General features: G+C 72.7%; 38 protein-coding genes and 1 pseudogene (1 of these 39 running past the window's edge). 11 read left to right on the plus strand and 28 right to left on the minus strand.

Translation table 11 applies throughout. The annotated features are described in order from the left end of the window. The 5 genes from ORI94_RS04300 to sbnA form a co-directional block, all read right to left on the minus strand. A partial coding sequence (locus ORI94_RS04300) for a non-ribosomal peptide synthetase (RefSeq protein WP_266072592.1) occupies positions 1-5,969 on the minus strand: 5,969 nt, incomplete at its 3' end. Next, positions 5,966-10,999: a non-ribosomal peptide synthetase gene (locus ORI94_RS04305; RefSeq protein ID WP_266072593.1), complete on the minus strand. Its 5,034-nt coding sequence runs from the start codon at positions 10,997-10,999 to the stop codon at positions 5,966-5,968. The genes ORI94_RS04300 and ORI94_RS04305, both read right to left, overlap by 4 nt. A gap of 79 nt (positions 11,000-11,078) precedes the next feature. Beyond that, positions 11,079-11,300: an MbtH family protein gene (locus tag ORI94_RS04310; protein ID WP_266072594.1), complete on the minus strand. Its 222-nt coding sequence runs from the start codon at positions 11,298-11,300 to the stop codon at positions 11,079-11,081. A 94-nt stretch (positions 11,301-11,394) separates the two neighbouring features. After that, the gene (gene sbnB / locus ORI94_RS04315; protein WP_221356205.1) at positions 11,395-12,384 is read right to left on the minus strand and encodes a 2,3-diaminopropionate biosynthesis protein SbnB; all 990 of its coding nucleotides are present in this window, start codon (positions 12,382-12,384) and stop codon (positions 11,395-11,397) included. 8 nt (positions 12,385-12,392) lie between these two features. Beyond that, positions 12,393-13,376, minus strand: a complete 984-nt coding sequence (gene sbnA, locus ORI94_RS04320) for a 2,3-diaminopropionate biosynthesis protein SbnA (protein ID WP_221356207.1) — start codon at positions 13,374-13,376, stop codon at positions 12,393-12,395. Between the two features lie 188 nt (positions 13,377-13,564). On the opposite strand from sbnA, the gene ORI94_RS04325 reads away from it, so the two are divergent. The 5 genes from ORI94_RS04325 to ORI94_RS04345 all read left to right on the plus strand — a co-directional run bounded on the left by ORI94_RS04325 (position 13,565) and on the right by ORI94_RS04345 (position 20,849). After that, positions 13,565-15,436, plus strand: coding sequence for an acyl-CoA dehydrogenase family protein (locus ORI94_RS04325; RefSeq protein WP_266072600.1), 1,872 nt, complete (start codon positions 13,565-13,567; stop codon positions 15,434-15,436). Then, on the plus strand, positions 15,433-17,142 hold the full coding sequence (locus ORI94_RS04330; RefSeq protein WP_266072601.1) for an acyl-CoA dehydrogenase family protein: 1,710 nt from the start codon (positions 15,433-15,435) through the stop codon (positions 17,140-17,142). Before ORI94_RS04325 ends, ORI94_RS04330 begins: the two co-directional genes overlap by 4 nt. Positions 17,143-17,233: 91 nt before the next feature. Next, positions 17,234-17,524 carry an acyl carrier protein gene (locus ORI94_RS04335; RefSeq protein WP_221356214.1) on the plus strand — a complete coding sequence of 97 codons (291 nt, stop codon included), beginning with the start codon at positions 17,234-17,236 and terminating at the stop codon, positions 17,522-17,524. Further along, positions 17,524-18,930 (plus strand): condensation domain-containing protein, encoded by a 1,407-nt coding sequence (locus ORI94_RS04340; RefSeq protein WP_221356216.1) that lies wholly within the window; start codon positions 17,524-17,526, stop codon positions 18,928-18,930. The genes ORI94_RS04335 and ORI94_RS04340 overlap by 1 nt, the downstream gene beginning before the upstream one ends. A 107-nt stretch (positions 18,931-19,037) precedes the next feature. Then, positions 19,038-20,849 (plus strand): fatty acyl-AMP ligase, encoded by a 1,812-nt coding sequence (locus ORI94_RS04345; protein WP_221356218.1) that lies wholly within the window; start codon positions 19,038-19,040, stop codon positions 20,847-20,849. Positions 20,850-21,279: 430 nt separating this feature from the next. Here the strand turns inward: ORI94_RS04345 and ORI94_RS04350 are convergent, their stop codons facing one another. The 5 genes and pseudogenes from ORI94_RS04350 to ORI94_RS04370 form a co-directional block, all read right to left on the minus strand. Then, positions 21,280-24,408, minus strand: a complete 3,129-nt coding sequence (locus tag ORI94_RS04350) for an AfsR/SARP family transcriptional regulator (RefSeq protein ID WP_266072605.1) — start codon at positions 24,406-24,408, stop codon at positions 21,280-21,282. Between the two features lie 1,026 nt (positions 24,409-25,434). Further along, a complete protein-coding gene (locus ORI94_RS04355; RefSeq protein WP_266072606.1) occupies positions 25,435-25,722 on the minus strand; it encodes a hypothetical protein in 288 nt (95 codons plus the stop codon). 39 nt (positions 25,723-25,761) lie between these two features. Beyond that, a complete protein-coding gene (locus ORI94_RS04360; RefSeq protein WP_266072608.1) occupies positions 25,762-26,040 on the minus strand; it encodes a hypothetical protein in 279 nt (92 codons plus the stop codon). 1,421 nt (positions 26,041-27,461) lie between these two features. Further along, a pseudogene (locus ORI94_RS04365) lies at positions 27,462-27,710 on the minus strand (Txe/YoeB family addiction module toxin); the annotation flags it as partial. Next, entirely contained in the window at positions 27,620-27,970 is a 351-nt protein-coding gene (locus tag ORI94_RS04370; protein WP_416237769.1) for a type II toxin-antitoxin system Phd/YefM family antitoxin, read from the minus strand. The pseudogene ORI94_RS04365 and the gene ORI94_RS04370, both read right to left, overlap by 91 nt. 191 nt (positions 27,971-28,161) lie before the next feature. Between ORI94_RS04370 and ORI94_RS04375 the strand changes: the two genes are divergently transcribed. Continuing rightward, a complete protein-coding gene (locus ORI94_RS04375; protein WP_266072610.1) occupies positions 28,162-29,844 on the plus strand; it encodes an SWIM zinc finger family protein in 1,683 nt (560 codons plus the stop codon). Between the two features lie 577 nt (positions 29,845-30,421). Here the strand turns inward: ORI94_RS04375 and ORI94_RS04380 are convergent. From ORI94_RS04380 to ORI94_RS04445, 14 genes are all read right to left on the minus strand, one after another. Then, positions 30,422-31,105 (minus strand): ANTAR domain-containing protein, encoded by a 684-nt coding sequence (locus ORI94_RS04380; protein ID WP_416237770.1) that lies wholly within the window; start codon positions 31,103-31,105, stop codon positions 30,422-30,424. Between the two features lie 215 nt (positions 31,106-31,320). Beyond that, positions 31,321-32,358, minus strand: coding sequence for a rod shape-determining protein (locus tag ORI94_RS04385; protein ID WP_266072614.1), 1,038 nt, complete (start codon positions 32,356-32,358; stop codon positions 31,321-31,323). Positions 32,359-32,739: 381 nt separating this feature from the next. Next, on the minus strand, positions 32,740-34,119 hold the full coding sequence (locus ORI94_RS04390) for a carboxyl transferase domain-containing protein (protein ID WP_266072616.1): 1,380 nt from the start codon (positions 34,117-34,119) through the stop codon (positions 32,740-32,742). Beyond that, positions 34,112-35,578 carry an acyl-CoA synthetase gene (locus ORI94_RS04395; protein WP_266072618.1) on the minus strand — a complete coding sequence of 489 codons (1,467 nt, stop codon included), beginning with the start codon at positions 35,576-35,578 and terminating at the stop codon, positions 34,112-34,114. The genes ORI94_RS04390 and ORI94_RS04395 overlap by 8 nt, the downstream gene beginning before the upstream one ends. 227 nt (positions 35,579-35,805) lie before the next feature. Continuing rightward, positions 35,806-36,462 (minus strand): hypothetical protein, encoded by a 657-nt coding sequence (locus tag ORI94_RS04400; protein ID WP_266072619.1) that lies wholly within the window; start codon positions 36,460-36,462, stop codon positions 35,806-35,808. After that, on the minus strand, positions 36,428-37,207 hold the full coding sequence (locus tag ORI94_RS04405) for an FkbM family methyltransferase (protein WP_266073209.1): 780 nt from the start codon (positions 37,205-37,207) through the stop codon (positions 36,428-36,430). The genes ORI94_RS04400 and ORI94_RS04405 overlap by 35 nt, the downstream gene beginning before the upstream one ends. Before the next feature lie 62 nt (positions 37,208-37,269). After that, on the minus strand, positions 37,270-37,569 hold the full coding sequence (locus tag ORI94_RS04410; protein WP_266072621.1) for a Trm112 family protein: 300 nt from the start codon (positions 37,567-37,569) through the stop codon (positions 37,270-37,272). After that, complete coding sequence (locus tag ORI94_RS04415) at positions 37,566-38,480, minus strand: hypothetical protein (RefSeq protein WP_266072623.1); 915 nt, start codon at positions 38,478-38,480, stop codon at positions 37,566-37,568. Before ORI94_RS04415 ends, ORI94_RS04410 begins: the two co-directional genes overlap by 4 nt. Positions 38,481-38,507: 27 nt before the next feature. Further along, a complete protein-coding gene (locus ORI94_RS04420) occupies positions 38,508-39,272 on the minus strand; it encodes a class I SAM-dependent methyltransferase (protein ID WP_266072624.1) in 765 nt (254 codons plus the stop codon). Continuing rightward, positions 39,269-40,732, minus strand: coding sequence for a condensation protein (locus ORI94_RS04425; RefSeq protein WP_266072626.1), 1,464 nt, complete (start codon positions 40,730-40,732; stop codon positions 39,269-39,271). The genes ORI94_RS04420 and ORI94_RS04425 overlap by 4 nt, the downstream gene beginning before the upstream one ends. Continuing rightward, positions 40,729-45,237: an alpha-(1->3)-arabinofuranosyltransferase domain-containing protein gene (locus tag ORI94_RS04430; protein WP_266072628.1), complete on the minus strand. Its 4,509-nt coding sequence runs from the start codon at positions 45,235-45,237 to the stop codon at positions 40,729-40,731. The genes ORI94_RS04425 and ORI94_RS04430 overlap by 4 nt, the downstream gene beginning before the upstream one ends. Beyond that, on the minus strand, positions 45,234-46,016 hold the full coding sequence (locus ORI94_RS04435) for a class I SAM-dependent methyltransferase (protein ID WP_266073211.1): 783 nt from the start codon (positions 46,014-46,016) through the stop codon (positions 45,234-45,236). The genes ORI94_RS04430 and ORI94_RS04435 overlap by 4 nt, the downstream gene beginning before the upstream one ends. A gap of 71 nt (positions 46,017-46,087) precedes the next feature. Next, positions 46,088-47,239 (minus strand): glycosyltransferase family 4 protein, encoded by a 1,152-nt coding sequence (locus ORI94_RS04440; protein ID WP_266072630.1) that lies wholly within the window; start codon positions 47,237-47,239, stop codon positions 46,088-46,090. A gap of 354 nt (positions 47,240-47,593) precedes the next feature. Beyond that, entirely contained in the window at positions 47,594-48,565 is a 972-nt protein-coding gene (locus tag ORI94_RS04445; RefSeq protein WP_266072632.1) for a DUF3068 domain-containing protein, read from the minus strand. A gap of 250 nt (positions 48,566-48,815) precedes the next feature. Between ORI94_RS04445 and ORI94_RS04450 the strand changes: the two genes are divergently transcribed. The 4 genes from ORI94_RS04450 (at position 48,816) to ORI94_RS04465 (ending at position 52,348) form a co-directional block, all read left to right on the plus strand. Beyond that, positions 48,816-48,968 (plus strand): hypothetical protein, encoded by a 153-nt coding sequence (locus tag ORI94_RS04450; protein WP_266072634.1) that lies wholly within the window; start codon positions 48,816-48,818, stop codon positions 48,966-48,968. 3 nt (positions 48,969-48,971) lie between these two features. Further along, on the plus strand, positions 48,972-50,219 hold the full coding sequence (locus tag ORI94_RS04455; protein ID WP_266072636.1) for a PucR family transcriptional regulator: 1,248 nt from the start codon (positions 48,972-48,974) through the stop codon (positions 50,217-50,219). Between the two features lie 489 nt (positions 50,220-50,708). Further along, entirely contained in the window at positions 50,709-51,482 is a 774-nt protein-coding gene (locus ORI94_RS04460; RefSeq protein ID WP_266072638.1) for an IclR family transcriptional regulator, read from the plus strand. Then, complete coding sequence (locus ORI94_RS04465) at positions 51,479-52,348, plus strand: SMP-30/gluconolactonase/LRE family protein (protein WP_266072640.1); 870 nt, start codon at positions 51,479-51,481, stop codon at positions 52,346-52,348. Before ORI94_RS04460 ends, ORI94_RS04465 begins: the two co-directional genes overlap by 4 nt. Before the next feature lie 34 nt (positions 52,349-52,382). Here ORI94_RS04465 and ORI94_RS04470 read toward each other — a convergent pair whose 3' ends face one another. The 4 genes from ORI94_RS04470 to ORI94_RS04485 form a co-directional block, all read right to left on the minus strand. Next, positions 52,383-53,801: an FAD-dependent oxidoreductase gene (locus tag ORI94_RS04470; RefSeq protein ID WP_266072642.1), complete on the minus strand. Its 1,419-nt coding sequence runs from the start codon at positions 53,799-53,801 to the stop codon at positions 52,383-52,385. Beyond that, the gene (locus ORI94_RS04475; RefSeq protein ID WP_266072644.1) at positions 53,791-55,044 is read right to left on the minus strand and encodes an MAB_1171c family putative transporter; all 1,254 of its coding nucleotides are present in this window, start codon (positions 55,042-55,044) and stop codon (positions 53,791-53,793) included. Before ORI94_RS04475 ends, ORI94_RS04470 begins: the two co-directional genes overlap by 11 nt. Before the next feature lie 208 nt (positions 55,045-55,252). Further along, positions 55,253-56,527, minus strand: coding sequence for an MAB_1171c family putative transporter (locus tag ORI94_RS04480; protein WP_266072645.1), 1,275 nt, complete (start codon positions 56,525-56,527; stop codon positions 55,253-55,255). Further along, entirely contained in the window at positions 56,524-57,087 is a 564-nt protein-coding gene (locus tag ORI94_RS04485; protein ID WP_266072646.1) for a toxin, read from the minus strand. The genes ORI94_RS04480 and ORI94_RS04485 overlap by 4 nt, the downstream gene beginning before the upstream one ends. Before the next feature lie 235 nt (positions 57,088-57,322). Here ORI94_RS04485 and ORI94_RS04490 point away from each other — a divergent pair, with 235 nt between their 5' ends. After that, on the plus strand, positions 57,323-57,671 hold the start of the coding sequence (locus ORI94_RS04490; protein WP_266072648.1) for an extracellular solute-binding protein. 1,010 nt of this gene lie beyond the right edge of the window; only the first 349 of its 1,359 coding nucleotides appear in the window; it begins with the start codon at positions 57,323-57,325; its stop codon lies off the right edge, out of view.

Consider the following 57,671-nt stretch of genomic DNA (forward strand, 5'->3'; position numbering starts at 1 on the left):
GCTTCACGGACCGAGGGGTGCTCGGCCACGACGGTCTGGATCTCGCCCGGTTCGATCCGGTATCCACGGATCTTTACCTGATCGTCGAGCCGTCCCAGGAACTCCACGGCGCCGTCGGCCCGGGTGCGGGCCAGGTCACCGGTGCGGTAGAGGCGTGCCCCGGCGGGTCCGAACGGGTCGGGGACGAAACGCTCGGCGGTGAGGTCGGGGCGGCCCGCGTAGCCGCGGGCGACACCGGTGCCACCGACGTACAGCTCACCCGGCACTCCGACGGCCACCGGGTCGAGCCCGGCGTCCAGGACGTACATGGTCATGTTCGGCAGCGGGTGGCCGATGGGCAGGACCTCCGCCGACTCCTCGGCCGGCACCCGGTAGACACAGGTGCCGACGGACGCCTCGGTCGGCCCGTATTCGTTGATCAGCCGAGTGTGCGGCGCCAGGGCGCGCCAGCGCTCCAGCGTGGCGCGGGTGAACGCCTCACCGGCCACCACGAGCACCGGTGCCAGAGCGCCCGCCTGCTCGGCGGTCAACTGCTCCGCCAGGACGTCCAGATGCCCCGGGGTCAGCTTGATGAAGCTGTACGGACCCGCCTCCGCGAGCACACCGCCGAGGTCGGCGATGTCCGTGTCCTGCGCGACGGTGTGGACCTGCTGGCCCGTGACCAGCGGCGCCCACAGGTTGGGGACGACCAGGTCGAAGGCGACCGAGGAGAACAGCGGCGCACCCCGCCCGCCCTGCGAGGCCAGCTCGCGGGCCGCCCAGCCGACATGGTTGGCCAGCCCCCGGTGGGTGACGCCGACACCCTTGGGACGGCCGGTCGAACCCGAGGTGAAGATGGTGTACGCCAGGGAGTCGCCTTCCTCGTGACGCTCCGGCGCGGTGGCAGGACGTGCCTCCAGTACGGCCCGGTCGCGGTCCACCAGGACGGTGGCGACGGCGCTGAAACGGTCGGCGTACGCCTCCTGGGTGACCGCGCTGAGGGCACCAGCGGATTGCAGCATCGCGGCGATGCGCTCGGCCGGGTACGAGGGGTCGATCGGCACATAGGCCGCACCGGCCTTCCACACCCCGAGCAGGCTCGCCAGGAGCGCGGGTCCACGGTTCAGAAGGACTCCGACGACGGACCCCGCACCGACGCCCGAAGCCCGCAGGTGGTGCGCGAGGCGGTTGGCCCGTGCGTCCAGCTCCGCGTAGCTCAGCGCCACCCCGGCGAAGCCGACGGCGGGCGCGTCCGGGGTGCGCAGGGCCTGCTCCTCGAAGCGCCGGAGCACGGAGGCGGAACCGAAGCCGGCCTCCTTGCCGGTGCCTTCGGCGAGCAGCCGCTCACGCTCGGCGGCCGGCAGGTACGAGGCCCGGGCGTCGCCCTCCGGGTCGGCTGCCATCGCCTCCAGGACCTGGCGCAGCGTGCCCGCGAGCCGGTCGAGGGCGACCTCGCTCAGGTGCTTGCGGCCCCCGGTCAGGAAGAGGTGGCCCAGCCGCGCCGAGACCCCGAGCGGGAACTCGGTCGGGCTGTCGTCGATGCTCGCCAGGTAGTCGACCTGTTCGCGGTCGACCTGGTCGAAGTCGTGATAGCTGAAGCGCACGGAGACCAGCCGCTGCCCGTCCCCCGCCTCACGCTGGATGTCGGGCATCGGGAAGCCGCGGTGCGGCCACAGCTCGACCTCGCGGCCGAAGACCTGCTCCACCAGCTCGCGCCAGGTGCCGGTTGCCCCGTCGAAGGCGAAGGGCAGCGTGTTCAGGTGCATGCCGTAGACGCCGTCGGCGCCGAGTGCCTCGGGCCGGGCGTTGCAGACCAGGCCGGTGAAGAACCGCTCGTACCCTGTGACCGAGCTCATCACCTTCAGGTGCGCCGCGTGCAGCACGCTCTTCAGTGACGCGCCCGCCGCCGAGGCAAGCGCCCGCAGCCGGTCCTCCAGGTCGTGGAAGGGCACCTTGACGCGGTACGGGGCTCCCGCCTCGCCGTCGCCCGACCAGGCGGCGGGAAGCGCGAAGGCGGGGTAGCCCTCGACGATGCCGCTCCAGTACCTCCGGTCGTCGCCCGCCTCGCGGGAGGCGACCTCGGCCGCGACGAAGTCCGCGAACCGCACGTCGGGGGCGGCGGGCGTCTCGATGGCGCGGCCGTCGCGGGCCACGTGGTAGCCCTCGACGATCTCCATGAGCAGGGAGTGGTGGCTCCAGCCGTCCAGGATCGCGTGGTTCTCGGTGATCGTGAGCCACCAGCTCCCGTCGTCGCAGGAGTGACCGATCAGGCGCAGCAGCGGCGGGGTGTCCAGACCGATCAGCTCGGCCCGCTCCTGCCGGGTGAACTCGCGCAGTGAGGCCTGTACTTCGTCGTCGGTGAGCCCGCGCAGATCGCGCCCGGTCACCGGCACGTCGACCTTGCTGTGCACCAACTGCATCGGCAGCGCATAGAAGTTCAGGTCGAACGAGGTGCGCAGCACGTCGTGCCGGTCGATCACGGAACGGACCGAGGCCCGCAGCGCGGCGACATCGAAGAGCCGCTCGTCCCGGACCCGGAAGGAGGTGACGTTGTGGTACGGGTGCCGGCCGGTGTCGCTGAGCATCTCGACGACCATGCCGATCTGCACCTGCGACATCGGGTACGCGTCGTCGAGGCCCCCGGGAAGCAGCTTCCGGTCCTCGGCCGTGACCAGCGCGAACGGCCGCACACCGCGTGCCGCACTCACCTGGGGGCGGTCGGCGACCTGCTCGGCGAGCAGGGCCACGGTCCGGCGCTCGAAGATGTCCCGTACGGACACGTCGAGGCCCGCCTCGCGCAGGTGCCCCGCGAGGTTGATGGCACGCAGCGAGTGGCCGCCGAGGTCGAAGAAGCTGTCGTGGATGCCGATCGGGTCGACGCCGAGCACGTCCCGCCAGATGGCGGCGACGCGGATCTCCAGCGGGGTGCGCGGGGCGGCGTAGATCTTGCCCGCGGCGCGCACGGAGCCCGGGCCGGGGGCCGGCAGCGCCTTGGTGTCGAGCTTCCCGTTGACCGTCAGTGGCAGGCGCTCCAGGACGACGAAGGTGGCCGGGACCATGTAGTCGGGCAGGTCGACGGCGAGCGCGGTGCGCAGGTCGCCGGTGTCGGGTGCAGTGTCGCCGGAGGGGACGACGTAGGCGACCAGCTCCTTGTCGCCCGGCGCCGTCTCGCGGACCAGGACGACGGCGTCCAGCACACCGTCCTGGGCGGCCAGAGCGACATTGATCTCGCCCAGCTCGATGCGGAAGCCGCGGATCTTGACCTGTTCGTCGTTGCGGCCGAGGAACTCCAGGCTGCCGTCGGCGAGCCGGCGGGCCACGTCGCCGCTGCGGTACAGCCGGTCACCGGGCGCCCCGAACGCGTCGGGCACGAAGCGCTCAGCCGTCAGCGCGGGGCGGCCGAGGTAGCCGCGGGCGATGCCGCGTCCCGCGACATGGATCTCGCCCGGAACACCGATCGGCGCCGGATTGCCGTGCTGGTCGAGGATCCGGATCGACAGGTCGTCGAGCGGGACACCCACGGGACTGCCGGCGCCCGCGAGGTCCCGCGCGCCCAGCTCGTGGTGGGTGACGTGCACGGTCGTCTCGGTGATCCCGTACATGTTGACGAGCGTCGGGTCCGTGAGGCCCAGCCGGTCCGCCCACGGCCGCAGGTCGGCGACCTCCAGCTTCTCGCCGCCGAACACCACGGTGCGCAGGGCGAGCCGGTCGATCCGGGGGTCGCCCTCGCGGGCCGCACCGACGAGCGCACGGAACGCCGAAGGCGTCTGGTTGAGGACCGTCACCCGCTGCTCGACCAGCAGGTCGAGGAACTTGTCCGGGTCGCGGGCGACATCCTTCGGGACGACGACCAGGGCGCCGCCGTGCAGCAGCGCACCCCACATCTCCCAGACGGAGAAGTCGAACGCGTAGGAGTGGAAGAGCGCCCACACGTCGGATTCGGGGAAGCGGGTCTGCTCCGCCGTCACCGTGAACAGCCGCAGCACGTTGGCGTGAGTGAGGCAGACGCCCTTGGGGCGGCCCGTGGAACCGGAGGTGTAGATGACGTAGATCAGGCTGTCGGCGTCGGCGGCCGGCACCGGGTTGCTGTCCGGCTGCCCGGCGAGCGCCTCGCGGTCGCGGTCGAGCACGAGGAGCGTGCCGGTGTGGATGCCGGCCAGCATCTCCTCGTGCGCGCTCTCGGTCACCACGACCGGGACGGCGGCGTCCGCCAGCATGAAGCCGATCCGGTCGGCGGGCACCGAGGGATCGAGCGGCAGATAGGCGCCTCCCGCCTTCAGTACGCCGAGGAGGGCGGGCAGCAGGTCGAGCCCGCGCTCCAGGCATACGCCCACGAGCGTCTCCGGGCCGACTCCGGTGCCCCGCAGGTGGTGCGCGACGCGGTTGGCCCGTGCGTTCAGTTCGGCGTACGTCATGTCGTGGCCGTCGAAATGGACGGCGACGGCGTCCGGGGTGCGGTGCGCCTGCTCCTCGAAGACCTGGTGCACGGTGCCGGTGACCTCACCGGAGACGGCGGCGCCCGCGGTGAGCAGGGCGAGCTCGCTCTCCCCGAGGAAGGCCAGCTCGGCGACGCTCGTGTGCGGCGCGGTGACGGCCGCGTCGAGGAGCCGCACCAGGTGCGCAGTCAGCCGCTCGGCCGTCTCGCGGTCGAACAGCTCGACGGCGTACTCCAGATGGCCGTGCAGGGTGCCGTCTGCGGCCTCCCGCAGCTGGAGGTCGAGGTCGTACTTGGCGGCGTTGCCCTCGCCCTGGAACGGCTCGGCCCGCAGCCCCGGCAGATTGAACGCACTGGTGCGCTCGCCGTGCATGGTGAGCGCGACGTCGAACAGGGGGGTGCGCGACAGATCGCGCTCCGGCTGGATCGCGTCGATGAGCTGGACGAACGGGGTGCTCTGGTGGTCGAAGGCGCCCAGGACCGTGTCCCTGGTCCGGGTCAGCAGCTCCTGGAACGACGGGTCGTCGCTCCAGGAGCCGCGCAGAACCAGGCTGTTGATGCCGAAGCCGACCATGCCCTGGAGCTCGGGGCGGCCGCGTCCGGAGACCACGGTGCCGACCGCGATGTCGGTGGAGCCGGTGTAGCGGGCCAGCAGGCTCTGGAAGGCGGCGAGCACCACCATGAATGGGGTGGCGTCGTGGCTCTGCGCGAACTCCCGCAGCCGGTCCGCGAGAGAACCCGGGACACCGAAGGCGACCGAAGCACCCGTCGCGTCGCGGACCGCCCGGCGGGGCCGGTCGGTCGGCATCTCGATCGGGGTGAGGCCCGCCAGCTGCGTCTTCCAGTAGTCGAGCTGTGCTTCGAGGGCGGCCCCGGACAGCTCGGTGCGCTGCCAGGCCGCGAAGTCGGCGTACTGGACGGGCACGGCGGGCAGTTCGGGCTCGGTGCCGGTGGACAGGGCCGCATACAGGGTGCTCAGTTCCTGGCCGATGACCTCGGTGGACCAGGCGTCGCAGGCGATGTGGTGGAAGACGATGCCGAGGACGTGCTCGTCGTCCGCGACGCGGATCAGGCGGGCGCGCACCGGGAGGTCCCGGGCGAGGTCGACCGGGACGAACAGGTCCTCGGTGATGATCGCCTGGACCCGGTCCTCGCGCTCGGCGGCCGGGAGGCCGGTGAGGTCGGCCAGCGGCAGGGTCACCCGCTCGGCGGGCGAGATCAGCTGAACGGGGTCGTCACCGTCCAGGCCGTACCGGGTGCGCAGAATCTCGTGCCGGTCGGTCAGCCGCTGCCAGGCCTCGCCCAGCGCGGCGGTGTTCAGCTCGCCGGTGAGGCGGACGATCAGCGGGACGAGGTACTGGGTGCTGTCCGGGTCGAGATGGCTGAGGAACCACATCTGCTCCTGGCCGTGGGACAGCCGCAGCGGGGCGGACCGGTCGGCGCGGGGGATGGTGGTGCGGCGGCCGCTCCGGCGGCCGGCGAGCCGCTGACGTATCAGCTCCTCTCTCGCCTCCTCCGCGTCAAAACCGGCGGGTGTGATCGCAGCGGTACTCATGCGGTGAACTCCTTGGCCAGTTCCTGGCTGCTCGTCAGCTCTGCTGGGGAAAGTGCGGCGATCTCCGCACGGATGGCGTTCTCGGTGGCGACGGCCAGCCGGGCCACGGTGGGACCCTCGAAAACGGTGCGCACCTTGAAGTCGATGTCGAACTCCTCCTGGATGCGCGAGATCAGCCGGATGGCCAGGATCGAGTTGCCGCCGGAGTGGAAGAAGCTGTCCTCCACGCCGACCCGCACCCCGAGCAGCTCGGTCCAGATGTCCGCGATGCGCTCCTCGGTGGCGGTGCGCGGCGCGATGCTCCCGGCGGAGCCTTCCTGCTCGTCGCCCTCGGGCGACGGGAGCCGCTTGCGGTCGGTCTTGCCGTTGGCGTTGAGGGGGATCTCGTCCAGCGCCACGTAGGCCTGCGGGAGCATGTAGTCGGGCAGCCGGGTCGCGCAGTGTGCGGCCAGGCCCGCCGCGGTCACGGCCGGGTCCTCGGCGCTGTCGGCCGGGACGTAGTAAGCGAGGAGCTGCTGCGCGCCAGTCGGCGTTTCACGCGCCACCACGACCGCTTCACGGACCGAGGGGTGCTCGGCCACGACGGTCTGGATCTCGCCCGGTTCGATCCGGTATCCACGGATCTTTACCTGATCGTCGAGCCGTCCCAGGAACTCCACGGCGCCGTCGGCCCGGGTGCGGGCCAGGTCACCGGTGCGGTAGAGGCGTGCCCCGGCGGGTCCGAACGGGTCGGGGACGAAACGCTCGGCGGTGAGGTCGGGGCGGCCCGCGTAGCCGCGGGCGACACCGGTGCCACCGACGTACAGCTCACCCGGCACTCCGACGGCCACCGGGTCGAGCCCGGCGTCCAGGACGTACATGGTCATGTTCGGCAGCGGGTGGCCGATGGGCAGGACCTCCGCCGACTCCTCGGCCGGCACCCGGTAGACACAGGTGCCGACGGACGCCTCGGTCGGCCCGTATTCGTTGATCAGCCGAGTGTGCGGCGCCAGGGCGCGCCAGCGCTCCAGCGTGGCGCGGGTGAACGCCTCACCGGCCACCACGAGCACCGGTGCCAGAGCGCCCGCCTGCTCGGCGGTCAACTGCTCCGCCAGGACGTCCAGATGCCCCGGGGTCAGCTTGATGAAGCTGTACGGACCCGCCTCCGCGAGCACACCGCCGAGGTCGGCGATGTCCGTGTCCTGCGCGACGGTGTGGACCTGCTGGCCCGTGACCAGCGGCGCCCACAGGTTGGGGACGACCAGGTCGAAGGCGACCGAGGAGAACAGCGGCGCACCCCGCCCGCCCTGCGAGGCCAGCTCGCGGGCCGCCCAGCCGACATGGTTGGCCAGCCCCCGGTGGGTGACGCCGACACCCTTGGGACGGCCGGTCGAACCCGAGGTGAAGATGGTGTACGCCAGGGAGTCGGCGTCCCTCCGGCGCTCCGGCGCGGTCCGAGGGCGCTCGTCCAGCGCAGGCCGGTCGCGGTCGACGAGGACGGTGGCGACGGCGCCGAAGCGGTCTGCGTACGCCCCCTCGGTGACCGCGAGCCTGGCGCCCGCCGACTCCAGCATGGTCGCGATGCGCTCGGCCGGGTACGAGGGGTCGATCGGCACATAGGCCGCACCGGCCTTCCACACCCCGAGCAGGCTCGCGAGCAGGTTCGGCCCTCGGTCCAGCAGCACCCCGACCACCGACTCCGGGCCGGTGCCCGAAGCGAGCAGGTGGTGGGCCATCTGGTTGGCACGGACATCCAGTTGTCTGTACGTCACCGTCCCGTCGGCGAAGCCGATCGCGGGGGCGTCCGGTGTACGGCCGGCCTGCTCCTCGAAGCGCCGGAGCACGGAGGCGGGCCCGAAATCGGCCCGCTCGCCCGTACCGAGGTCCAGCAGCCGCTGCCGCTCATCGGCGGGCAGCAGCGACACCGTGGAGAGCCGGGCGGCCGGGTCGGCCGTGACCTGGGTCAGGAAGCGGATGAACTGCTCCTTGATGCGGACGACGGTCGCCGCGTCGAAGAGCGAGGTCGCGTACTCGAAGACCCCTTCAAGCGAGCCGTCGGCCGAGCGTCCGATGAAGACCGAGAGGTCCGTCTTGGCAACCGTCCACGCGTCGGCGAAGGCCCGCAGGTCCGCCGCGTCGGTGGCGACGCTGGTGACGCCCTCGCTGTGCATGTCGAAGGCGACCTGGTAGAGCGGCGTACGGGACATGTCCCGCTCGGGCTGCATCTCGTCGACGAGCCGGTCGAACGGCAGCTCCTGGTGCGCGAACGCGGCCACGGACGCGGCACAGACCCGGCCAAGCGCCTCGGCGAAGGAAGGATCACCCGTCAACTGGCAACGCACGACGAGTGAGTTGAGGAAGAAGCCGACCGTGTTCGCCAGCTCGGACCGGGTCCGGCCCGCGACCGGGGTGCCGACCGGTACGTCCCACTGGCCGCTCTGCCGGGCCAGCACCGACGCGAACGCGGTGAGCAGCGTCATGAACGGGGTGGCGCCGTGCCTACGGCCCAGCTCCTCCACCTTCGCCGCCAGCTCCGGCTCCACCCGTACCGGGACGACCGCGCCGCGCGGGTCGCGCTCGGCGGGCCGGGGCCGGTCAGTGGGCAGCTCCAGCGGAGCTATGCCGTCCAGCGCGGCGCGCCAGTGCGCCAGCTCCGCGGCTGTGAACTCCTCGGTCTGCCCGGCGCTCTGCCAGGACGCGTAGTCGGCGTACTGGACACCGGTCGCGGGCAGCACGGGCTCGCGGCCCGACAGCCGGGCAGCACACAGCTCCCGCAGCTCACGCTCCAGGACGACGGTGGACCAACCGTCACAGGCGATGTGGTGCATGGTGACGAGCAGGACGTGCTCCTCGCCCGGCACCCGGGCCAGCAGGACCCGCCACAGCGGACCCGCCGCCAGGTCGAAGCCGCGGGCGAACTGCTCCTCGAAGCGTGCCGCGAGACCTTCCCGGGTGGTGTCGACGACCCGGAGCTCCACCGGCCCGGCCCGGCCGATCACCTGGCGGGGCTCGCCGCCCTCGTCCAGGTAGCGGGTGCGCAGCGCCTCGTGGCGGGCGCCTAGCGCGGTCAGGGCGGACTGGAGGGTGTCGACCGAGGTGTCGGCGGGCAGCCGCAGGATCAGAGGGGCGACCCACTCCCGGCTGCCCGGGTTCAGCCGGTCCAGGAACCAGAGCCGGCGCTGCCCGGAGGAGAGCGGCAGGGCCCCTGAGCGGGACACGACGGGGATCGACCGCACACTCTCGGACGGGGCGCCGATCAGCTTGGCCTGGGCCTCCACCGTGGTGGCGCTGAAGAGGCCGCGCATCGAGATGGCGACCCCCGAGGCCCGGAGCCTGGCCGCGAGCCGGGTGAGCTGGAGCGACGTACCGCCCAGCGCGAAGAAGTCGTCGTGCGCGCCGACCTTCTCCCTGCCCAGCAGTGCGGCCCAGACCTCGGCGACCTGTTCCTCGGCGGAGTTGCGCGGGGCGATGTAGTCGCCCTGCCCGGCCGTGGCGCCGGTCTCGTCCATCGTGGAGGCGAGCGAGGCCCGGTCCACCTTGCCGTTGGGGGTCAGGGGGAAGGCGTCGACGGTGTGGAACAGCGAGGGGACATGGCTGTCGGGCAGCCGCTCCCGCAGGAACCTGCGCAGCACCGTCGGGCCGAGCGGGGTGCGCGTGGTGAGCGCCGCACCGATCCGCTTGCCGCCGTCGTCCGCCACGAACGCGACCACGGTCGCGCCGCTGACGTCCGGGTGGGAGGTCAGGGCGGCCTCGATCTCACCGGGCTCGATGCGTACGCCGTTGACCTTGAGCTGGGCGTCGGCACGGCCGTGGTACTCCAGATAGCCCTCGGCGCTCCAGCGGACCAGGTCCCCGGTGCGGTACAGCCGCGAGCCGGGCGCGCCGTAGGGGTTGGGGACGAACTGCTCCGCGGTGAGGTCGGGGCGGCCCAGGTATCCCTGGGCCAGGCCGACCCCGTCCGCGTACAGCTCGCCGGTGACGCCCTTGGGGGCCGGGGTGCCGTCGGGGCCCATGACCAGGACGCGCATGTTGCTCAGGGCGCGGCCGATCGGCACCGGGCCGGAGGTCTGCTCCGGATTCACACGGTGGGCGGTGATGTCGATGGAGCACTCGGTGGGGCCGTAGGTGTTCCAGACGGCGATCTGCCGGCCGGCCCGCACGCGGACCCTCTCGACGAGTTCGGCGTGCAGCGGCTCACCGGCCGAGAAGAGCAGGCGCAGCGCGTAGCAGCCGGCCCAGCCCTCCTCCTCGACCAGGAGCCGCAGGACGGAGGGCACCACCTGAAGGACGGTCACGCCGCCGTCGGCGACGGCGGCCAGCAGCACAGAGGCGTCGCGCTCGGTGCCGTCGGGGGCGATCACGACGCTTCCCCCGCTGATCAGCGGGGCGAATATCTCCCAGCCCGCCGCGTCGAAGCCGACGGAGGTCTTGAACAGGATGCGGTCCTCGGTGGACAGCTCGTGGGTACGCGCGGCCCAGGTGACCCGGTTGGCGATGCCCGCGTGGGTGACCTGCACGCCCTTGGGCTGCCCGGTCGAACCCGAGGTGAAGATGGTGTACGCGACGCTCTGCGGGTCCACGTCGACGGCGGAGGCGGCAGCCTCTGCTGGGACCTCGGCCGCGTCGCGGATGTCCTGCGGAGTGAGCGTGCGGGTGCCCTCGGCGGCCAGCGGGCCGGTCAGCTCCACTCCGGTGACCACGAGCGTGGTGCCGCACTGGAGAAGGAGGGACTTCAGCCGCTCCTGGGGGTGGCCGGGGTCCAGGGGCACATACCCGGCCCCTGCCCGCCACACCCCCAGGAGGGTGACGACCAGGTCGATGCCCCGGCCCAGACACACGCCGACCAGCGAACCGGGGACTGCGCCGGCCGAGCGCAGAAAGCGCGCCGTGCGGTCGGCGGCGAGATCCAGCTCCCGGTAGGTCAGCGTGCGGGCCCCGTCGCGGACGGCGGCCGCGTCGGGCGTACGGGCAGCCTGCTGTGCGACGAGCACGGGCAGGGTGGGAGGGACAGTTCCGCTCAGGGAAGTCCCCGGCAGCTGTGCGGCGTTCAACAGGTGCTCCTTCGAATGACCTGGCGCCAAATGCGACTCAGAACTCGGTGGTGGTGAGGGGCCCGCTGGGGGCGGCGGATCAGGCGGTTGCGTTCTGGCTCTCCATGCGGCGGCGCAGGCTCGCCGGGCGCATGTCGCTCCACACGTCGTTGATGCGGGCGAGGCACTCCTCGCGGGTGCCCTCGGTGCCCTCCGCGCTCCAGCCGGCGGGCAGCTCGCGGCCGGCCCGCCAGATCGAGTACTGCTCCTCGGCGTTGAGGACGACGCGGTAGACGGTGGTGTCGGTCAGCTCGCTGGACATGGTTCTCCTCGGTGACGTACGTGGGTGGGTGGTGAAACGGCAGCCACGCGGGTGCTGCGGGCGTGGTGTGTGTTGCAGGCGCTGCGGGCGGGGTTCAGGACAGGAAGTCCGTGATCTCCACACCCACGCCGAGCTGCCGGGCGCTCTCGTACACATCGACGGCCAGGGCGAGGTCCAGGACCCCGAGCCCGAACGGCGAGTAGATGGTGACCTTCTTCGGAGAGGGCGTGAACGTCCGTGTGCCCGCGATGAGCTGGCCGATGGACGCGTCGATGAAGGCGCGGCCCCCGGTCATCTGCTCGGCGAGGTGGAGCGAGGTGCGCTCGCGGCACACATGGTCCGCGTCGTCCACGATGTTGTGCGCCTGGATGAGCGTCTCGGGGTCGATGTCGCGCAGCGAGATGTGCAGCACCACCGTGCCGGGCGCGGCTGCCGTCAGATCGGTGTGGGGCTCGCCCGCCGAGGTGGCGAAGGAGATCAGGGACTGTGCGGCCAGCGCCTCGTCGATGCTTGCCGCGAGAGAAATCCGTGCCTCGGGAAGAATTTCCTTGCACGCCCGGGAGAATTCCTCGGCGCGGGCCGTGGAACTGTCGTAGATCGTCACTTCTCCGAGGCCGTCGATGGCGGCCTTGAGATAGCGGAGGATCTCCAGGTTGATGACACCGCAGCCGATGAGGGAAACCCCGCCGGGGCGACGGCCCCTGGTCAGCATCTCGGCAGCGAGAGCGGCACTGGCAGCCGTACGCGCGGCCGAGATCAGGGAGCCTTCGAGGAGGGCTTCCGGGTGACCGGTGCGCAGCGAGTTGAGGAGCATCGCGGCACTGGCGCGCGCGATGCCGGACTGGATGTTTCCGGGGAACGAGGAAATCCATTTCATGCCGGCGGCCGGCTTGTCGCCACCGCGGTACGAAGGGAGACCGATGATCCGGTTTGCGGGCTGGTCCGGAAAGCGGAGGAAAATGGAGTGCGGGACTGTCGTGGCGCCCTGCTCGTGCAGTTCATAGGTCGCCCGGACCGTCTCGATGTGTTCCCGTGCCTTTCCGCTGAGGAGCTTCTCCACATCGGATTGACGGATTACCAGCATGGGACAGATCAACCCTTCCACAGGTGCGACACTTCACCGAAGTGTTCTCGCACCCAGTCGTCGGAATAGATGGTCTTGAGATAGCGGTCTCCCCCGTCGGGGAAGATCAGCGCGGAGACGGAGCCGGGTGGAATGCGCGGCAGCATCCTGTCCACCGCGGCGAGCACGGCCCCGGACGATCCGCCGGCCAGAATCGCTTCCCGCGCCACCAGTCGGCGGCAGAAGACGACACAGTCGAGGTCCGAGACGTGCATCACGTCGTCGGCCGCTCCCGGGTCCATCAGCGCCGGACGTACTGAGGCGCCGTGGCCGGGGATGAGCCGCCGGGCCGGGGGCCGGTCGAAGATGGCGCTGCCGTCGGCGTCCACCGCCACGATCGTGGTCGGCAGGCCGGCCCGGTGGATGTAGTCCGCGCAGCCGCGCAGTGTGCCGAAGGTGCTGACCGAGCAGAAGAGGAAGTCGAGGTGCCCGTCGAGGGCTTCGACTATCTCGTGCATCGTGCTTTGATGGGCCTTCGGATTGCGTAGGTTCGCGTACTGATTGGGGGAGTACGCGTGCGGAACGCTCTCCAGCAGTTCGCGTACCCGGCGCAGTCTGACGGGCAGGAACTCCCCGGTGGCGGCGTCCCTTTCGTCTACCACCTCGACCTCGGCCCGGTAGGCCTTGAGGATGGCCAGATTCTGTTCGGTGGTCTTGGCGTCGACCACACAGATGAAGCGCAGTCCGAAATACCTGCATATCTGGGCGAGTCCGACCGCCAAATTTCCCGAACTCGATTCCACGACGACCGAACGCCCCGGCGTGATTTCTCCGCTGCGCAGCGCCTCGACGATCATATTGAGGCCGCTTCGGTCCTTTATACTGCCACCTGGGTTGAAGCGCTCGATCTTGGCGAATACTTCTGACTGCCCCTCGGGAAACATTCTTTCCAGCTTCACCAGGGGCGTCTTGCCGATCGTACCCAGAATCCCCGAATTCGATCTTTCCGGCATGGATTCCCTCTCACCTGTAGGCGTGCAATGGAGACAGTAGCCGCCGCCCAAACGGAGTTACGGCTTCTTCCCTGGCAGGGAAGTGCCACCGCAAGGTCCTGTCAGCCCGGGCCCGCGACAGCGCTCCGGTGGGTGCTCAAGACTGGGGCTATTCCGGAATTCACATGTTCTCTGATTCAGGTGGAGTTGTGACGAGACCTCAGCTAGTACCGGACCGGCCGGCGCGCTACGCGCCGTACGACCTGGCCGGCAGCTTCGACCAGGACCTGGGCGACCCCCACCGCCAGGACCTCCCCTTCTTCGCGGGCCGGCTGCGTGAACTCGACGCGCTGGAGGAGTTTCCCGAGGACGCGGTACGCCGGCTCGACGAGCAGCGGCTGCCCTCGCACTACGTGCCCGTGCGGCACGGCGGGGAGCTGCGCAGTTACGAGGACCTGCTCCAACTCGTCCGCGTGGTGGCCCGGCGCGATCTGACCGTCGCGATCGCCCACACCAAGACCTATCTGGGCGCGGTCAGCACCTGGGTGGGCGGTACGGCGGATCAGGCGGGGGCGCTCGGGGAACGGGTGTCGGCCGGTGCGGTGGTGTCCTGGGCGCTCACCGAGCGGGACCACGGCAGTGATCTGCTGTCCGGCGGGCTGACCGCCACCGCCACGGCGGACGGATACCGGCTCGACGGCGAGAAGTGGCTGATCAACAACGCCACCCGGTCCCATCTGGTCTGCGTCCTGGCTCGCACCGCACCCGAGGGCGGCACCCGCGGCTACAGCCTGCTGCTGGCCGACAAGGAACGGCTCGCTCCCGGCACGTACAGCACCCTGCCCGCCGCGAAGACCCACGGCATCCGGGGCGCGGACATCAGCGGCATCGCGTTCCACGGCGCCGAGGTCCCGGCCGGTGCCCTGATCGGCGCCGAGGGGCAGGGCATCGAGATCGTCCTGCGGAGCCTGCAGATCACCCGTACCATCTGCGCCGCTCTGTCACTCGGCGCGGCCGACCGGGCACTGCGCATCTCGGCTGGGTTCGGTCTGGAGCACGAGCTGTACGGGAAGCGGCTCATAGACCTGCCGCAGGCGCACCGCAGCCTGACCGAGGCCTACGCCGACCTCCTCACCATGGAGGCGGCCACCCTCGTCGCCGGGCGCGGAGTCCACGCGCTCACCGAGGAGATGAGCGTGACGTCGAGCGCGCTGAAGTACCTGGTGCCGAGCACGGTGGACGAACTCATCTCTTCCATGGGCCAGTTCCTGGGCGCTCGCTCCTTCCTCAGCGAGGAGTTCGCGCACGGCGCCTTCGCGAAGCTGGAGCGCGACCACCGCATCGTCGGCATCTTCGACGGCAACACCCTTGTGAACCTGAATGCCCTGATCAACCAGTTCGGCGCCCTCGCCCGCAGCTACCGCGCCGGGCGCACGGACGCCGAGGGCCTCGCCACCGCGGCGAACCTGACCACCCAGGTCCCCGACTTCGACCCGGCCCGGCTCGACCTGACCTCGCGCACCGGCAACAGCATCGCCGCCTCCCTGCCCGCGGGCGTCGCCGAGCTCCGGAAGCTGGCCGCCGACGGCCAGGTCCCCCCGGCGGTCCTGGCTCTGGCCGAGGACCTCCTGGAGACCACCGACGAGACGCACCGGCAGATGGCGGCCCACCGCCCCACCCCCCGCGACGTACCGGCCGGAGCCTTCTCGCTGGCCCACCGCTACACCCTGTGCACGGCCGCGGCCGCCTGCCTCCAGGTGTGGCTGCGCAACCGGGACACGGTGGCGCGGGACACCGCGGCCGTCGACGCGCTCTGGCAGGACGGCCTGTGGCTGGAGGCCTGTCTGAGCCGACTGGTGAACCGCCTGGCACCGGGCGTGCTGCCGGCGATGGCCGGGGAGGGCGACGGCGCGGGGGCCCCCAAGGCCGCGACGGATTCCACGGCCGTGCTCGACCGGCTGATGCCGCCGCTCCTGGACCAGTTCCGGACGGGGGAGATGTTCTCCCTGCTGCCTTTCCCGCTGGCCGCGCCCGGCACCGCCTCCGCGCACATGGCACAGCCCCTTCTGGAGACGTCATGAATACGACTGCCGACACCTCGTGCACAACAGCCGACCTCGAACAGGTGCTCGGAGACGCCCACGACCGTGACAATCCGCTGGGCTTCCGGGCCGTACTCGAAGCGGACGAGCGCGGCGAGATCCTCCCCGAGGGAGAGAAGGCCCTGGGCTCCTTCGGATTCAACGCCGAGTTCGTCCCCCGGCGACTCGGCGGCCGCCTCGTCGACATCGAGCGCCTGATGCTCATGATGCGTACGCTCTCCCGCCGCGACCCCACCCTGGCGCTCGGGTACGGGTTCACCAGCTACATCTCCGGCTCCGCGATGTGGACCTCCGGCAACGAGAACCAGCAGCGGCGGATGGCCGACATCCTGCTCGGCGGCGGCAAGACGGCGGCCGGATACAACGAACTCGCCCACGGCAACGACTTCACCCGCACCGACCTCGCCGCCACCACACACGGCGACCGCATCCTGATCAACGGCCGCAAGCAGATCGTCAACAATTTCGGCCGGGCCGACGCCGTCGTGCTGCTCGCCCGCACCGGCGAAGGCCCGGGCAACCGCAGCCACTCCCATCTCTTCGTTGACCTCGTCGACGGCCCCGCCGACCGTGTCGACCGCGATGTCCGCTACCCCACCGTGGGCCTGCGCGGCTGCCTCATCGGCGGCGCCGAGTTCACCGACTACCCGGTGCCGGCCGATGCGCCGATCGGCCCGGTCGGCGGGGCGATGGAGACCGTGCTGCGCGCCTTCCAGACCACCCGCGCGGTCCTGCCGGGCATGATGGTCGGCACCTCGGACACCCTGCTGCGCACCGTGACCCGCTTCGCGCTCGACCGCAAGCTGTACGGCCGCCGCGTCGCCGCTCTCCCGCATGCCAGGGCCACCCTGGTCGGTGCCTTCCTCGACCTGCTCGCCGGGGACTGCCTGTCCACCGTGGCCTGCCGCGCCCTGCACGTCCTGCCCGGCCAGACCAGCGTCCTGACGGCGGCCAACAAGTACCTCGTACCCAAGGTGCTGCACCGGTCCTCGCACGCGCTCGGCACCGTGCTCGGCGCCAATTCCTATCTGCGCGACGGTACGTACGGGATCTTCCAGAAGTTCGCCCGGGACCTGCCCGCCATCACCTTCGCCCACGCCAACGCCTCCGTGTGCCAGGCCACGATGCTGCCCCAGCTGCCCCGTCTCGCCGCGACGAGCTGGCTACGCGCCCCGCGCCCGCCCAAGGATCTGTTCGAGCTCGACGCCCCCTTGGGCGACATCGACTACGGGGCCCTCGAACTGACCTCACGGGGCGCCGACCATCTGACCGCGATGCTCTCCCATCCGGGGACCCGGGCCCAGCTGCCGGACGCCGCGGCCCGCCTGGTGGAGCTGCTGCTCACGGACCTCGCGGACCTGCGCGAACGCTGCCTCGCGCTGCCGCCGAGCGAGCACTCCGTGGTCGCCGGCCGGGCCGGGTTCGCCCTGGCCGACCGCTACGCCCAGCTCGCCATGGCTGCTTCCTGCCTCGGCATCTGGCAGCACAACCAGCACAGCGACGACGCGTTCCTGCGCGAGGCCGACTGGCTGACCGGTGCCCTGCACCGGATCGCAGCCCGGCTCGGCCACGACCTGGGCGCCCTGCCCGACTCGACGGAGCAGCGGCTCTTCGACGAACTGATCTCCAGGGAGAAAAACCATGAGGGCTTCGACCTCGGCCGTCCGCAGCTATCGCTCGCCTGACGTCAAGGCGTACCCGAACCCGTATCCGTATCCGGACCAAAAGCCTCTTCCGACCAACTTCCACACCCTGCACATATCAAGGAGCCTCCTCATGTCCGATCTGACCACCGACATCAGCACCGACGTCAGCACCGCGGCGACCGTCGAGACCGTCCGTACCTGGCTCACCGAGCGCGTCGCGTACTTCCTCGACGTCACCCCGCAGGACATCGCCCACGATGGTCTGCTCGTCGAGATCGGCCTGGACTCCGTCTACGCCCTCACGCTGTGCGGTGACGTCGAGGACGAGTACGGAATCCTCGTCGAGGCGACCCTCGCCTGGGACCACCCCACCATCGACGCGCTCACGGCCCACATCCACTCCGAGCTCGGCGCCCGCTGATGGCGGAGACCGGACCCGGGGCCAGAGCCCTGTCGGTCGGGCAGGAAGCGCTCTGGTTCCTGTACTGGATGGCCCCCGAAAGCCCCGCGTACAACGTCCAGGCCGCCCTCCGCATCCACGGCCCGCTCGACGCGGGCCGGGTCCGCCGGGCCCTGCGCACCGTGGTGGAGCGGCACGATGTGCTCCGCTCCACCTTCGCCGACACTCCGGCGGGCCCCCGGCGGCTCGTCGGGGAGCCGGAGTCGGTCACCCTCCAGGTCCGCGAGCCTCCGGCCGTCACCGGAGCATCCCAGATCAACAAGGTGGTCAGGGAGTTCGGGGACACCCCGTTCGATCTGACCGGGGAGGGAACCTGCAGGGCCCTGCTGCTGAAGCTGGCACCGGAGGACGCGGTGCTGGTGCTCTCCACCCACCACATCGTCACCGACGCCACCTCCCAGTGGCTGCTGCTCCAGGAGCTGCTGGACGCCTATGCGGCGGACGGCGCCGCACCGCCGGCCCCGCTGAAGCGCGGGTACGACGACTACGTCACCCAGGAACAGGGGCTGCTGGCCGGTCCGCGCCGGAAAGAACTCCAGAAGTTCTGGCAGGAGTTCACCGACGGCGCGGTCGCCGCCGAGCTGCTGCCCGACCGGCCGCGGGGCGAGGACCGGCCCGGCGTGTTCAACGGGGCGACCTGTGAACTGCGCATCCCCGACGAGCTGCTGCCGAAGCTCCGTGAGACGGCGCGACGGTCGGGCGTCACCGGCTTCGCCCTGCTGCTCGGCGTCTTCCAGACCCTGGTCCACCGCTACACCGGCCGGACCGACTTCCTCATCGGCTGCCCGACCACCACCCGCAGCGGCCCCGGCATGCGCCAGGTCGTCGGCTATCTGGTGAACACCCTGGTACTGCCCGCCCGTTTCACGGCGAGCACGACGTTCGCCGACGCGGCGGGCCAGGCGCAGCGCCAGGTCATGTCGGCAATGAAGCACATCGGCTACCCGTACGCCCTGCTCGCAGGGGAGGACCGGTACGGCAGCCGGAACCCGCCGGTGCGCATGGCCTTCACGATGGTCGCGCCGAGCCGGCTGGAACCGCTGCTCCAGCAGGTCACCGAGGCGGCGGCGCACGGCACGAGCACGGAGTACGGCGGCCTGAGCGTCGGCCTCGTCGACGTGCCGCAGCTGGAGGGCCAGTTCGACATCTCGGTGGAGATGCGGCAGAGCGCCTCCTCCCTCACCGCCGTGTTCCGCTACGCGACGGACCTGTTCGACGAGGGCACCGTCAGGCGGCTCCTGGACCATTACGTCCATCTGCTCACCGCCGCCGTCGCCGACATCGACGGCCCCGTGTCGGCACCCGCCCTGGTCGACACCAGCGAGCTGGACGCGCTGCTGACGCTGGGGGCGGCCGATGACTGGTGACGGCAGCGACGAGCGCCAGGTCCTGACGTATCGCGTTTCCCAGCTCACCACATACCCGGGGGGCCGCGTGGCGCGTCTCCCCGCTCACCACGTACCCAGGGGGTTCCATGTCCCAGCACAACCAGCTCATGCAGGCTCCCAGCGCCACGGCGCGCATCCGTGAGAACGCTCTGACCACCCCGGACGACCCCGCGGTGATCTTCGTCCGTGATCCGTCCACGCCGGACGGCGCCGAGACCTGGTCCTACGCCCGGCTGGACCATGAGGCCCGCAGAATCGCGGGCTGGCTCCAGGCCCGGTACGCACCGGGCGACCGGGTACTGCTGCTCTACCCCGAGAGCCTGGAGTTCGCCGCCGCGTTCGTGGGATGCCTCTACGCCGGAATGGTCGCCGTCCCGTCCTCGCTGCCGGGCCAGTACAGCCACCAGCGGCGCCGGGTGGACTCCATCGTGGAGAACGCCTCCGTCACCGCCATCCTCACCAGCCAGGCGGCCGCGCCGTCCGTGCTGGACTGGGCAGGCTCCGACTCGGCATCCGGAATCGACTGCGCCGTCACGGACGGTCCCGCGTTCACCGACGCCCACGCGGCCTCCTGGATCATGCCCGAGGCGGACCACGACAGCCTGGCGCTGCTCCAGTACACCTCCGGGTCGACCTCCACCCCCAAGGGCGTGATGGTCAACCAGGGGAACCTGCTGCACAACTCGCAGATCCTCGGAGAGGCCTTCGGCCTCGACCGCACCAGCCGTTTCGGCTCCTGGATCCCGCAATACCACGACATGGGACTGCTCGCGATCCTGCTGCCGCCGCTGCTGCTGGGCGGATCCTGTGTGCTGATGAGCCCGACCACGTTCCTGAAGCGGCCGCACTGGTGGCTCCAGATGATCGACAGGTACAATATCACATGGTCGGCCGCGCCCAACTTCGCTTACGAGCTGTGCGTGCGCCAGGTCACCGATGAGCAGCTGTCCCAACTGGACCTGTCGCGATGGCGGTTCGCCGCCAACGGCTCCGAGCCGGTGCAGGCGTCCACCCTGACCGCCTTCGCCAAGCGCTTCGCCCCGGCGGGCTTCCGCAGCGACACCATGGCCCCGTGCTACGGCATGGCTGAGGCGACGGTCTTCATCTCCGGCACCGGCCCCCGCGAGCTCACCGTCAGCCACATCGACGAGGAGCGCCTGCAGCGCCATGAGTTCCACCCGGTGAGCCTTGGGGATTCCGGCCGTGACGTCGTCAGCTGCGGTGCGGCGGCCGCCTATGACGTACGTGTGGTCGACCCGGCCAGCCGCGAGGTGCTGCCCGCCGGCCGGATCGGGGAGATCTGGCTGCGCGGCCCGAGCGTGGCGCAGGGGTACTGGGGCCGCGAGGACGCCACCCGTGACACCTTCCGGGTTCAGACGGCGGACGGGGACGGCGGCTATGTCAGGAGCGGCGACCTGGGCACGGTCCACGACGGCGAGATCTACGTCACCGGCCGGATCAAGGAACTGATCATCCTTCGCGGCCGGAACATCTACCCGCAGGACGTCGAGCACTTCCTGCGGGCGGAACAGAGCGAGCTGGTCGGCCTGTTCGGCGCGGCCTTCGTCGTCCCCGTCCAGCACTCCGACGGCAGCGTCGAGGACCAGCTCGTCGTCGCCCACGAGGTGCGCGGCGGCATCGACCAGGACGGTCTCAAGGAGCTGGCCGGCCGGGTCAAGGCCGACATCGCGCGTGGGTTCAGTGTCCGGCCGGGGGCCGTCGCCCTGGTCCGGCGCGGCGGCATCCTGCGGACGACGAGCGGCAAGATCCAGCGCGCGGCGATCCGCGAGACGTTCCTGAAGGGCGAGCTGGAGAGCCGGTACCTGGAGGTGAACAGCCAGGTCGGCGCCCTGCTCGCGGAGGCGGCGGAGGCTCAGGGGGCGGGAGTGGCTGCCTGACGGAGCTGACGGTACGAGAGGGCGGGCCCGACGTACCGGGCCCGCCCTCTCGTACCGTCGGCCACGGCTCATCGGTGTTCGGGACTGCGCAGCACCAGACCGCGGGCGGCTTCGGGCCGAACGACGTCGGCCTGCGGCATCGTGCTCCTTCACCGGCCGGCCCCCGGAGCCCTCCTCGTGTGCCGGATGGAGCAGGACCAGGCCGAGGTCCCAGGCGCCGGCGCGAGGCTGTTCGGCACGGAGGTGGAGATACGTCGGGTCCCTGCGGGCTGTTACCCGCAGGGCCCGTGCATTTCATCGGCGCACAGCAGGAAGGCGCCTTTTCGATCCGCCTTCACGCCGGCAATGCGGAATGCGGTCCTGGGGCGGACGGACCGCCTGGCAGCGGAGAGGCGGCGTGTGGGCGTGAGCGATCGGCACGGCCGTCGGTTCAACGGGTGCCGAGCAGCCGGGCCAGCGTGTCCGCGTCGACGCGGGCGCCCTGCCGGGTGGTGCCGACCATGTCCGTGATCTGGGCGGTGCGTTCCTCCCACGCGGTCGCGGCTAGGAAGCGGAAGATCTCCCGGGCGTGCTGGAGCCGTACGACGGCCGCGGAGTCCCCGCGGATGGCCTCGGCGCAGGCCCGGTCGGTCTCGATCCGGGCCTGGAGGAACCGGTCACCGACGTCCTCGGCCGCCGTGAGCGCCTCCCTCAGGATGGCCTCCGCCTCGGCGGAGCGATTCTGCCGCCACTGTGCCTCGCCCATGGCCCGCAGCGCGTATGCCTCGCCCAGCCGGTCGCCCTGTGCACGTGTCAACGTGATGACTTCGCGGCAGCTCTGCTCGACCCGCGGCAGTTCGCCGGCCCGGAGGTAGGCCTCGGCGAGCCGGTAGATGTTCTGTGCCTTGCCCCGTACGGAACCGGCCTCGTCGTTCGTCCTTATGGCCTCACGCAGCAGCGTGATGCCGAGGCCGGTCTCGCCGCGCTCCAGCTCGATCTGGGCGAGCAGCCCGAGCGCGTGGGACCGGCTGGTCGGGTCGTCTGTCCGGCCGAAGCAGTCGAGCGCCGCACGGCAGTGCTTGGCAGCGCTGTCGAGGTCCCCCTTAAAGCGGGAACACAGCGCGAGGTTGCGCAGCACGATGGCCCGCTCATGGAGGTCGTCGCTCCGCTCCAGCAGATCCATCGCGGAGGAGAGCAGGGAGTCTGCCTCCGCGTAACGCCGCTGGTAGATCGCCAACGTGCCGAGGGAGCGCAGCATGATCGTGGCCCCCGGGTCGTCGCCCGCGCTTCGCGCGCCGTCCAGGGCGGCCTGCGCGGTCTGCTGCCAGTCCTCCAGGTAGTTCCGCATCTCGAAGAGCGGCATGGTGCGCGCGGTCAGCCCCCAGGCGTGCGCGGAGGTCCCGCTCTGCGAGGCGTGGGCAACCATGTTGACGAGGGAGGTGCGCTCCGACTCGAACCACTCCAGGGGATCTTCCAGCAGTTCCGCGACCGTCTCCTCGGGCAGCGCCACTTCGAGCCGGGCCTGGTGGGGAGCGAGATGGCCCTTGCCGTAGAGCTGCCGGTGCGCTGCGTCGGCGAGGGTGAGCATGGTGCCGTAGGTCCGCTCGATGGTGTCGTCCCGGTCCTCCTCGGAGTCCTCGGCGTGGGCGCGCTCCCATGCGAACAGCCGCAGCAGTTCCTGGAAACGGAATCGGACGGGCGCACCCGGAATCATGGTGGAGACCTCCAGCAGCTGGGCGTCCACGAGTTGTTCGAGCAGATCCTCGGCCTGGTCCACGTCCAGGTCCTGGACGGCGGCGGCCGTCCAGGCGGCGAACGTGGTCACCGGGAGCAGCCCGAGGCGCCGGTAGAGCCGCGCGGCGTCGGGGGACAGCTCCCGGTAGCTGAGCCAGAATCCGGCCCGTACGCCGCCGTCGTTCGGGCTCAGGACGTCCAGGCGTCGGTGGCGGTCCTCCAGGCGGGAGACCAGCTGGCGCAGCGACCAGTGGGGCCGGGTGGCCAGCCGGCCAGCGGCGATGCGCAGGGCCAGCGGCAGCCGCCCGCAGAGGTCGACCAGCCGGGCCGCGGAGGCCGGATCGGTGGCGACCCGCTCGGCCCCGATCACGGTGGCGAGCATGCTGTCGGCCTCGTCCGGCGTCATGAGCTTCAGATGGATCCGTACGGCCGCGTAGTCACTGGTCAGCTCATCCAACGGGTCACGGCTCGTGAGCAGTACGAAGCACTGGCCGCGCCCTGGTAGCAGCGGCTGGATCTGCGTGAAGGACCGGACGTCGTCCAGAATGATGAGCAGCTTGCGGTTGTTCAGGAGCGAACGGTAGAGGGCGGACCGTTCCTGGAGATGCGCCGGGATCTGCGCGCTGGGCACACCGAGGCCCCGCAGCGACTGGTCGAGCACGGACATGGGCGACAGCGGCTGGTCGAACTCGTGATAGCCGTGTACGTCGATGAAGAGCTGGCCGTCGGGGAACCGGTCGGCGACCCGGTTCGCCCAGTGCGCGGCCAGCGCGCTCTTGCCGATGCCGCTCACCCCGGAGATGACAGCGACCGAGAGGGGGCCGCGGTCGCTGTCGTCGGGTAGCAGCCGGTCCAGCACACCGATCTCCGGCAGGCGCCCGGTGAACGCGGTGACCGGGAGGGGTAGTTGCGCGGGCACGGCGACGGCGATGCCGTGGGTGTGGCCGGCGGGGGCGGCTGCCGGGGTGCGGGCGGAGGCGGCTGCCGCGACGGAGCCTGCGACCGTGCTGGTGGCGGCGGCGTCGGGCCTGGCGGTGGGGGGTGTGGCCGGTGCGGGTTGTGCCGGCTGTGCGGTGAACCCCTCCAGCTCGTTCGCGTCCTGGAGGATCTGCTGGTGCAGCTCCTGGAGGGCGCCTCCCGGTTCGATGCCCAGTTCCTCGACGAGGGCCCGGCGACCCTCCCGGTACACCTGGAGGGCTTCCGCGCGCCGCCCCGCCAGGTTGTGCGCGTGCATGAGGTGGGCTCTGGCCTGCTCGCGCAGGGGGTGTTCCTTGACGAGTGCGGTGAGCCGCGTGATGACCGAGTGGTGTCCGCCGAGGCGCAGTTGCAGCGCCGCGTACTCCTCGTTGATGTCCAGCCTGAACTCGGAAAGCTGGGTGACCGTGTCGTCGATCCAGTCGCCCGCAAGACCCTCCAGGACAGGCCCCCTCCACAGGGCCAGAGCGTGCTCGAAAAGGGCGGTGGCCTCGTCGACGCGTTCGTCGTGCGCCGAGGTGAGGCGTGCCCGCGCGACCGTTTCGCTCAGGTCCTGAAGGTCGATATAACAGTGTTTCGAGTGGAGGATATAACCAGGATGGCGCGTCTCGATGAGATCTTCGACCAAAGCCTTTTCCCGAAAAATTTTACGAAGTGCGGTAATGCAAATGGCTATTTGGTTACGCGCGGTGGTCGGCGGAGCGCCCTGCCATACGGCCTCCGTCAGCGTCGCCACCGACACCGTGCGGTCGGGTGACAGCAACAGCGTGGCCAGCACGGCCCGTTGACGGGCGCTGCTCACCAAGGCCGTCTCGCCGTCCACCGAGATCTCCAGCGGCCCCAGCAGTTTGAAGGACAGCGTGTGGGTCACCGCATGTCCCCGTCTCTGTGATATGCCCAGCGGCACGCGGATGTCGTGAACCGTGCCTGTGCGACGTGAGCGCGCGGACGGTCGGGCTCGGCAATCCTCGTGCACTGCTGCGCCCGGGGGCCGGCGGGACGACGCCCGGGTAGCACTCCTGACGCTCCGGAATCCCGGCTGGTCGGACCGTAACTCACGGAACGTCGGGCGGTATTGGCCGAAAGCGGAGAAGGCACGGCAGTAGTCATGTTTCCAATGATCACCACCCCGGGCACAAAGTCAATGCGGATTCCCCGCATCAATGCGCCTCGCGATTTTTGACGCGATTTCGACTTGTTGGACCTTGGACGGGAGCCGGTCACCGGGGGTCTTCGGGCGCGGCCCGGGCCGCCGGCCCGGTAAGGGCGTGCACAGGCCCTGAACAGGAACGGCGAGCTTGTCGTCGCCAGTGCGTCCTGGCGAGATCGCGACCGCACCTTAGGGCCGCCCCGAAATGCCCGGCGGGCGCAAGGGTGCCCGCTCCACACCGGGTTTGCGGTGCACTCACGACTGCCAAGAGCCGCACAGTCGCAGTCTCATTCCTTTCTTCGGCCGGCCCTTCCTTGATCTTGCATGCCTCCTCCCAGGAATCCGTGACGGAGCATCATCATGGCTTCATCGGTATTCACCTTCCAGTCATTTCCTTTGCCCGTGGCGCCCGGATGGTGCGAGCGTCCTTGGGCGTGGCCCCTGAGCTCCGCACCCCGCGATTTCCGATCTCGGGCGACGGGGAGGGCTCCGGTGTTGCGGTTGCGGTTGTCGGACTCGCCGCCAAGGTGCAGAGAGCAGCGACGGACGGGACGAGAGCGCGCGTAAGGCGCATGCTGGGTTCTCCTGTGACGAAGTTGTGTCAGTGCGTCACAGGAGACTCACAGTAAGTACCGGAGTGCAGGGGGAATGTGATCGATTATGTCGGATTCTCGATCACAATCGCCCTGATGTTCGGTCTTGCGTGATCTCTGTTACCGATGTAATGCGCTGTGTTGCGAAGAGCTTTTACGGAGTCTGTCCGGCCTCGTCGACGATGCCGCGGTCGACGAGGGCCACGGAGGTGACGACGGTGCCGGCCTTCCCCCAGGCGCTGTCCTCTACGAGGACGGTGCGCTCTCCCAGAAGTTGGGCCGTGCTCCTGTCGAAAATCCACTCGGTGCGTTCGCCGTCGTGTGTTCGGGAGACGGCGACCCCGTGCCGGCCTGCCGCGTCCACTGCTTCGGGAACGACGTCCACTCCGGGGATGAGGACAGCGGCCCGGTAGAGGGCCGCGGACGTCTCGGGGGGAGTCACCCCGTTGCGCAGAAGGTCGCCGATCGTGACAAATGCCTCCTAATCGAGTCCCGTCGTGGAGCCGGAACCGGTTCCATGATTTTTCTCGGCGTCGTCGCTGATCCGCTTCAACAGGGTCTCGGAGTCGGTCGGTAGGGCAGCCAGGAAGTTGTAGGTCGGTGAGTTCAGGTTGCCCCGGCCCGGGGCGCCGGGCAGCAGGTTGTCGTTGCCGTCCTTGCGCTGCAGACTCCGCTTACTGCCGTCTACCGATGTCCACTGCTCCATGTCCTCGTCCTCGCGGAGGAGTTCCATCTCGCCGCTCTCGGTCTCGGACAGCACCGACGTATGGCCGACCGTCCTGACGTATGAGTACTGCCCGGCGTGCACCTTCGTCCGCGGCGTTGTAGCGGCGGCCAGGGCCGCTCTCTCCAGCAATTGGACCGACGCCGCCGAGGCCGGTGGCACGTTGCGCGGAGTGTCGGTGGGTCCGGAGCCGATACCGAGAACGACGACGGACGCTCCAAACAGCTCACGAAGAACGGCACGGGAGAGCCGGGTGCGGTGAAAAGCCGCATGCCCGGTTCGGGGCGGGGCCGTCGGAAAGGACCCCAGCCAGGGGCACCTCGTCGGCGGCCAACTTCACACGCCCTGTCTTCCGCACGGGCGAAGCCGCCGTCGTGACAGCTGGCGATGAGACGGTACTCGTCGGCGGACCATCCGTTGGCTTGCCGTGTCCGAACCCCTTGAGGAGCAGCTCGCTGCCCGTGGGAACGAGCTGCTTGCCGTCGTCCTGAGGGGATGCCTGGATGCTTCTGCGGCCAGGGCGGTGATGTCGGCTGTGCCGTCGCCCGTCGTGTCCATGAGGTCCTCGGGTCGGCGAGATCAGGAAGGATGCGGGTTGATGCGGGACGAACTCGTCGCCACATGTGCCGCCGCCTCGGCTGAACGAGATCCCGGCCTCCTGCGCGGGCGGCGTTTCGGTGCGCGTTGCGCTCTCAGGGGCGTGACCCTCTGTGGCGGGTCACAGGGGCAAGGGAAGTGGGAGCCTGTTGCAACTCCGAGGATCGGCCCGGTGATGTTGAAGGGCGGTTTTTCATGCCTTTCTCCGGCGCGGGGGACTCGCGCGGCGGGGAGTTCACGGTGCAGCGAACGCCGCACGGCTTCCGATTGAGCAGGATCGAGGAGGATGCAGCTGGATTGAAACAGATGGATATATCCGGCCCTTCGGCGTCTTCGCAGGTGAGACGCGTCACTGAAATGGGTTCGAGTCCCACCCGCCCCACCCAGGACCCTCCCAGGAGAACCGTTTCTACCTGTGGGAACGCGAGAACGCGGGGGCACCACTTCAGGGTGGCGACCCCCGTTCATACGTTCAGATCAAGATCCAGGGGACACGCAGGGGACACGGTCGGGCGACATGCGAGTCATGGCCGAAATCGGCCGTATCGCCTGATGGGTGCCGTGGAGGGAAGACGCCGGGCGGGGCCTCGGCTCTGTACTGCCTCTTCCGTACGCCGGGGCGCCGCAGTTCCGGGGCGGGAACATCGGGGGTCGGCGTGTTCGCACTGGAGCGCCCGCACTTTGCTGCCGGTTCGGCCCACCGCTACGCACGGGACGAGCAGTTGGGCGCTCGCCGTCGGCGGCGTCGCCCTTCTCGTTCGGGGGATGCCGGCCCCGCTGTGCGGGCCGGCACTGAACGGTGTCGCTCCAGTGGCATGCGCTCTTCGGGGCCGGTGAGGGTCTCTCGGGCCGAGTCGGCAGTGGCATCGAGCCTGGACGATGATCAGCTCGTCGTCGGTCGGCTTGTACGCGAGTCGGTGCGTGTCGTCGATCCTCCGGGACCAGTAGCCCGGCAGGTCGCCCTTCAGGGGCTCCGGCTTGCCGATGCCCCTGAAGGGATCGCGCATGGTGTCGTCGATCAGCTTGTTGATGCGCTTGACCGTCTTGCGGTCGCTCTCGGCCCAGTGGGTGTAGTCCTCCCAGGCGTGGGACGTGAACGAGATCTCCACGCACGCTCCGCGTCGGGGTCGATCAGCGCGCGATTCCGGGCCTGGCCGGCCTCCGCCCCGGCGATGGAGTCGAGCAGGCGGCGGGCGTTCTTGGGGGAGCGCAGGAGGTGCACTGTCTCGGTCCAGGAGGTGAAGTCCTCTTCGGACATGAGGACGGCGTTCCCCCTGCGGGAAGTGATGTGAACCGGAGCGCGGTCCTCGTTGACCTGCTCGATCAGCGGGAACAGGTTCTGGCGCGCCTCGCTGGCGGTGATGGACATGCTTGCTGCCTCCTCTCTCGACTCGTACGGGATATGGCACGAGTCCTGGTCGGGTCCCCGAGGCAACCCCCGTCGAGCCCGATGCGCGTCAGCTCGGGACGGGGCACCGAGAGCACCGCTTGCGGCCCCTCACAGGGGGATGGCTGAGATCTTCGGGACCCCCGACCCGCCTTTCGCGGTTGAATACCGGTGTGGCACGGAAAGTGGTGGGGTTCGGCGAGGACGATCTGAGGGCGCTGGCCGGGGCCCGGTCCTTCGAGCGAGGGCTGGGGTGCCTCGGCGCGGTGAGCGGGCTGGAGGTGGGGGAGGGCTCGGTCACCGCCGTGGTGCACGGTACGGATGTCTACGAGGTGGAGCTCACCCTCGGCGGCGACGAGGGGGTCTCGGGGTGGTGCGACTGCCCGTACGGGCAGGAGGGCAACTTCTGCAAGCACTGTGTGGCGGTCGGGCTTACCGTGCTGCGGCGGGTGAAGACGATCCCCCGGCAGCGAGCCGCGGCACGGGCGCGGGCTTCCGGCCTGGAGGCGTGGCTTTCGGCGCTGCCGCGTGACGGGCTCCTGGCGCTGGTGCGGGAGCAGATCGCCGAGGACCGGGAACTGCGCAGGCGTTTGGAGCTGCGGGCAGCCGCCGCTCGCTGCGACCTCGGTACGGTCCGGGACCGGATCGTCGCCCTGACCGATCCGCGGCCGTTCGCCCGGTACGGATGCATCGAGCACGCGGATGCCTCCGGGTACGCGCGACAAGTCGCCGAGGCGGCGAGCGCGCTGCGAGCCCTGACCGCCGACGGACAGGCGGCGCAGGCGGTCGGTCTGGCCGAGGAGGCGATCCGGGCGCTGGGGGAGGCGTACGGGGAGATCGACGACTCCGACGGTGTGGTCGGAGTGGCCGCCGCCGCGGTGGCCGAGGCCCATCTGGAGGCCTGCGGGGTCGCACGCCCCGATCCGGCTCGGCTGGCCGAGTGGCTGGTCGGCACGGTGCTCGACGACAGCAACGACGTCACGGACCTGGATCCGCTCGACTACGCCGACGCGCTGGGGCCGGGCGGACTGGCCCGCATGCGGCAGCTGGCGGCCGAGGCGCTCGGGCGCAGGCCGTCCGGCTGGGCGGAGCGGTACCTGATGCAGCGTCTGATCAAGGCAGAGGGCGACGTCGACGCGTTGGTCGCCCTGCACGCGCAGGACCTCGGCCCGACCGGTGCAACCCATCTGCTCATCGCCGAGGAGCTGGAATCGGCGGGACGTGCGGACGAGGCGCTTGCCTGGGCGGAGCGCGGACTGCGGGAGTGCGCCGCCGAGACGTACGTCGACGACCGTCTGGTCGACTACGTGTGTGTCCGGTACGCGCAGGCGGGGCGGGCGGCCGACGCGGTCGCGGTGCGCCGGGGCCGGTTCCGCGTCGAGCGGTCCCTGGCCGCCTATGGGCAGCTGCGCTCCGCCGCCCGGGTCGCGGACAGCTGGGAGGCCGAGCGCGGGGCGGCGCTGGACCTCTTGGAGGAGGACGCCCGTCGTGAGCGCGGCGGCCGGTACGGCGGGCCCGTGCTGATCGACGCGTTGCTCGACGACGGCGACCTGGACGCCGCCTGGCGGGAGGCCGCCGGCCGTGCCGACGACCGGCAGTGGGCGCACCTCGCCGATCTGTCGCGCGAGACGCGCCCGGCCGAGGCGCTCGGCGTGTACCTGCGGCTGATCGAGCGGTCGAAGGAGCCGACGGGTGACCGCGCCTACGAGCACCTGGCGCGGCTGCTCCAGGCTGCCCGTGACTGCCATCGCGCGCTGGGGACCGAGGGCGCGTTCACCCTCTTTCTCACCGACCTGCGGAGGGAGCTGAAACGCAGGCGGAAGCTGATGGCCATCCTTGACCGGCACGGGCTGTGAGAGGGCTCCGGTTCCCCTCACGGAAGGGCTCTGCCGACCGCCAGGGGACACGCAGGGGACGGAAGGACCCGGAAAGACCAGGAAGGCCGGCGCGGAGCCAGAACCACGAAGGTTCTCTGACCGGCGGTCGGGGAAAACCGGGGCAAGAGGAGGGCGAATCGGAATATTTGAAGAGGAGTCATGACCCGCCGGCCGTAGGCCGGAGTCCCACCCGCTCCACCCCGCGCCCCTCCCGCGGAAACCTTCTGCCCGCCCGCGCGACGGCACCCTCCTCCAGGCGGAGGGGGGCGCCAGGTGGATGCCTGCCCGGCGACCCACCGGTTCCGCGCGCCGGACGGGTCACGGGCTCACCGGTTCGTCGGGCAACGGGGCGCGGGAGGCGCGGGCGGAGGGGCCCGACGCACGGCAGGGCGCGGTTCGCCGCCGCGGCCGCTCCGGCAACGGCCGTGGCAGGAGCCACGAGGTCCGTGACCGTGCGGGGCGGGTGACGGGAAACCGTGCCGAATGCGCCGTCTTCGGCAGCATGGCGGCGATATCCGGACCTCCGCCCGCGTGCGGGGCGTCCGTCCGCCCCGGCTCAGAGCAGGTGGCGGGCGAGAGCTGTGGCCAAGGCCTCCCGTACTTCCTGCGGAGGGCGGGGGACCGCCCGGTCGGTGTCGGCGGTGTCGGCGGTGACGGCCGCGGCGGCCGTGCGGAGCGGGGCGCCGGACAGGCGGGAGGTCTCGCGCAGGATGCGCCAGGCGGTGTCCGAGTCGCAGCCGTGGGCGGACATCAGGATGCCGCGGGCCCGGTCGAGGGCCGGGCGGGCGGCGATCTCCTGCCGGAGCTGTTCGACCTCGTCCTCCCGTCCCCGCACGGGTGGCCGCCGCGCCGGCCGGGGGACCGCCGCCGGGGCGGGGGCCCCGCTCCCGCCCCGGGAACGCAGGGGGTCGGCCGGGTCCAGGCCGACGAGCGCCAGGATGCGGCGCGGCTGGCCGCTCCAGCGGGTGGCCGTGACCGGCACCGACCGCCGGCTGCCGTGGTCGCGCAGGACGTCCAGGAACCGCAGTCCCGCCGTGTCCATGAAATGCACGCCGCTCATGTCCAGGTCGACCCGGGCCGTGCGGGCGGGCAGCTGGGCCAGCTTCCGGGCGAGGGTGTCGGCGCTGCCGTGGACCAGTTCACCGCGCGGGGTGAGCAGGGCCCGGTCCCCGTCCATGCGCCCGCCGATGACCAGCGTGTGTCGTCTTCCCGAGAAAGGGGGTGGAGCCGCGAAGGTCATGTCACCGCCTGGTTCGGTATGCGTGCGGGCCGTCGGGCGTGCTGGTCGGGCGCCGTGGACCGGGCGGCAGGAGGTGCGGGAGTGCGGGACGGGGGCGGGGCGGGACGTATACGGTCCGTGCAGTGCTCGCGGAAGCGCCTGCCCGGTTTGCCGCGCCCTACACCCCTCGTTCGCGCACCGGCCGGAATTCCGGCCGGTTGCGGCGGGCCGGGGGCTCAGGTCGCCAGCGGGTTCAGCACCAGGGGGGCGATCTTTCCCTCCAGCATGGCGCCCAGGCCCTGGACGGCGCACACGTCCGGCCGCTCGGCGATGTGGACCGGCATGCCCGTCGCCTGCCGCAGCATCTGGTCGAAGCCCGGCAGCAGGGCACTGCCGCCGACCATCATGATCCCGCGGTCGGCGAGGTCGGCGACCAGGTCGGGCGGGCAGCCCCGCAGCACCTTGCCGATCCCGTCCAGCACGGCCGTCAGCGGGGTCTGGATGGCGTGCCGCACGGCCGCCGTGTCGACCTTGACCGAGCGGGCGAGACCGGTGGCGACGTCCCGGCCGTGGATCTCCGTCGCCTCCGGGCCGTGCGGGGTGAGTCCGTTGCCGGACAGGGCCACCTGCAGCGGCCGTACGGACTGGCTCGGCAGCATCAGCTCGTGCTGGTGGCGCAGGTGCTGGACGATGGCGTGGTCCACGGCGTCCCCGCCGACGGACATGCGCTCCGCCGTCACGATCGACCCGAGCGAGAGCACGGCCACCTGCGTGGTCGCCGCCCCGCACACCAGGATCATGGTCGCCTCGGGACGTTCCACGGGCAGCCCGCAGCCGACGGCGGCCGCGATGAGCGTGTCCACCAGCTCCACCCGGCGGGCGCCCAGCCCGACCAGCGTCTCGATCGTGGCGCGCTGGGCCAGCGGATCGGCGTCGTGCGGGGTGGACGCCGCGGCACGCAGCCGGGGCCTGCGGCGCAGGGTGCGGCGGATCCGTTCGCCGAGCAGATGCCGCAGCATGCGCTGCGCCATCTCGATGTCGACGACGGTGCCGCCCGAGACGGGCCGTACGACACGGATGTAGTTCGGCGTCCGCCCGGTCATCCGTTCCGCGAGCTCGCCGACCGCGATCAGCGCACCGGTACGGGTGTTCACGGCGGCGGCGGACGGCTGGTCGACGACGAGCCCGGCACCCTTGACGTAGACCCGGGTACGGGCCGCTCCCAGGTCGACGGCGAAGTGGCAGCGGCGCAACTGCTCCAGACTGGCGGTCACGGCAGATCCTCCCGAGTGCGCGGTTCTGCGGGCCGCCGGGCGGCGAACCTCAGGACCATCGTGCGCGCGGGCGGGGGCCTCCGCCTGTTGTGGAGGGCCGGGCGGGGGGCCGCTGAACGGGGGGCGGGGCGCGGCCACCGCAGGGGTGGCCCCGAGCCTTTCACCGGCCCCGTACCCGTCGGGGGTTCGGCCGAGGTGCGGTGGGAGGAAGGCGGTGGTCGTCTCTCCACCGATGCCGTGCCGATGCCGACGCCGTTACCGACGCGGGCGCCGACGCGGGCGCGGGCAGTCGGGGTCGGCCCGGCCCTGTGCTCCGCCTGCCGCACGCGGGTCGAGGTTCGCGTCCGGCGGCGACCGCACGGGCCGCGGGTGGCCCCCGGTTCACCCGTCGTCGTGACGGCGACCGGAGTCGTGGGCGTGGTGGCCGACGATGCCCCGCACGACGCCCAGGTCCACCAGGTCCTGGGGGCGGACGCGGAGCTGGTCCGCCGTGGCCCCGGCCTCCTGAGGGGGGCGTTTGAGGATCGCCGCCGCGAGTTCCGGGGCGATCACCGAGAAGTAGCTGTCGGGTGCGGCCCAGGTGTTGCCCGGTGCCGCCAGGGCCAGGGCGCCGCCGGAGCCGCCCTCGCCGACGACGAGCGTGGTGACCGGGGTGCGGGCGGCGGCCACCGCGGCGAACAGGTCGGCGATGGCCGCCCCCGCGCCCTGCCGTTCCGCCTCCGCGTCGTTGGCCGCACCCGGGGTGTCCACCAGGGTCAGCACCGGGATGCCGAGCCGGTCCGCGAGCCGGATCAGCCGGGCGGCGGTGCGGTACCCGGCGGGACGGGTCGCCGTCCCGGTCTGCGCGGCGTAGGCGACCGTACGGCCCTCGTGCTCGCCGAAGCCGCAGAGCACGCCCTGCGGATCGGTGCCGCCGCAGCGATCGCCGTGGATCGCGACGCGGTGGGTGAAGTACGCGTCCAGGTAGGCGTGTGCGCGCGGGCGTTCGGGAGAGCGGGCACGCTGTACGGCGTCCCGGCCGGTGGCCGGAAGGTCACCCGGACCCGTGCCCAGCGGGTGCGGTGGAGCGACCGGGGTGGCGGACGGGCGGGTCAGCAGCCGCAGCCACCGGCCCAGCGTGCCACGCAGGTCCTCCGGCCGGACCACGGCGTCCACCGTGCCCGCTGCCACCTGCGCCTCGGCCGTGTACGCCGCCGGGTCGGCGTCCGCCGGGCGGACCCGCGAGCCGGCGAAGCCGACCTGTGCGCCGGGCAGCGCGAGGACCACGTCGGCGCCCGCGCCCAGAGTGGCCCAGCCGCCGCCCGTCGTCGGGTCCCGGACCACCGCGATCTGCACCGGACCGGCTTCCCTGGTGAGCACCGACTCGCGTGCCACCCGCTGGAGTTGGGTGAGGGCGAGCATGCCCTCCTGCATCCGGCTGCCGCCGGTGGCGACCAGCGGGACGACCGGCAGCCGGTGCTCGCGGGCGTACGCGTACGCCGACACCAGCCGGTCGCCGGTGCGTTCGCCCAGCGAACCGCCGAGGAAGCCGAACTCGAAGGCGATCAGCACGGCCCGGACGCCCTCGACCAGGGCGGTGCCGCAGACCACCGACTCCTGCTCCCCGGTGCGCTCGGCCGCACGGGCGCGCAGGGCGTCGTAGCCCGGCCAGCCGAGCGGGCCGTCGGGGACGGACTCCCGGACGGGGTGGGGGAGTTCGGTGAACGTGGAAGCGTCGGCGACGCGCGCGACGGTCTCGCGTGCGGAGAGCCGGTCAGTCATGACGCAGCGCCCTCTTCATGATCTTCCCCATGTCGTTGCGGGGGAGCGAGGTGAGGTGGTGGAGCACCCGCGGACGCTTGTGCGGGGCCAGGCGGCGGGCGACATGGTCCGCCAACTCCTCGAGACCGGGCGGCGTCCGCGGATCCGCCGGGACGATCCACGCCACGATCCGCTCGCCCAGGTCGGCGTCCGGCTCCCCGGTCACCGCGGCCTCCCGGACGCCGGGGTGCTCCAGCAGCGCGTTCTCGATCTCCCCGGCGCCGATCTTGTACCCCCCGCTCTTGACCAGGTCGGTGGCCTTGCGGCCGACGATCCGGACACAGCCGTCGGCATCGCGCACCGCCATGTCACCGGTACGGAACCAGCCGTCGGCGGTGAAGGCGCCCGCGGTGGCGTCCGGCCGGTTCAGGTACTCGGTGAACAGGTTCGGGCCGCGCACCTGGATCTCGCCCACGGTCTCACCGTCGTACGCCGTCACCGGGGACCCGTCCTCCTCCACCAGCCGCAGCTCCACGCCCGGCAGCGGCACGCCCACGGTGCCGGGGCGGGCCTCGCCGTCCGCGCGGACGCTGGTGTTCATCAGCGTCTCCGTCATGCCGTACCGCTCGACGACCCGGCGTCCGGTGGCCGCCGCGATCCGCTCGTGGTCGTGCACGGGCAGCGCCGCCGACCCCGACACCAGCAGCCGCGCCCCGGCCAGCGCCCTGGCCAGCTCCGGCTCGGCGGACAGCGACTCCGCGACGCGGTGGTACATCGTCGGCACGCCGAACAGCATGGTCGCGCCGGTGCTCAGCTCCCGGGTCACCCCCTGGGTGGTGAACCTGCCGAGGTGACGCACCGAGCCGCCCCGGCGCAGCGGGCCCAGGACGCCCAGGACCAGCCCGTGCACGTGGAACAGCGGGAGCCCGTGGACGAGGACGTCGTCGCCGGTCCACTGCCAGGCGTCGGCGAGCGCGTCCAGGGTGGCGGCGATCGCGCGGCGGGGGATGACGGCGCCCTTGGGCGGACCGGTGGTGCCGGAGGTGTAGACGACCAGGGCCGGGTCCTCGTCGCCCGCGCCGTCCCCGGGGAGCGTGCCGGGGGCGCGGTCGGCCGGGTCGACGTCCAGGCGGGGCAGACCGGCCAGTGCCTCCGGCAGCTCCTGGCCGGGCGCGGCGAGGACCAGGTCCGGGGTGCTGTCGGACAGGATGTGGCCGAGCTCCTTCCCTCCCGACTTCGGGTTCAGGGGCACCACGGTCACCCCGGCGAGCAGCGCCGCGGTGACCGCGACCGCCGTCTCCAGCGTCGGCGTCGCCCAGACGGCGATCCGCCGCGCCTCCCGGACGGCCCCGGCGACCGGGCCGGCCGCGGCGGCGAGTTCCCCGTACGTCAGCGAGCGCTCGCCGAACCGGAGGGCGGGCCGGCCGGCTGCCGGGCCGCCGGCCCGGCTGTCGGTCAGGGCCGGGAAGAGAGAGGACACGCGTCGTACTCCTTGACCGTCGGGTGGTGCGGTGGACTGGTGCGGGGCGGGCCGTGGGGCGTGAGGTCGTGCGGCCGGCCTTCATGGTCGCCGATGTGCGGCGCGGACGGCAGGTGGGGGGCAGCCGTGCGTCCTGTCGGCCTCGCGCTCGGCCAGTCGTTGGCATGCCGGGGAGGGGGCCCGCCGTGTTCGGCACAGCCTTCGCGGCCCCCGGGTGGTGGACGCGCTCATCCGGGCGGCGGCCCGCCGGCTCCGGTCCGTGGGCCGGGCGCGGCCCGTTGCAGCAGGCCCCAGGTGAACTCCGCGACCACCTCGTGCCGCACGCCCCGCACATCCGGTGCGACGAGGGCGAGGCCCCACCGGGCGGGGGCGGTGCCCTCGAGCGGGCGGGCCGGAGCGAAGGCGCGGGCGGCCTCGTCGACCGTGCAGGACCACGGCGTCAGGTCCTCGACGGTGCGCAGGACGGGAGGGTCGGCGTCGGGAGCGCGGACCAGCCACTCGTTCCAGACGGTGCCGTCGGGCGCGGTCAGGATCTCGAAGCGGAGGTCCGGCCAGAGCGGGAGCCGCCACCGCGACGCCTCGCAGTCGAGGCCGCCGATCCGGCGCCGGACCCGGGACTCCGGCTCGCCGAGCACGGACCGGTACCCGGAACGGGCCGAACGCGGGCGCGGCGAGCGGACCATGGCCTGCCAGCGCCTGTTGGCCTCGCGCATCCCGGCGGGGGAGACGCCCAGTTCGTGACGGGCGTCCTCGACCAGGCCGGGACTGTGGTCGGCCATGCGGCGCAGCAGGACGAGCTGGAGGTCGAGCGGGGTGAACGGGCCGGAGGGGCTGGACGGGCCGGACGGGCTACCGGGGGTTTTCGCGGGGGGCACGGGAGCCATCGTCGCCCACCGGGGGCGCTCCGGGGCGGCGGCCGTCCGGGAGGAACAGCACCGAGTTCACGTAGCGCGGACCCCTGAGCCCGCCGTGCGGCAGGACGCGGCGGAGCAGGCCGTGCGAGACGACGTAGGAGGCCCTGGCCTGATGGGCCTCCAGCGGGAAACGGGCCAGGGGGACCCAGGCGTCGTCGGGCAGCACCCAGCCGTGGTAGCCCAGCAGGGACAGGTAGGTGACCACGGGCGCGATCGGCTGGATGCGGGACTCCAGTTCCACGAAGAGCGCCGGGCGGTCGCGGGCGAGGATGCCGGTGGCGCCGCGCAGCACCGCCGACTCGTTGCCGTCCACGTCGATCTTGATGAAACCGACGTCCTTCAGGCCCAGCCCGTCCAGCGTGACGCAGGTGACGTCCAGGGCGTGGCCGTGGATGTCCCGGCGCACCAGGGAGGAGACGCCCCGGTCACCACCGTCGTCCGGCGGCAGCCACAGCCGGGCGATCCCGGTGCGGTCCGAGGCCGCCGCGCGGATCACACGGACGTTCGGCGGGGCGCCGGAGACGAGCAGCCGCGCCAGGTGGGGGACCGGTTCGACGGTCACCACCTGGCGGGCACGCCGGGCCAGCCGGTGCGTCCAGGGGCCGTACCAGCCACCGACGTCGACCGCCGTGTCGCAGTCCGGCGGGCACAGGTCGGCGAGCCGGGCCAGCTCGGGTTCGAAGCGCGGATAGACCGCGCGGGCGGCGGCGGCCACGACCCGGGTGGGCAGGACGGACGCCGCACGGGCGGCGAGCGTGACCCGCGGCCGGCCCTCCGTCACGGGGTCGCCCCCGGGGCCCCGGGACGCCCGGTGCGGTCCTCGGGCACACGCGCCAGCAGTCTCGCGTGCTCCTCGTCCGATACCTGCTCGCCGGAGGACGGGAGCAGTTGCGGGATGCCGTCGACGATCGGATAACGGCGGCGCAGGCGAGGGTTGTACAGCGCCTCCCCGGGAGGCCCGTCCCCGTGACCGTCGTCCCCGTGGCCGTCGGCGTCCGCGGTGGCGGGGAGCAGGTGCAGCGGACCCTTGTCGAGCGGGCAGGCCAGAATCCTCAGCAGCGGGTCGTCGGGCTTCACGGCGGAGTCAACTCCTTCGGAGAGGTACCTTGTCGCGGGGCGGTGTCGTGCTTCGGCATGGTCAGCAGCACGGTGACCGCGAGCACCGTGCCCGCCACGCGCAGGCCCAGCCGCAGGGGTTCGTCGGGGAGTTCCTCGCCGAACGACAGCGTGCCGAGCACCGCCGTGTACAGGCAGGTCACGGTCGTGCAGACCGGCACGATCAGCGAGGCCCGGCAGCGCTGGAGCGCCGCCTGCGACAGCACCAGGCCGAACGTGCCGGTGAACAACAGCAGGTACGGGTACGGGGAGCGCAGCAGGCCGAGCACCGCGTCGCCGATGCCGCCGGCCGTCAGATGGCTCGACACGCCCTTGATGGCGAGCGAGCTGACGCCGTAGAGCAGGCCGACGGCGACCCCGTACTCGACGCCGGTGGTCGGCATCCGGTGCCGGCGCCGGGCCCGGCGCTCGGCGGAGCGGTAGAGCCACACCCCGGCGGCCAGCGACGGCACGCACACCAGCAGGATCAGCTGGTACGGCGCGTGACGGCCGACGGCGTCGGCGCCCTCGCCGCCCTCCTTCAGGGACAGCACCACCATCAGCAGCGCGAGCAGGATGGCGCCCAGCGCGTACCGTTCCCGGCCGGTGGTCTCCTCGCCCAGGAGCCGTGCCGACAGCATCACGAGGAGCACCAGGCCGGAGACGAACAGGCCCTGGGCGGCGGCGATCGGCAGGGTCCGGTACACCGCGAGCTGTGCGGCGAAACCGGCGGCGAGGGACAGGGCCCCGACGATCCACAGCGGGTTGCCGAGCACCAGCCGCAGCAGCCGCGCCGGCCGGTGGACCGATACTTCGGGCAGGGTGGACAGCGCCCGCTTCTCCAGGACGAACCCGCCGCTGTACAGGACGTTCGACACCAGGGCAGCGGCCACTCCCCACCACATCGTCCCCGGCCCCCCTCACGTCCGGCGGGCGTGCAGCAGCAGGATCGAGGCGAGCGGCGGCCGGGCACAGGCCAGCCGGTCCAGCATCCGCAGCGGACGCGGCACCCCGTGGAACGGAGCGCCTTCGAGGCGTACGACGGTGAAACCGGACGCGGCGACGAACTCCCGCAGCGCTCGGGCGGTGTACAGCCGCAGGTGTCCCACCACCTCCGAGCCCGGCCTGCCGTGGATACCGCGCAGGCTGACCTCGGAGAACACCGGCTGCACCCCGGCCAGCAGCAGCGCACGGTTGTACCAGGCGGCCAGATTGGGGGTGGACAGCATCAGGTGGCCCCCGGGGCGCAGCACCCGGTGGATCTCCTCCAGGGCCGCGTCCGGGTCGACGAGATGCTCGATCACCTCGCTGAACAGCACCGCGTCGGCCGCCCCGGAGGCGAACGGCAGCCCGCCGCCGGTGAGTTCGCCGCGCACCGCGTACGGCATCCGGGGGCGGGCCCGCACCAGGGCGTCCTGGGACCAGTCGACGCCGACGAGGCGGTGGCCGTGCAGGAGGGGTGCGGCCGTGGCCGCGGCGGAGCCGTCGCCGCAGCCGATGTCGAGGATCGTCCGCGCGCCCTGGGCACCGGCCGGGCCGAGTGCTCCGGCGAGCATCCGGGCCTGGCGGAGGCTGCGGGAGGGGCCCGAGGCCACCGGGACGGCGGGGTTCTCGTAGAAGTCGCGCAGGTCGCGGGGCGGGGAGAGGGGGGAGGCGGTGGTCGCGGTGGTCGCGGTGGTCGTCACGGGGTTGCCTCCGTGGAGTGCAGATGGTGGGCGAAGAGGTCGTGGAGGCGGGCGCCGTCGGCCTGCCCCAGCAGCGCCCGGGACCAGCGCACGGACAGATGGAGCCGGCCCGCGGTGGAGGCGGTGGTGAAGGTGAGGCCGCGCGGCATCCGGGACGGCGCCGAGAACCACACCGCGTGTGCGCTGCCCGCCTCCTCGCCGAAGTCCAGCGGGTACGGGATGCGGCCGATGTTGCTGAGCAGCGTGGTCGACAGCAGGGGCGCCGCGGCCCTGCGCAGGGCGCGGGCGAGGACCCGGCGGGCGGCGACCGGGGCCCAGGGCGCGGTCAGCAGGTTCGCCCCGCGGCCCAGTGGGGGGCGGGAGAGGGACTTCAGGGCACGGGTGCGCAGAGCGGTGCGGTGGAGCAGGCCGGACAGGTCGGAGGTGTCCAGTTCCGCGAGGGCGAAGGGGACTTCGACCAGCCGGGTGCCGTTGCCGATGGGCATCGTGGCGTCCCTGGGGCGGTCGTCCACGGGCATGGTGATGCGCAACGGGCGCGGGCGGGCGCCGCGTTCGCGGTTCCAGCGGGCGAGGGTCAGGGCGGTGGCGACCATGAGCTGGTCGTTGACGGTGTACGGGGCCCCCTTGGGCCGGTGCGGCAGGGGGAGTTCGGAGACGATCAGCCCGTTGCCGGTGCGCTGGTCCGGGTCCGGGGTGCCGGGGGCCACGCGGGCGGGCGGCGACCAGGGGGAGGGCGTGTCCGGCGCGCCGGCCTGCGCGGGCTCGGGCCGCCGTACCGGCGGGGCGGCGGCGGAGTTGTCCCGGCCGCCGTAGATCTCGGCGGCGGTGGCCAGGATGCGCAGGCAGGCGGGACCGTCGAGCGCGGTGTGGTTGACGGTGAGGAGCAGCGCGCTGCCGGTCGGGGCGGCCGGCCGGCCGGCCGCCCCGTCGCCCGTTCCGCGGCCCGCCCCGTCGCCCGGCCTGTCGCCCGGTCCGGCGAGCGCCGTGTCCCCTGCCCCGCCGGCCCGCCCGCCGCCCGCTGCGGTGGCCCTCTCCCCGTCCGTTCCCGCGGCCGCGCCGACGGCCGGTCCGCTCCCGCCGGTCCCGGTGGCACCCGGGGCGTTCACCAGCTCCAGGCGGATCGGCGGGGAGGCGGTGAGCGGGGGTGCCTGGGTCAGGGTCCGGGCGCGGGCGTCCCGCAGGGCGCCCGGACCCGGTGGCGCGAAGCGCACCACCTCCACGTCGGGCCCGTCGGTCAGCTCCCACTCGTAGCGGCGCCGGTACCAGGGGCCCGGGGCCTCGCGCATGAGGATGCGCGGGTGCCGGCGCAGGGCCTCGAGGAACGCCTTGCGCAGGCGGCCGGGGTCCAGCTCCCCGGGGAGGTGCACCTCGATGTGCACCGTCTCCGGCTCCTCCTCCTGGAGACAGTGCCGGGACACCTCGTCCACCACGGGGAACGGGATGCGAAGGGGTGCGGTCATCCGGTGCCGCCCCTTCCCGCCGAGCCGCTCGAGCCGCTCGATCCGCTCGAGCTGTCCGGGCCGTCCGCGTCGTCCGGGCCGCCCGCGTCGCCCGGGCCTCCCGTGCCGTGGGCGCGGGGAAGCTGCCGGGTGGACGTCCCCAGGCCGGGCGGCGGCCGGTGCGCCGGAACGCGTGAGGGCACCGGAGGCAGCTCGGCCGTACGGCGGTCCGGTCCGTCGAAGGACCGCTGCCGCTCGGCGGACCCGGCCCCGGCCGCCGCGGGCCCGCCCGCGGCCGTCCCGGTCCCGTCGTCCGTCCGTCCGGACCCCCAGCCGTCCTCCCGCACCGCTCGCCCGGACCCCGGGCCGCCCAGGCCCACCAGCGCCGCGAACAGTCCGATCAGCGCCAGCAGTTGCGCCACGTGCCCGAAGGCGCCCTCGCCCGCACCCGCCGGTTCCCCGGCGCCGAGGGCCGCCGCGGTCCCCGCTCCCGCGAGGGCGGCGAGCGCCACCGGCACCAGCAGGGCGGCCCTGCGCCACGCGAGCAGCGCCAGCGCCGGGACCAGCAGGGCCCACCAGCCCGCGACGACCACGCCGACCAGCGTCAGCGCCACCGTGCCCAGCCACAGTCCGGGCGCCGCCGGCCCGGGCTGCGGGGCGTCGGGGTTCTCGGCCTTCCGGCGCCACAGCACCAGCCCGATCAGCACCGCGATCCCGGCCCCGCTGCCGATCAGGGCGGCCTCGTAGGTCGTGGCGGGGCGGTAGGACAGCTTCACGGTGCCGCTCTCGCCCGCCGGGATCCGCCAGCCCTGCTGCCACCCGTCCAGCCGCAGCGGTGTCAGTTCCTCGCCGTTCAGGGTGGCCGTCCAGCCGTCGTTGTAGTTCTCGTACGTCGTGAGGTACGAGGCGGCTCCGGAGCCGACCGACAGCTCCCGCCGGTCGCCCAGCCAGTCCCTGACCTCCAGCTCGCGCTCGGCCGCCGAGGCGTCCGGCACGGTGCCGCGGGTCAGGGTCACGGAGGTCACGGTGAGCGGTCCCGCGTCACCGGCCTCGACCCGGTGCCTGCCGGTGGACAGCTCCAACGCCGTTTCCCGGTCTCCCTCCCGGCAGAGCGTCACGTCCACCGGACGCCGCTCGACCAGGTCCCCGACCGTGCCCTTCACGCCGGTCTCGTACAGCTCGCCGTCGACGGCGAGCACCGGCCCCCTGCCGCACTCCAGGGTGAACTCCCGGTCGGCGGACGGCTGCGGGGTGCGGTACTCGTCGAGCGCCGGTATGTAGGCCTCCGTCAGTCCCACCGGCAGGCTCAGGTCGTCGCCGACGACGGGGTTGTGCAGGGTGAGCGGGGCGGTCCGGGTGATGGTGATGTCGAGCCGGTCCGTGGTGATCGGCGGGAAGCGGACCATGCCGTTGTCGTCGACGTTCGCGATCGCCGCGCCGTCCGGGGAGCTGATGTGCACCTCGGTCGGCCGGGTGGACAGGCCGCCCGCGGCCGCCAGCACGATCTCGCCCACCGGCTGCTTGCCCTCCCAGCTCAGATGGACGACGGGCCTGCCGCCGGCGATCCAGGCGGTGGTCAGGTCGCCGTCGGTGAGGTTGCGGGCGGTCAGGCCCGCGCCGAGGCGGGCGGTGGAGTCGGCGGTGGCGGTGATCCGGGCCTGCTGCTCGGGCGCCACGTCGTACAGCAGCCGGTCCAGCGCCTCGCCCGGCACGGCCACCGCGCTCGCCCCGACCTCGTAGGTGCCCGCCGTGCCCGTGGTGAACACGCGGTGCAGCCCGTTCTCGGTGCCCGCCGGGGACAGGCCGGTCGGGTCGGCCGAGCGGTGCAGCGAGACGACCTGCGCGCCGGCGGTCGAGTTCTCCGCGTCCGTGGGCAGCCGCAGCAGCCGGGTCACCCGCACGTCCGGCAGGTCGATCTCGGAGAAGCCCGCGCCGCCCAGACCGGAGTGCCGGGCCACCGAGTCGACGATCGTCAGCTTCATCCAACCCGTCGCGCCCTCGGGCGCCTTGACGTCCTGCTTGGTGCCGTTCGCCTGGAGGAAGCTGGTCTCCGAACCGCGCTCGGTCTCCACCCGCACCTTGGTCGCCGCGGCCCGCACACCGTCCTGCGGCAGCGGGACGATCCCGATGGAGTCCGGCATCTCGTAGCCGTCGTCGAAGGCGATCCGCAGCCACTGCCCGTCCGGCGAGCCGGCCGAACCCTCGGCCCAGGCCGTGTCCGGGTTGCCGTCGAAGGCGTTCACCGGATCGTACTGCGGCAGGTGGAACAGCCAGTTGCCGTACGAGGACGCCGACACCGTGCGGGCGCCGCGCAGTTCGGCCACCGTCTGGTGGTCCAGGCCCTCCGTCGGCAGGATCTGGTGCGGCTTCTCACCGGCGCCCTGCGTGGCGTCGGGCGCGTTGCGCTCGTCGCGGGTGTACGTGTACGACGTGTTGGAGTTGACCAGGCCGAACCGGGTGTCGGCGTACCGCATCCCGTCGCCGGTCACCTGCAACGCCGGGGTGCCGAGTCCGGGACGGGCGTCGCCGGTCAGCACGGCCGGCCGGCCGCGCAGCTCGCCGGCCAGCGGCAGCAGCGCCTCCGGGCCGCCGGAGACCACGGCGGTGTCGGCGATCGGGGCCAGCGAGGCCTGCCCCGGGCGCCGGACGTCCGCCCCGGTCGGACGGTAGATCTCCACGGCCCGCTGCTGCGGGTACAGCCCCTCGACCTGGAGCGGGGTGCCGTTCGCGATGACTCCGCCGGTCGTCACCGGACCGAGCCCGGTGACCCGCTCGTACCCGGACTGCGTGAGGGTGCGCTTGACCGTCGTGGTCGGCACGTGCCCCACCTGGTCCGGGTCGAGGTCGTTGCGGACGACGACGTAGTGGAGGCCGGCGCGGCTCAGGTAGTCGGCGAGACCCGGCACTTCGGCGCCGGTCAGCAGGGCCTGCTCGACCGCGTCCATGGCCCGCCGGTTGCCCGGGGTGCCGAACGGCACGTAGTCGCGCTGTGCCCAGCGGGAGCCGGCGACCACGTCGAGCGGCTGGTCGATGGTCGAGCCCCAGGTGTGGATGCCGTGCGCGGTCGCCGGCACGACGAGCGCCCGCGAGTCCGGGGAGTTCTCCTCCAGCCAGTCGGCCGTGGCCCGCCAGTACGCGGGGATCTCCTGGAACGAACCCGGGCCGAGGATCGACCCGTTGAGGTACGGCCACACCAGCCCCGGCAGGATCAGCACCGCGGCGGCCAGCGGCGCGAAGCGCCCGCCCCGCGCCCGCCGCCCCCGCCGCCGGGTCCCGCCCGCCTCGTCCGCCCCGCCCGGCCGGCCGGCCCTCTCGGCACCGCGTGACCGGGCGGCGGTGCCCACCAGGTGGGCCAGGCCCAGGACCAGGGCGAGCGCCAGGCCCGTCTGGAACTTGTAGACGTTGCGGAACGGCGACAGCCAGCCGTCCAGCCAGTCCTGCACGACCCCGTGGAACGGGGCGCCGAACGCGCCGCCGTACCCGGCGAGCAGCACCAGCACCGTCACCAGCACCGTCAGCACCAGCCAGCGGCGCTCCGGCAGGTCCCGCCGGGCCAGCCCCGCCAGGCCCAGAGCGGCCGCGAGCGCCGAGCAGACGATCACCACCGCCGAGGAGGCGACGGTCCAGCCCGCGGGCAGCCACGCCTCACCGAAGTGCAGATACGCCACCCAGTTCCCGGCCCCGCGCAGCGCCTCGGTGGCCGCCATGGTGTCCGTCGTGGTCCGCGCGGTCTCGACGTAGGGCAGGAAGTTCTCGCCGTACACGCCGAGCAGCAGCAGCGGGATCCACCACCAGGCCGTCGCCACCGCCACGGCGGGGGCCCACCAGGCGATCAGCTTCCGCCGGCGCGGTCCCGGCGGCCGGGACAGCAGGTACAGGCCCACGGGCAGCAGGGACGCCAGCGTCGAGGCCGCGTTGACCCCGCCCATGAACGGGACGAGCAGGGCCGAACGCAGTGCCGCGACCCGGGCCGTGTACCGCTCGTCCGCCAGCGGCAGCAGCACCCACGGCAGCAGCGCGCCCGGCAGGGCGGCGGCCGACGTCGAGCCGATCACCGTCGTGAACAGCGGCCACAGCGCGTACGCCGCCGCAGCGAGCAGCCGGGACGCCCCGCTGCCCACGCGCAGCCGCTCGGCGAGACGCAGGGCGCCCCAGAACGCGACGGACACGATCAGCGACAGCCACAGCCGCTCGGCCAGCCACACCGGCAGCCGCACCAGGTCGCCCAGCCAGTAGAACGGCAGCATCGGCCACAGGTAGCCGACGTACTGGTTGTTGACCCCGCCGAACGACCCCTGGTCCTGCCACAGCTGGCCGAGGTCGGCGAGGAACCGCCCAGGGTCGACGGTGACACCCAGCTTGGTGTCGAAGGTCTGCCGCCCCGGTTGCGCCGCCAGGAGCAGGACGAACACCACCGCCCAGAAGCCCAGCAGCCAGCGCCGCGACCGCGGGCCCCGGGGCGGGCCCGCGGCGGTCGCGGTACGAGGGACGGCTGCCGGAGGGGGAGCCTGGACCGTGGTCGTCATTCGGGACACCGCCGGAGGATGAGGAGGAGGTTCCACGTAGCGAACTCACGCAGACCGGGCACCTTGACCACGGTCTCGGTGAGGAACGGCCAGTAGCGGGAGCGCGCCGAGACGATGCGTACGTCGGCGCGGCCCCGTACCTGCCGCAGGGTGGTGCCGATGTGCACCGGGAAGAGGTTCTCGCCGAGCGTGTGCTTGGCGGGCCTGCCGGTACGGCGCCGGTAGCGGGCGCGGGCCCGCTCGGCGCCGAGATAGTGCCACGGGGCCCATTCGTGCCCGCCCCACGGCGAGAGCCAGTTGGTGAACGACACGTAGATGAGCCCGCCCGGCCGGGTCACCCGGGCCAGCTCGCTGAGGAAGGTCTGCGGATCGGCCACGTGCTCCAGGACGTTGGACGAGAACGTCACGTCCGCGGCGCCGTCGCACAGCGGCAGCAGGTAGCCGTCCGCGATCACGGTCCCCCCGGGCGGCTTCCCGGCCAGCTCCCGCACGTCCGGTTCGAACAGGAAGGCGTCCGCGCCGCGGCGGCGGAACTCCTCGGTGAAGTGCCCGCTGCCGCCGCCGACGTCGACCACGACCCGGCCCGCCACGGGACCGCCGTACGCCTCGACCTGGTCGGCGGCGTCCCGGGCGAGCAGCGCGTAGCAGGCGTCGGGGTCCTCCTGCTCACGCAGGAAGGCACGGAAGAGGGCGAGGGAGCGGCGGGGCGAGGGGTCCTTCAGCCGGCCGCCGGCCGGTGTGCCGCCGGCCGTGCCCCTGCCGCCCGGCCCGCCGCCCATGCGTCTGCCACCCGGCTCTCCGGCACCCGATCCGCTGTCGGTCATGCCCCTGTCACTCATGGGTCCGTCGCTCATGGCCGGGGGCCCCGCACCGCCTCCGCCGCCACCGCGCGGAACTGCCGCACGGTACGGTCCCAGCGGTAGCGGGCCGCGCGCTCCCTGGCCGCCTCGCCCATCAGCTCCCGCCGGTCCCCGGACAGCGCGAGGGCGCACCAGGCCGCCGCGAACGAGGACTCGCCGCGCGCCAGCACACCGGTCTCGCCGTCCACCACGGAGTCCCTGAGGCCGGGCACGTCGAAGGCGACGGCCGGGGTCCGGCGCGTGGCCGCCTCGGTGACGACCAGACCCCATCCCTCCACCGCGGAGGGATGCAGCAGCAGCCAGGCCGCACACAGCAGACGGTGCTTCTCCGCCTCGGACACATGGCCGGTGAACTCGACACCGGGACCGGCGAGACGCTCGAGGCGCTCCCGTTCGGGGCCGTCGCCGACGATCACCAGCCGGCCGCCGGTGACCGGCCGCACCCGTTCCCACAGCCTGAGCAGCAGATCGATCCGCTTGTACTCGACGAGCCGGCCCACCGCCACGAACAGCGGCTGAGGGGAACGCCCGGTGCCCGGACCGGGCTCCTCCACACCGTTGTGCACGACCCTGATCCGCTCGCGCGGCACACCGATGCCGTGCAGCGCGTTCGCGGTCGACGGCGAGACGGCGACCAGCAGCCCGTGCTGCCGGGCGCCGGTCAGCGCCCAGTGCTCGAGCCTGCGCCCGATCCACGCGGCCGGAGCCAGCGGACCGCCGAAGCGCATCCCCCACAGGTCGGTGTGCACATGGTTGACCAGGCGCAGCGTCGGCCCGCGATGCCACAGCGGTGCCAGGTACGGCATGCCGTTGCACACCTCGACCAGCAGATCGCAGTCGCCCACCTGACGGGTGAAGGCGGAACGGGCGCGCAGGTAGTGGCCGTAGGTGCCGCCCGCCGACACCACGCGGTAGTCGCGGAACGCCGCGGGACCCCCGCACAACAGGGTGACCTGGTGGCCCGTGCGGGTCAGGCCGTCGGCCAGCCGGTCGACCAGCAGCTCGGAGCCGCCGGCGGAGGGGTTGTCCAGATCGCGGTGGGCGAGGAAGACGATCCGGCGGGGATGCGCGGGGAGTGCCGGAAGGCGCTGCGGCACGCCGGGGAGCGGCGCGCGCAGCTGCGAGGGCACGTGCTGGGGCATCGGTGCTCCAACTCGTCTCGGGGTGCGGAACCATGCGTGGGGTACGCGGGGCATGTGCGGGGTGGGGCCGGGGCGTTCGAAGGCGGTGCGGGGTGGTGCAGGGGGTGTTCGAGGGCGTGCAGGGGGTGCGGAACAGGTGGGCGGGTGGGCACGACGGACTTCGCACGGGCGGGGTGACGTCGATCGGAACTCGTGTGCCAGTGAGAGCGTTCGGGCCCTTCCTGGGCATGAGCTGTGTACGGCTTGTGCTGGGGTGGGGTGGGACAGTTTTCGCCCAGACGTTCCCCAGTGCTACTCACCGGGATGACAATTTCGGACCTTGTCGGACCCGAAGTCACGTAGTTCCGTGAGCGTCTACTGAGCAGTACGGGGCGAACCGGTACGTTCTTCCTCCTTCCGGCCACGTGCCACCAGAACCCCACCGGCCACCGCGAGCACGGACCCCGCCACGGCCGCGCCGACCGGAACGGTCTCGCCCACCAGACGCAGCTGCCCGCTGTCGCGCCTGGCCTGCCGTACGGCCTCCTTCTGCGTGCCGGTCGTGAAGGAGAGCTTCTCCGCGTCCAGCAGCACCGCCGCGTCCTCGTCCCCGCCCGGTGCCCGCAGCGTGCGCCGCGGGCCGGTCTGCGCGTAGATCACCCGGCCGGTGGCCTGGTCCACGACCAGCTCGAGGCCGTGGTTGGAGTACCACTCCTCGGCCAGCACCTGCGGCCGGTCCGGCTCGTCCACGAGGGCGCCCGGCACCAGCCGGGTGCCGGTCCTCGTCGCCGGCACCGAAGCGGTGAACCGGTAGCCCGTGTGTCCCTGCACCTCCTCGGTGCCCCGGTAGCGCATCACGACCGTGTCGCCGAGGGTGTTGTCCCACCATTGGTAGGAGCGTTTCTGCACGTCGAAGGGGAACTTGAGGTACGCCTCGCCCTCGATGCGCGGCTTCTCCTCGCAGCAGTGCACCGGCTTCGTGGTCCTGCGGTCCAGCACCCAGCGGTGCGGGGTGAAGTCCAGCGCGTCGTGCGGATCGGCGGCCGGCAGCGACGTGTCGGTGTCGACCGTGGTCGTCACGTCCCACACGGCGTTCCCGCTGCGTTCGCTGTCCTCGACGTTCCCGCGCACCTTCTGGGTGACGGTGATCGTCCGACCCGGCACGGTCTCGACCTTCTCGAGGTCGATCACGCTGCCCCGGCCCTTGTAGACGGCGGTGGTGTCGATGTCGATCGGGTTCACCGCGGCACGTGGCTGCACGTACCAGGCCAGCAGGGGGGCCAGCACCAGCAGAAACGTGCCGAGGCCCAGCAGGACCAGGGAAAAAGGGGAGGCTGTACGGCGCATCCGGGCACTCCAGGGGCTCGGGACGGATCGGCGCGGACGGGCCGACTCCGTGGAGGAAAACGCGCGTGCGGGAGGGGCGGAGCCATCCGGCACCCCCTGCGGGCCGGGACCGTACTCCCTCTGGGCCGGGAACCGTAGGCGCCCCTTGACTCGGTGTCAATGCGCACTCGACACTGGGGAGCCACGGGCAGGGGTGGCCGGACGAGCGTGCGGGGGTGGGGAAACCTCCGACAGAGAGGCTGTCCCTGAGATGTCCAGACTGCTTGCCGCCGCACTGACGGTCGCGCTCGCCGCGGCCCTCGCCGTGGGCGCCGCGCTCGGCGTGGTCGCGCTGCTCGATGCCCGGCCCGACCAGCCGAACACACCGTTGATCACCTACGAACAAGCGGGCCAGGGGAGCTGACCGGTGACGGCGTCCAGAACCGTCACGGCCCGCTCCGCCTGGCACGACGTACCGCGCACCCAGGTGCACCGGTTCGCCGAGACCGCCATGGCCGAGATCCCCGGACTCGCCGAAGAGATCATGAGTGAGATCCAGCGCGAGTACCCGGAGCTCCCCGTCGTCCTCGACGACTCGGGCGAACCGATGGCACTCGTCGGCATCCGCCGCGCCATCGAGGTGTTCGTGCAGCACCTCGAGCATGCCGACTACTCGGCCGGCCGTCCCACCGTTCCGCCCGGCATGTTCCACGACTTCGGGCGCGGCGAGGGACTGCACGGGCGGTCGCTCGACTCGCTCCAGGCGATCTACCGGCTCGGTGTCCGGCTGGCCTGGCGCCGGCTCGCCGAGATCGGCCAGCGCATCGACATCCCGCCGCCCGCGATGTACGAACTCGTCGACGCGGGCTACGAGTACCTGGACGGACTGGTCGACCAGTCCGTACGCGGCTACGCCGAGGCGGCCGCCCGCCAGGCCGGGGAGTGGCTGCGGCTGCAGCGCCGGCTGGTGGAACTCCTGCTCACCGAACACCACCGGGGCGATCCCACCGACGCGCTCGCCGAGCGGGCCGCCCGGATCGGCTGGCCGCTGCCCGGGAAGGTCGCGGTGGGCGTGCTGCGGCGCCCCGCGCGCGAGGCGGTCGCGCCCGCCGTGGGCCAGGAGGTGCTGCTCGACATGGAGTACGAGCAGCCCCGCATGATCGTCCCCGAGCCGGACGCCGCCGGCCGCCCCGAACTGCTGCACCGCGCGCTCGCCGGCTGGTCCGGCGCGATCGGCCCGCCGGTGCCGCCGGCCGACGCGGCGAAGTCGCTGCGCTGGGCCGAGGCCGCCCTGCGCCTGATGGAACGCGGACTGCTGCCCGACGGCGAGATGCTGCGCTGCACCCAGCACACCGAGGCGCTGGTGCTGCTCCAGCCCGAGGAACTCATCGACGACCTCGCGCTCAAGTGCCTCGCCCCGCTGGCCCACTGCGCCCCCACGAACGCGCGGCGGCTCGCGGAGACGCTGCTGGCGTGGCTGGAGACCCGGGGCGGCGCGCCCGAGGTGGCGGCCCGGCTCGGCGTGCACCCGCAGACCGTCCGCTACCGGCTGCGGCAGATCCGCGAACTGTGGGGTGACGAGATCGACGACCCGGACCGCCGCTTCGAACTCGAACTGGTCCTCCGCGCCCAACGCCTCCGCGGCGAACTGGGGGCCCCCGGCCGCCACCGCTGAACGGGGCACCTGCCCCGGCGGGACCGGCGCCGAGCGGCGTGGGGAGACGGCCCGGCGGGACCGGCGGGGTCCGGCAGGCCTGCGGGACCGGCAGCCCCCGATGCCCGGCGGTGGGGCGGCCGGGCCGGCCGGACCGGACCGGGGCGGGGCGGCACGGAGGCCGGGACGGCGGGTCCGGCGGCGGGTCCGGCGGTGGGTGGAGGGGCGGGTCGGCCTGGCGGGGTCGGCCCCGTCGGTGGGAGGGGCGGGTTCCGTGGGAGCGGCAGTGGCCCGCAGGGTCCGTGTGGTGAGGGGGCGGCGGTGGGTGGAGGGGCGGCCGGTCCGGCGGGGGTGGCAGGAGCCGCGGGACCCGCGGGCCCGGCGGGAAACGCAGCGGCTCTCCGGCAGGCCATTGCCCGGGTGGAGCCGGATGGTTAGCCTGTGTGTTCGTCATTCCGATCGCCTGTTGGTATCTCGAACGGGCTGAGACACACAGGGAGGGGGCCGGTCGTGGGGCGCCTCGTACCAGCCGTGACCCGGGCTCTCGACATTCTCGAGCTCTTCCTCGAAGGGGACGGGACTCTTTCCGCCCCCGACATCGTGCGCAGGCTCCAGCTGCCGCGCACCACCGTGCACGAGCTGGTGACCACGCTCGCCGCCCGGAAGTACATCGTCCCGGTGACCGGCCAGCCCGGCCGCTACCGGCTCGGTGTCCGCCCGTACCAGCTCGGTGCCCGCTACGCCGAACACCTCGACCTCGCCGCCGAGGGCCAGCAGGTGGCCCGGTCCGTCGCCGAGACCTGCGACGAGACGGTGCACGTGGCGATCCTGGAGGACACCGACGTCATCTACATCGCCAAGGTGGACTCCACCCACGCGGTACGGATGGTGTCCGCGGCCGGCCGCAGGCTGCCCGCGCACTGCACCTCCGTGGGCAAGATGCTGCTGGCCTCCCTCCCCGAGAGGGAACTCGCCGCGCGCCTGCCCGACGACGCCGGGCTGGCCGCGATGACCTCCAACAGCATCACCGACCCGGCCGCCCTGCGCGAGGCCCTCGTGCAGATCCGCGCCCGGGGCGTCGCCGTGGAGAGCCGCGAGTCCAACCCGGACGTCAGCTGCGTGGCCGCCCCGGTCCGCGACCGCACCGGACAGGTGGTCGCCGCGCTGTCCATCTCCGTACCGATGATCCGCTGGAGCGACGGCCGTCTCGCCGAGCTGGAACAGCTCGCCGTCAAGGGCGCCGACGACCTGTCCGAGCGACTCGGCCACCGGAGGGTGTCATGACGACGAAGAGCGACGCCGCCTCCTACGAGGTCGCGGTCCGGGCGCGGTCCGCCCTGGGCGAGGGCCCCACCTGGGACGCGGCGGCCGGCCGCCTCCTGTGGATCGACATCCTGGGCTCCCGGATCCACACCTACGATCCGGCCACCGGCCGGCGCACCCTGCGCCGCAGCGAACAGCACGTGGGCGCGGTCAAGCCGCGCGCGGGCGGCGGCCTGGTCCTCAACCTGCGGGACGGCGTCGGCCTGCTCGACCCCGACGACACCTTCCGCTGGCTGCGCCACGAGCCCGTGCCCGGCCGCCGCGGCAACGACGCCGCCGTCGCCCCCGACGGCGCCCTGTGGACCGGCACCATGCGCTACGACGAGGCCACCGGCGGCGGCACGCTCGCGCGCGTCACCGGTGACGGCACCGCCGAAACCGTCCTCGACGACGTGACGGTGAGCAACGGCACCGGCTGGAGCCCCGACGGGCGCCTGATGTACTACATCGACACCCCCACCCGCCGTATCGACGTGTTCGACCACGACCCGGACACCGGCAGGGTCACCGGCCGGCGCCCGCTGGCCGAGGTCGAGGACGGCGCGGGCTTCCCCGACGGCCTCACCGTCGACGCCGGGGGATGCGTGTGGGTGGCGCTGTGGGACGGCGCGGCGGTACGCCGCTACACCCCGGCCGGCGCCCTGGACCGGGTGATCGAGCTCCCGGTCCCGCGGGTCACGGCCTGCGCCTTCGGCGGCCGGGGCCTGACCGACCTGTACATCACCACGGCCCGGGTGGGCCTGGACCCGGCGCCCCCGCTGGCCGGCTCGCTCCTGGTCGTGCCGGGCGCGGGCGAGGGCGTGGCCCAGCCCGCCTTCGCGGGCTGACGCGGGGCCGGCCCCTGCCCGGCCGGCCCGCTGCTCAGACCTCCGTACGATCCAGCCGTTCGAGGACCTTCCGCTCGCCCGGAGTCATCGGCGGCAGGGTCGACGGGGGCAGCGGGGAGCCCGCGAGGGCGGCGAGCACCGTGGCCGGACGGAGCATCCGGGCCGGGGGCGTCCGCAGACCGGTGACGCCCCACAGCGCGGAGGCAGCCGGGTAGGAACCGGTGGCCGCCCGCGTGACGCGCCGGGTGTACGCGGAGACGACGCGGTCGGCGGCGGTCGGCGTACCGCCGCGCACCCCCGGGTACAGCACGTCCTGACTGACCGCCATGGACCAGGCCCCCTCCGCCACCCGTGCCGCACCCCGCTGCACCCGCCGGGCGAGACCGGGCGCGCCGAGGTCGCCCGCCACCCCCCTCAGTTCCCGGCCGAGGACCTGCGCGCCGAACGCGGCCACCGACATGCCGTGCCCGTACGCCGGGTTGAAGGTGGCCACCGCGTCCCCGAGCGCCACGAAGCCGTCCGGCCACCGGGGCGCCTTCTCCAGGTACCGCCGCACGTTGCTCGTCGACCGGCTCAGGTGGACGTCGGTGAGCGGCTGCGCGCCGGAGACCAGCCGGCCCACGATCGGGTCCGGCAGGTCGAGCATGTACCGCAGGAAGCCCTCCGGGTCCGCGGGCGGCTCACCGCCGCGCGAGCCGCCGCAGCTCACCAGCCACCGGCCGCCCTCGACGGGCATGACCATCGCGCTGCGCGCCGGCCGGGAGACGAACGGGTTCGCCTGCACGATCGTCAGCGGGAACCTTTCCGCACCCTCCGGAACCCGGTACAGGCGCGACGCGTTGACCAGCCCGGAGTCCACGGTCCGCTCCCGGATGCCGGACAGGCCGAGCCCGTCCAGCCAGCTCACGACCCGCGTACCGCGCCCGCTCGCGTCGACGACGAGGTCCGTGTCGAGTTCCTCGTCACGGACCTCGTCACCGTCGGCCACCGCCACCCGTACCCCGTGCACCCGCCCGGCGGAGCCGGTCAGCCCGGTCACCGCCGCCTTGCGGATCTCCACCGGCGCGTGCTCCAGCACCGCGGTCCGTATCACCCAGTCCAGCAGCGGCCGGGTGCAGGTCAGCATCACCGGTCCCGTGCGCCGCCACCGCCGCAGCCAGCCCTCGGAGGTGAGGGCCAGCACGCCCGAACTGAGGGAGACCTCGTGCGCGCCCGCGGCGAGCAGCCGCCCCCGCGGATCCACGCCCGGCAGCAGTTCCTCCACCGCGTCCAGCCCGCCCGGCATCAGCAGGTGCGCGTGGTGACCCTGCGGCAGGCCCCGGCGGTGCCCGGGCCCCTCGGGCAGGTCGTCGCGGTCCAGCACGACCACCTCGTCCGCTCCGGCGTCGGACAGGGCGGCCGCGGCCAGCATGCCGGCCAGCCCGGCACCGATGACGACAGCTCTACGCGACATGGGGCTCCTCGGGTTCTGCCATGGGTCCGGCCATGGAGTTCGGCCCCGCGCCGTCGGGTGCGGGGGGCGCGGGGGGCGCGGGGGGTGAGGTGGCGGTGCCGTTGGGAGGACGGTCCCGCACGCGTTCCAGCGCCTGGGCGAGTTCCACCAGACCGCTCGTGCCGGAGACCTCGGTGGCGTGCAGCCGGTAGCCGGCGCAGGCCTCGGGCGGTTCCTCGCGGGCGGCGGCCCGGCGCGCGGCGTCGGCGAGCATGGCGGCTTCCGCCGCCAGCCGGGCCTCGTGGGGGGAGCGCCCGGCGGCCAGGGCGTCGTCCCGCGCCCGCTCGCGGACGCGGTGGTCGAAGTACGGCGCCAGGGCGAGCAGGGCGTCGTGGATGGACACCTCGCGCCACTGCAACCGGACCTGGGGGAGCTGCCACCAGGCGGTGGGCGGCCTCGGAGCGGTGGACGCCGACCGCACGAGGCACCACAGGGATGCCAGCCGCCGGTGGTCGAGCAGTCCCCGCCACTGGGCGAGCGCCGACGGCAGCAGCCTCGGCAGCACGAACCCCGCCGAGCACAGCACCGCGCCCAGCGAGGCCATCGGCGGGGCGACGCCGGTGGACAGGAAGTCGAGGTCGTGTCCGTTCCAACGGGCCACGACCGCCGTGTACTTGGTCAGCTGGAAGCCCACCACGTCCAGCAGCGTGCCCAGCAGGATCAGCCGCAGCCCGGTGCGCAGCAGCCCGGTGACCTCACGGGCCCACTTCAGGCACATGGCGCACATGACCAGCATGGCCGCGCTGTGCCCGAGCAGGTACAGCAGGATCATCTCCCGCATGAACGGGGTGTTGGCGTAGTACGTGTCGAGGTCGGTCAGCCGCTCGGTGTCCGCGTCGGCGAGCGCGAACAGGACGACGATGGCGAGTACCAGCAGCCCGTACGCGGCGACGCTGCGCAGCACCAGGCGCCGCACCAGCTCACGGGGCCCGCCCCGCCAGTTGACCAGCAGGACGAGCGCGGCGCAGCTGTACGCGGAGAGCATCCCGTAGGTCAGCGGCGCACCGAAGTTGGGGATGCCGGTGAGCTCGTTGACGGCGGCCAGGGTCGCCGGGGCGGCGCAGACGAAGACCAGGGCGGCGAGCGCGATCGCCACGCAGGTGGACAGCGTCAGCGGGTCGCGCAGGGCGGTGCGCGGGCGGCGCCGCACCAGGACGGAGGAGATCCCCAGCATGACGGCCGCCACGTACACGACGAGACTCATCCCGTACACCCCCCTCGTGACGCGGCGCGCCCGTCCCGGCCGGTGCGCCCGTCGCGGTTCACGCCGCTCCCGCCGGTGCGGAGGGCGCCGGTGCCGCCGTCGCGGGCGTGGCCCGCGCCGTCGGTGCGGGTGGTGTTGTGTCCGGCGGGGGGCCGGTGATGGGGTCCGGTGCGGCGGGTCTGCCGGGCGTGGGCGGCGCCGTCGCGGTTCATGCGGCTCCCGTCGGTGAGGTGGGTGCCGGTGCGGAGGCTGCTGGTGCCGTCGGCGTCACGGGCGCGGCCCGCGCAGCCGTCGCGGCCTGTGCCCCCGGGACCGCCCGCGGCACCGTCCCGGCCCGCGTCGCCGGGGCTGCCGGTGCCGTGCCGGCCAGGGCGTCGGCGACCCGGGCCAGTGCGGCCGGGCCCGGGATCCGGTCGAGGAGCCGCCCGGCGCCGCGGGCCGGCGGCAGGCGGTGCCCGGGGGCGGCCTCGTCCCGTACCGCGGTGACGATCACGGCGGCCCAGGCGGCGGCCTCGGCCCGCCCGGGGTCGGCCGTCGTCCCGAGCGCGGACGCGCGGGTCCGGTCGAACAGGTCCCGGTCGAAGTAGGCGTCCAGGTGGCTCAGCGCGTTGTGGATGCTGGTCTGGCGCCACACGAGGAGGGCGGCGGGGGAGGCGAACCGGGGCCGGGGCAGCCGCAGCGCGCGGCGCACGAGCAGGCCGTCGAGCGCCCGCTCCAGCGGCTCGAGCCGGGCGTAGGTCCGCCGGGCCCGCCTCCACCGGGCCACCCGGGGCGTCACCAGCGGCACCAGCACCCCGACGACCGTCAGCAGCGCGCCCAGCCCCGCGGCGACCGGCGAGACGGCGGTGCCCAGCGCCGACCAGTCGCGGCCGGACCAGCGGGCGGCCACCGCGACGAGCTTGGCCACGCTGTAGCCGGCACCGCACAGCGCGCCCGCCCCCATCAGCGTCAGGCCCGCCCGCAGCCCGCCCCGCACCCGGCGCGCCCAGCGCAGCGACGTCACCGCGGTCACGGTCACCGCGGTGAGGTGCATGACCAGGTACAGCACGATCATCTGGGCGAGGAACGGGGTCGTCGCGTAGTAGGTGTCCAGGTCGGTGCGGCGCTCCACCGGGGCGTCCCCGAGGGCGAAGGCCACCGCGACGACGGCGATGACACCGGTGCAGCCGAGGATCCAGCCGCGGACGGTACGGCGCACCCCGGGCCCGCCGCGCCAGTGGACGACGAGGACCTGGGAGGCGGCGCAGTAGGCGATGATCGCCGCGTACGTCAGCGGCGCCGCCAGGTTCGGCACCCCGCCGAGCCGGTTGACCGCGCCGACCGTCGGCGGCGCCCCGAGGAAGAAACAGAGCCCGGCCAGTCCCAGCACGGCGCAGATGGCCCGCAGGTACGGATCGTGCCGGTGCCGCAGCAGATCCGGGGCCCGCACCAGCAGACCGAGCCACAGCGCCCCGCAGCTCACGTAGTTGATCAGGCCGTTCATCGTCTCGTCCCGCGGTGGTTGAGCGCGGCCCCGATGCGTCCGGCGAGGTCCTGCGGTTCGCCGGAGCCGCCGCCCTCGGCGGCGAACACGGAGTCGGTGGAGGCGTCCAGCCAGATCCTCAGCCGGCGGCCCATCAGCATCCCGAAGAGGTCGGCCTCCTGCTCCTCGGCGAGGCTGAAGTCGGTGCGCGCGGCGACGGGCCGGCGTCCCGCGGTATCGACCGGGCGCCCGCCGGATTCCGCTCCCGCCCTCGTTCCGGCCTCCGCTTCCAGCCGCCGCCGGTTCATGTGCCACACCTCGTGGCAGAAGATCACGATCTGGTGCCACACGGCGGCCCGTTCGTCCACCACCACGTCGTCGTGGCTCTCCCGCTCCAGCCACAGTCCGCTCGCGGTGTGCGGCGGGAACGCCGCCCGGTGGACCAGGACCTCACGTCCCCGCCAGGCACCGACGGAGTCGACGAGCGCGTTGAACAGGACCTCGGGCTCGGCGGGCACCGGCACCCGGATGGGCTCGATGAGCGCGTCGGCGAGACGACGCATCTCCTTCCTGGTGCGCACCGCTTACTCCCTTGTTCCCTGTTCCCCCGGGTGATCTCAAGGCCGTTCGAGACTACGCGCCGTGAGGGTCCACGTCATGCGAACAGGTGTCCCTTCGGACGGGCCCCCCGGATCTTGTCCTAGGCATTGACGTGCCCCCGCCCGCCCCTTACGGTCCGTTCGAAGTTACGGGCGCCATTCGACATTTCGAACGAGCGCATCCCTTCGGCATGACACTCGACAGATGGGGCAGGGAATGGGACGACCTGGCCTGAATCGCAGGCACTTCCTGGCCGCGGCGGGCGGCCTGACGGTCGCGGGCAGCTTCGGCTTCGCCGCCCTCGGCACCGGCGCGGACGCCCTGGCCTCCGACGCCGCTACCCGGGTGCGGTACTGGAACCTCTTCAGCGGCGGCGACGGCTACAACATGATCGCGATGCTGGACTCCTTCCGTAAGGACCACCCAGGCATCGACGTGAAGGACTCCACCCTCCAGTGGGGCAGCCCGTTCTACACCAAGCTCGCCATGGCCGCGGCGGGCAACAGGGCGCCGGACCTCGGCGTCATGCACCTGGGCCGCGTCACCGGCTTCTCGCCGGGCCGTC

This window comes from Streptomyces sp. NEAU-W12 (assembly GCF_026242095.1).
Lineage (GTDB): Bacteria > Actinomycetota > Actinomycetes > Streptomycetales > Streptomycetaceae > Streptomyces.

What these genes read in the sequence shown, in the direction of transcription:
- ORI94_RS04310 (WP_266072594.1), bottom strand. Translation starts at nt 11,300, where the DNA reads ATGTCCAGCGAGCTGACCGACACCACCGTCTACCGCGTCGTCCTCAAC.
- sbnB (WP_221356205.1), bottom strand. Translation starts at nt 12,384, where the DNA reads ATGCTGGTAATCCGTCAATCCGATGTGGAGAAGCTCCTCAGCGGAAAG.
- sbnA (WP_221356207.1), bottom strand. Translation starts at nt 13,376, where the DNA reads ATGCCGGAAAGATCGAATTCGGGGATTCTGGGTACGATCGGCAAGACG.
- ORI94_RS04330 (WP_266072601.1), top strand. Translation starts at nt 15,433, where the DNA reads ATGAATACGACTGCCGACACCTCGTGCACAACAGCCGACCTCGAACAG.
- ORI94_RS04335 (WP_221356214.1), top strand. Translation starts at nt 17,234, where the DNA reads ATGTCCGATCTGACCACCGACATCAGCACCGACGTCAGCACCGCGGCG.
- ORI94_RS04340 (WP_221356216.1), top strand. Translation starts at nt 17,524, where the DNA reads ATGGCGGAGACCGGACCCGGGGCCAGAGCCCTGTCGGTCGGGCAGGAA.
- ORI94_RS04345 (WP_221356218.1), top strand. Translation starts at nt 19,038, where the DNA reads ATGTCCCAGCACAACCAGCTCATGCAGGCTCCCAGCGCCACGGCGCGC.
- ORI94_RS04370 (WP_416237769.1), bottom strand. Translation starts at nt 27,970, where the DNA reads ATGTCCATCACCGCCAGCGAGGCGCGCCAGAACCTGTTCCCGCTGATC.
- ORI94_RS04380 (WP_416237770.1), bottom strand. Translation starts at nt 31,105, where the DNA reads ATGACCTTCGCGGCTCCACCCCCTTTCTCGGGAAGACGACACACGCTG.
- ORI94_RS04390 (WP_266072616.1), bottom strand. Translation starts at nt 34,119, where the DNA reads ATGACTGACCGGCTCTCCGCACGCGAGACCGTCGCGCGCGTCGCCGAC.
- ORI94_RS04400 (WP_266072619.1), bottom strand. Translation starts at nt 36,462, where the DNA reads ATGGCTCCCGTGCCCCCCGCGAAAACCCCCGGTAGCCCGTCCGGCCCG.
- ORI94_RS04425 (WP_266072626.1), bottom strand. Translation starts at nt 40,732, where the DNA reads ATGACCGCACCCCTTCGCATCCCGTTCCCCGTGGTGGACGAGGTGTCC.
- ORI94_RS04430 (WP_266072628.1), bottom strand. Translation starts at nt 45,237, where the DNA reads ATGACGACCACGGTCCAGGCTCCCCCTCCGGCAGCCGTCCCTCGTACC.
- ORI94_RS04435 (WP_266073211.1), bottom strand. Translation starts at nt 46,016, where the DNA reads ATGGGCGGCGGGCCGGGCGGCAGGGGCACGGCCGGCGGCACACCGGCC.
- ORI94_RS04440 (WP_266072630.1), bottom strand. Translation starts at nt 47,239, where the DNA reads ATGCCCCAGCACGTGCCCTCGCAGCTGCGCGCGCCGCTCCCCGGCGTG.
- ORI94_RS04445 (WP_266072632.1), bottom strand. Translation starts at nt 48,565, where the DNA reads ATGCGCCGTACAGCCTCCCCTTTTTCCCTGGTCCTGCTGGGCCTCGGC.
- ORI94_RS04450 (WP_266072634.1), top strand. Translation starts at nt 48,816, where the DNA reads ATGTCCAGACTGCTTGCCGCCGCACTGACGGTCGCGCTCGCCGCGGCC.
- ORI94_RS04465 (WP_266072640.1), top strand. Translation starts at nt 51,479, where the DNA reads ATGACGACGAAGAGCGACGCCGCCTCCTACGAGGTCGCGGTCCGGGCG.
- ORI94_RS04470 (WP_266072642.1), bottom strand. Translation starts at nt 53,801, where the DNA reads ATGTCGCGTAGAGCTGTCGTCATCGGTGCCGGGCTGGCCGGCATGCTG.
- ORI94_RS04475 (WP_266072644.1), bottom strand. Translation starts at nt 55,044, where the DNA reads ATGAGTCTCGTCGTGTACGTGGCGGCCGTCATGCTGGGGATCTCCTCC.
- ORI94_RS04480 (WP_266072645.1), bottom strand. Translation starts at nt 56,527, where the DNA reads ATGAACGGCCTGATCAACTACGTGAGCTGCGGGGCGCTGTGGCTCGGT.